Annotated in this window: 35 protein-coding genes; 20 read left to right on the top strand and 15 right to left on the bottom strand. The window is 40.7% G+C overall.

Annotated elements, in window-relative coordinates; translation table 11 throughout:
* From CDG77_RS37670 to CDG77_RS17660, 4 genes are all read left to right on the top strand, one after another.
* Positions 1 to 195: hypothetical protein (locus CDG77_RS37670; protein WP_223269850.1), on the top strand; the 195-nt coding region annotated here is incomplete at its 5' end.
* Between the two features lie 40 nt (positions 196 to 235).
* Positions 236 to 1,030: an SDR family NAD(P)-dependent oxidoreductase gene (locus tag CDG77_RS17670; protein WP_094330651.1), complete on the top strand. Its 795-nt coding sequence runs from the start codon at positions 236 to 238 to the stop codon at positions 1,028 to 1,030.
* Positions 1,031 to 1,435: 405 nt separating this feature from the next.
* Entirely contained in the window at positions 1,436 to 2,548 is a 1,113-nt protein-coding gene (locus tag CDG77_RS17665; RefSeq protein WP_094330650.1) for an alkene reductase, read from the top strand.
* A 261-nt stretch (positions 2,549 to 2,809) separates the two neighbouring features.
* On the top strand, positions 2,810 to 5,488 hold the full coding sequence (locus CDG77_RS17660; protein WP_094330649.1) for an ATP-binding protein: 2,679 nt from the start codon (positions 2,810 to 2,812) through the stop codon (positions 5,486 to 5,488).
* 19 nt (positions 5,489 to 5,507) lie between these two features.
* Here CDG77_RS17660 and CDG77_RS17655 read toward each other — a convergent pair whose 3' ends face one another.
* The 5 genes from CDG77_RS17655 to CDG77_RS17635 form a co-directional block, all read right to left on the bottom strand.
* Entirely contained in the window at positions 5,508 to 6,209 is a 702-nt protein-coding gene (locus tag CDG77_RS17655; protein ID WP_094330648.1) for a helix-hairpin-helix domain-containing protein, read from the bottom strand.
* A gap of 24 nt (positions 6,210 to 6,233) precedes the next feature.
* Positions 6,234 to 6,575, bottom strand: a complete 342-nt coding sequence (locus CDG77_RS17650) for an NINE protein (RefSeq protein ID WP_094330647.1) — start codon at positions 6,573 to 6,575, stop codon at positions 6,234 to 6,236.
* Between the two features lie 735 nt (positions 6,576 to 7,310).
* Complete coding sequence (locus CDG77_RS17645; protein ID WP_094330646.1) at positions 7,311 to 9,986, bottom strand: NHLP bacteriocin export ABC transporter permease/ATPase subunit; 2,676 nt, start codon at positions 9,984 to 9,986, stop codon at positions 7,311 to 7,313.
* The gene (locus tag CDG77_RS17640; RefSeq protein WP_094330645.1) at positions 9,979 to 12,255 is read right to left on the bottom strand and encodes a CHASE2 domain-containing protein; all 2,277 of its coding nucleotides are present in this window, start codon (positions 12,253 to 12,255) and stop codon (positions 9,979 to 9,981) included. The genes CDG77_RS17645 and CDG77_RS17640 overlap by 8 nt, the downstream gene beginning before the upstream one ends.
* A 3-nt stretch (positions 12,256 to 12,258) precedes the next feature.
* Positions 12,259 to 13,032, bottom strand: a complete 774-nt coding sequence (locus tag CDG77_RS17635) for a DUF928 domain-containing protein (protein ID WP_094330644.1) — start codon at positions 13,030 to 13,032, stop codon at positions 12,259 to 12,261.
* A 516-nt stretch (positions 13,033 to 13,548) separates the two neighbouring features.
* Between CDG77_RS17635 and CDG77_RS17630 the strand changes: the two genes are divergently transcribed.
* The 3 genes from CDG77_RS17630 to CDG77_RS17620 all read left to right on the top strand — a co-directional run bounded on the left by CDG77_RS17630 (position 13,549) and on the right by CDG77_RS17620 (position 18,450).
* Positions 13,549 to 14,589, top strand: a complete 1,041-nt coding sequence (locus CDG77_RS17630) for a cyclic nucleotide-binding domain-containing protein (protein ID WP_094330643.1) — start codon at positions 13,549 to 13,551, stop codon at positions 14,587 to 14,589.
* A 120-nt stretch (positions 14,590 to 14,709) separates the two neighbouring features.
* Positions 14,710 to 16,152, top strand: a complete 1,443-nt coding sequence (locus CDG77_RS17625; protein ID WP_094330642.1) for an NHLP bacteriocin system secretion protein — start codon at positions 14,710 to 14,712, stop codon at positions 16,150 to 16,152.
* Positions 16,153 to 16,266: 114 nt separating this feature from the next.
* The gene (locus tag CDG77_RS17620; protein ID WP_094330654.1) at positions 16,267 to 18,450 is read left to right on the top strand and encodes an NHLP family bacteriocin export ABC transporter peptidase/permease/ATPase subunit; all 2,184 of its coding nucleotides are present in this window, start codon (positions 16,267 to 16,269) and stop codon (positions 18,448 to 18,450) included.
* Positions 18,451 to 18,727: 277 nt separating this feature from the next.
* On the opposite strand, the gene CDG77_RS17615 is transcribed toward CDG77_RS17620, so the two are convergent.
* On the bottom strand, positions 18,728 to 18,994 hold the full coding sequence (locus CDG77_RS17615; RefSeq protein ID WP_094330641.1) for a hypothetical protein: 267 nt from the start codon (positions 18,992 to 18,994) through the stop codon (positions 18,728 to 18,730).
* 153 nt (positions 18,995 to 19,147) lie between these two features.
* On the opposite strand from CDG77_RS17615, the gene CDG77_RS17610 reads away from it, so the two are divergent.
* Positions 19,148 to 20,044 carry a thiopeptide-type bacteriocin biosynthesis protein gene (locus CDG77_RS17610; protein ID WP_094330640.1) on the top strand — a complete coding sequence of 299 codons (897 nt, stop codon included), beginning with the start codon at positions 19,148 to 19,150 and terminating at the stop codon, positions 20,042 to 20,044.
* A gap of 67 nt (positions 20,045 to 20,111) precedes the next feature.
* On the opposite strand, the gene CDG77_RS17605 is transcribed toward CDG77_RS17610, so the two are convergent.
* The 7 genes from CDG77_RS17605 to CDG77_RS17575 form a co-directional block, all read right to left on the bottom strand.
* On the bottom strand, positions 20,112 to 20,810 hold the full coding sequence (locus tag CDG77_RS17605) for a DevA family ABC transporter ATP-binding protein (RefSeq protein ID WP_094330639.1): 699 nt from the start codon (positions 20,808 to 20,810) through the stop codon (positions 20,112 to 20,114).
* A gap of 74 nt (positions 20,811 to 20,884) precedes the next feature.
* Positions 20,885 to 22,057, bottom strand: a complete 1,173-nt coding sequence (devC, locus tag CDG77_RS17600; protein ID WP_094330638.1) for an ABC transporter permease DevC — start codon at positions 22,055 to 22,057, stop codon at positions 20,885 to 20,887.
* Positions 22,058 to 22,144: 87 nt separating this feature from the next.
* Positions 22,145 to 23,344: an ABC exporter membrane fusion protein gene (locus tag CDG77_RS17595; protein WP_181154287.1), complete on the bottom strand. Its 1,200-nt coding sequence runs from the start codon at positions 23,342 to 23,344 to the stop codon at positions 22,145 to 22,147.
* 974 nt (positions 23,345 to 24,318) lie between these two features.
* Positions 24,319 to 25,560, bottom strand: coding sequence for a pentapeptide repeat-containing protein (locus CDG77_RS17590; protein ID WP_223269849.1), 1,242 nt, complete (start codon positions 25,558 to 25,560; stop codon positions 24,319 to 24,321).
* Between the two features lie 331 nt (positions 25,561 to 25,891).
* Entirely contained in the window at positions 25,892 to 27,229 is a 1,338-nt protein-coding gene (locus CDG77_RS17585) for a pentapeptide repeat-containing protein (RefSeq protein ID WP_094330637.1), read from the bottom strand.
* Positions 27,230 to 27,341: 112 nt separating this feature from the next.
* Complete coding sequence (locus tag CDG77_RS17580) at positions 27,342 to 28,817, bottom strand: pentapeptide repeat-containing protein (protein ID WP_094330636.1); 1,476 nt, start codon at positions 28,815 to 28,817, stop codon at positions 27,342 to 27,344.
* Between the two features lie 216 nt (positions 28,818 to 29,033).
* On the bottom strand, positions 29,034 to 29,777 hold the full coding sequence (locus CDG77_RS17575) for a pentapeptide repeat-containing protein (RefSeq protein WP_094330635.1): 744 nt from the start codon (positions 29,775 to 29,777) through the stop codon (positions 29,034 to 29,036).
* Here CDG77_RS17575 and CDG77_RS17570 point away from each other — a divergent pair.
* The gene (locus tag CDG77_RS17570) at positions 29,748 to 30,947 is read left to right on the top strand and encodes an FAD-dependent oxidoreductase (RefSeq protein WP_094330634.1); all 1,200 of its coding nucleotides are present in this window, start codon (positions 29,748 to 29,750) and stop codon (positions 30,945 to 30,947) included. The two genes, CDG77_RS17575 and CDG77_RS17570, sit on opposite strands and share 30 nt — an antisense overlap.
* 186 nt (positions 30,948 to 31,133) lie before the next feature.
* On the opposite strand, the gene CDG77_RS17565 is transcribed toward CDG77_RS17570, so the two are convergent.
* Positions 31,134 to 32,849 carry a tetratricopeptide repeat protein gene (locus CDG77_RS17565; protein WP_094330633.1) on the bottom strand — a complete coding sequence of 572 codons (1,716 nt, stop codon included), beginning with the start codon at positions 32,847 to 32,849 and terminating at the stop codon, positions 31,134 to 31,136.
* A 254-nt stretch (positions 32,850 to 33,103) separates the two neighbouring features.
* Here CDG77_RS17565 and CDG77_RS17560 point away from each other — a divergent pair, with 254 nt between their 5' ends.
* From CDG77_RS17560 to cofG, 10 genes are all read left to right on the top strand, one after another.
* Positions 33,104 to 34,522 carry a hypothetical protein gene (locus CDG77_RS17560; RefSeq protein ID WP_317615925.1) on the top strand — a complete coding sequence of 473 codons (1,419 nt, stop codon included), beginning with the start codon at positions 33,104 to 33,106 and terminating at the stop codon, positions 34,520 to 34,522.
* A gap of 128 nt (positions 34,523 to 34,650) precedes the next feature.
* Entirely contained in the window at positions 34,651 to 34,926 is a 276-nt protein-coding gene (locus CDG77_RS38865) for a hypothetical protein (protein ID WP_317615924.1), read from the top strand.
* Between the two features lie 29 nt (positions 34,927 to 34,955).
* Positions 34,956 to 35,132: a hypothetical protein gene (locus tag CDG77_RS37665; protein WP_223269848.1), complete on the top strand. Its 177-nt coding sequence runs from the start codon at positions 34,956 to 34,958 to the stop codon at positions 35,130 to 35,132.
* Positions 35,133 to 35,378: 246 nt separating this feature from the next.
* On the top strand, positions 35,379 to 35,837 hold the full coding sequence (locus CDG77_RS17555; protein ID WP_317615923.1) for a hypothetical protein: 459 nt from the start codon (positions 35,379 to 35,381) through the stop codon (positions 35,835 to 35,837).
* A 375-nt stretch (positions 35,838 to 36,212) separates the two neighbouring features.
* Positions 36,213 to 36,410 carry a SemiSWEET transporter gene (locus CDG77_RS17550; RefSeq protein WP_223269851.1) on the top strand — a complete coding sequence of 66 codons (198 nt, stop codon included), beginning with the start codon at positions 36,213 to 36,215 and terminating at the stop codon, positions 36,408 to 36,410.
* A 147-nt stretch (positions 36,411 to 36,557) separates the two neighbouring features.
* The gene (locus tag CDG77_RS17545; protein ID WP_094330631.1) at positions 36,558 to 38,213 is read left to right on the top strand and encodes a B12-binding domain-containing radical SAM protein; all 1,656 of its coding nucleotides are present in this window, start codon (positions 36,558 to 36,560) and stop codon (positions 38,211 to 38,213) included.
* 134 nt (positions 38,214 to 38,347) lie between these two features.
* Entirely contained in the window at positions 38,348 to 38,536 is a 189-nt protein-coding gene (locus tag CDG77_RS17540; protein ID WP_094330630.1) for a CPXCG motif-containing cysteine-rich protein, read from the top strand.
* A gap of 19 nt (positions 38,537 to 38,555) precedes the next feature.
* Positions 38,556 to 39,005, top strand: a complete 450-nt coding sequence (locus CDG77_RS17535) for an SRPBCC family protein (protein ID WP_094330629.1) — start codon at positions 38,556 to 38,558, stop codon at positions 39,003 to 39,005.
* Between the two features lie 651 nt (positions 39,006 to 39,656).
* Positions 39,657 to 40,418: a beta-carotene ketolase CrtW gene (gene crtW, locus CDG77_RS17530; protein WP_094330628.1), complete on the top strand. Its 762-nt coding sequence runs from the start codon at positions 39,657 to 39,659 to the stop codon at positions 40,416 to 40,418.
* A gap of 248 nt (positions 40,419 to 40,666) precedes the next feature.
* The gene (gene cofG, locus CDG77_RS17525; RefSeq protein ID WP_094330627.1) at positions 40,667 to 41,644 is read left to right on the top strand and encodes a 7,8-didemethyl-8-hydroxy-5-deazariboflavin synthase subunit CofG; all 978 of its coding nucleotides are present in this window, start codon (positions 40,667 to 40,669) and stop codon (positions 41,642 to 41,644) included.
* A gap of 12 nt (positions 41,645 to 41,656) precedes the next feature.
* Here cofG and CDG77_RS17520 read toward each other — a convergent pair whose 3' ends face one another.
* Entirely contained in the window at positions 41,657 to 42,286 is a 630-nt protein-coding gene (locus tag CDG77_RS17520) for a Uma2 family endonuclease (RefSeq protein ID WP_094330626.1), read from the bottom strand.
* A 161-nt stretch (positions 42,287 to 42,447) separates the two neighbouring features.
* Between CDG77_RS17520 and hflX the strand changes: the two genes are divergently transcribed.
* Positions 42,448 to 44,217 carry a GTPase HflX gene (gene hflX, locus CDG77_RS17515; RefSeq protein WP_094330625.1) on the top strand — a complete coding sequence of 590 codons (1,770 nt, stop codon included), beginning with the start codon at positions 42,448 to 42,450 and terminating at the stop codon, positions 44,215 to 44,217.
* Positions 44,218 to 44,531: the final 314 nt, after the last annotated feature.

Genomic DNA, 44,531 nt, shown 5'->3' with positions numbered 1-44,531 from the left:
CTAGCGAATCATAAGGACGCAAACTGCGAGTCAAGCTACTCAATCCTAGCCAGATACGCCCTTGGCTGGGGATTGGGGAGAGACTTCTTCAATATTCTTTGTCCCCCTTATCCCTCCAAAGTTCTGAGCGCCTACTTTTGGCGCTCAGACTTTTCTCCTTCTCCCAGTACCTACTCCCCAGTACCTAGTACCTAGTCCCAGAGCATTCTGTTTCAACTAACGGGGAAAGAGCGAAATGGACTTGAAATTGCATGGTAAATCCGCGCTGGTGAGTGGCTCAACCGCAGGTATCGGTTTGGCGATCGCCCAAGGGTTAGCTCAAGAAGGTGCATCAGTGATTGTCAACGGTCGCTCTGAAGAAAGAGTAGCCCAAGCGATCGCTAAAATTCAACAAAGTACACCCGACGCGAAACTTACAGGTGTTGTTGCAGACGCGGGTACTGCATCAGGGATAGAGCAACTTTTGCAAAAAGTTCCTCATGTTGATATTTTGATAAACAATGTCGGTATTTATGAGCCAAAAACCTTCTTCGATATTACTGATGAAGATTGGTTAAACATATTTGAGGTTAACGTCCTCAGTGGAATTCGTTTAAGTCGGGGATATCTGCAAAAGCAGCTAGAGCAAAACTGGGGGCGGATAATTTTTATCTCCAGCGAATCCGGTATCCAAATTCCAGTCGAAATGATTCACTATGGCACAACAAAGACAGCGCAGCTTGCGATCGCCAGAGGTCTAGCAGAAATGACTGTGGGGACTGGAGTCACGGTAAACTCTGTCCTCCCAGGGCCAACTCGTTCAGAAGGAGTTGAAGAGTTTATCACCAACCTGGCACAGGAACGTGGTATTAGTCCCGATCGAGTTGAGGCGGAGTTTTTTGAAAATGTGCGTCCAAGTTCCCTAATCAAACGCTTTGCAACTAATGAAGAAGTAGCAGCGATCGTAGTTTACCTTTCTAGTCCCGTAGCTTCAGCAACTAATGGTGCAGCTTTACGGGTAGATGGTGGCGTTATTCGGTCGATTGTTTAGTGAATGGACTGTATTAAGAATTGGCTATTGGGAAGACTTTTTCCTTGTTACCAAGACTTTTCTTTCCAGACATAAACAACCCATAACTAAAGTTTTTGACTACCTTAAAACGGACAATAACCTTTTCTTAGTGGTCTTTAGAGACTTTCGCTATTAGGGACTTCCAACAAATAAATTACCCAATCTTGTGGGCTGGGCATCTTGCCCGCCTTAGTATATGGGCGCTCATGTTGCCCACCCCACAAAAAGTAGTTGAGTATTTTTTTATTTGGAAGTCCCTTAGACTGAGAATTTATTGTTAGGCGGGCTAAATGAGAATAGAATAGCCCTCTCCTTGTTCCCTTTATGTCTCAGCTATGGGGTTCTGAATTTTGAACTTTGAATTTTGAATTGGAGCAAAGCGACATGACTACTGATATCAACTTATTCTCTTCTTACCAGTTAGGGAATCTGGAACTACCTAACCGGATAGTAATGGCACCCTTAACCCGAAATAGAGCAGGTAAGGGAAACGTACCACACGAACTGAATGCTACCTACTACGTCCAACGTGCTTCCGCCGGACTGATTATTGCCGAAGCAACACAGGTAACTCCTGAAGGACAAGGCTATCCCGCTACACCAGGAATTCATTCGCCAGAACAAGTTGAAGGATGGAAGTTAGTAACCGATGCCGTACATCAGGCGGGAGGAAGAATTTTTCTGCAACTATGGCATGTAGGCAGGATTTCTCACCCAGACTTACAACCAAATGGAGTTTTACCTGTAGCACCTTCTGCGATCGCTCCGAAAGGTGAAGCTGCAACTTATGAGGGGCCTAAACCCTTTGTAACTCCCCGTGCTTTAGAAACTTCAGAAATACCGCAGATAGTCGAACAGTACCGTCAGGGTGCGGCAAATGCTCTAGCCGCTGGGTTTGATGGGGTAGAAATTCACTCAGCTAATGGTTATTTAATAGATCAATTTCTCCGCGATCGCACCAATCAACGGACAGATAAATATGGCGGTTCCATTGAAAATCGCGCCCGATTCCTGTTGGAGGTGACTGAGGCGGTAACTAGTGTGTGGGATTCTAACCGAGTTGGGGTACGTTTTTCTCCCAGTGGGACTTTTAATGATATAGGTGATTCCAATCCCTTGGAAACATTCGGTTACGCATCTCAAGCCTTGAACCGATTTAATTTGGCATATCTGCATATTTATGAGGCAACAGAGGCAGATATTAGACATGGCGGGATAATTGTACCCACCAGTCATATCCGCGATCGCTTTACAGGTACGCTCATCGTCAATGGCGGTTATACTCGTGAAAAAGGCGATGCGGTGGTGGCAAGCAAAGCAGCCGATTTAGTGGCCTTTGGCACGTTATTTATATCAAATCCAGATTTACCCCGACGCTTGGCTTTAAATGCACCACTAAATGAACCAAATCAAGCAACCTTTTACGGTGGCAGTGAAAAAGGATATACAGACTATCCATTTTTGTCAGCTGCTAATGAGGCAGTAGCTCAGGCGTAATTCGTAATTCGTAATTATAAGTCTTCCTTGGGGACTTCCAACAAATAAATTGCCCACCCCACAAGAGGTAGTTGAATATTTTTTTATTTGGAAGTCCCTAAGAGTATTTTTGTAATTGGAAGTACCTAACGTTTTGTTCTCTTACCAGAAGTGGTATATTGGCACTTGATCTGACCGAGTACAAACTATACATAAGCCCGCAGGCCAGAGAAGTCGAGGTGTTGTACTCACTACTACACGATAGGAAGGGAGAGTGGGCTTATGAACAAAAATACTGGGCAAAGTGGTGTTTTTCCTCTGTTTAAAGGCGTACCTCTACGTCGCATTCTCGTAGCGTTGTTTGTGCTGCAAATCTTCCTAGCTGTGGGATTGACTGCATACTTATCAATCCGCAATGGGCAAAAGGCTGTCAATGAGGTAGCTAGCGAGTTGCGTTATGAAGTCGCTAATCGAGTAGAGCAAAATTTACAGGCTTATCTCTCAACCCCCCGTCAAGTACTGCGCGGTAATCAAAATATCATTGACATCGGGTTGCTGAAGATGGAAAATCTGGCTAGTTGGGAGTTATATTTAATCAAGCAGTTAGAGATTTTTCCTGATGCTGTTGTTTTAACGGCAAGTAACGAACAGCAAGAACATTTAGGGGTAGAAAAGCTCAACGATCGCCAATATTTACTCAGAAAAGCCGATAAGTCAACTGGTTCCGACCTTTACACCTACAAAATTGACTCTCTTGGTCAACGTACCCAACTACCAGAGGTAATCAAAAACTATGATGCGCGATCGCGTCCTAGTTATCAAGCAGCAGTTACTGCCAAAAAATTCAGCTTTAGTCAGATTTTTACTTCCATCACCGAACCAACGCTTCTAATTAGTGCATCTCAACCTATATATGACTCTCAAGGTGAGTTACTCGGTGTCAACAGCACTCTAACTCACGTATCACAAATTGGGGATTTGCTACAAAATATTAAAGTTGGCAAGTCTGGGCAAGTTTTTATTATCGAGCGATCGGGGCTATTAGTCGCAAGTTCCACAACCGAAGAACCATTCCGCCTCCAAAATGGTAAACCGATTCGGTTGGCAGCTTCCCAAAGCAGGAATGCTTTTACTCAAGCCAGCGCTAAATATTTAGAAACTAAATTTAGTAACTTTGACCAGATTCAGAGTTTACAGCAACTAGATTTCTCTTTTGACGGCAAACGACAATTTTTAGAAATTAGACCGTTACAGGGCGAACCAAATGTCAACTGGTTGATTGTAGTAGCTGTCCCAGAAGCAGACTTTATGGGACAAATCGATCGCAACACTCAAACTACAATTTTTCTCTGTCTGGGAGCATTAGGATTAGCTACTTTACTAGGAATTATCGCCGCCCGTTGGATAACTGTGCCAATTCTCTACTTCAGCACGGCGACAAAAGATTTAGCTGATTTTACCAAGGTTGAAGAATCGGTGGCAATTCAAGGCATTAAAGAAGTCGAGGTGCTGGGTGAATCTTTCAAGGAGATGATGCAGCATTTACGTAAAACCTTTACTGCACAGATTACTAAAAATGAAGAATTAGAATTGCAAGTTAAGCAGCGAACTCAAGAATTACAGCAAGAGATTCAAGTAAATATTAACAGCCAGCAAAAACTGGAACAGCATAATCGAGCCTTGGCAGAATTAACAAATCACAAGGCAATTTCAGAAGGAAATCTAGAAACAGCATTTAAAATCATCACTGAGAAAGCTGCCAATGCTTTAGAAGTAGAAAAAGTGGGTGTGTGGTTATTTAATAGCGATATCTCCGATAGGCAGCGCCAACGCACCAAACTACAATGTATAAGTCTCTACGAACGTAGCAATCAGAAACATTCGGCGGGTGTAGAACGCGATCGCGCAGATTATCCCATCTATTTTAAATCTCTGACATCTGCCCGCATCATCGCCGTTACCGATACTAGCACCGATTTACGGATACAAGAATTATGGGATGAACAGCTAGAACCGAAGAATATTGTATCCCTAATTAATACCTCCATTTGGGTTGGGGGCGAAGTGGTGGGAACGGTATTGTACGAACAGATTGATATTCCTCGGATATGGGAACTGAGCGAGCAAAACTTCGTTAGCTCAATTGCTGAATTTGTCGCCCTGACATTAGAAGTGTGCGATCGCAAAAGTGCAGAATCCGCCCTGCGTGAGGCTGAAGAAGCTGCCGAAGTTGCAAATCGTGCCAAAAAGACCTTTTTAGTAAATATGAGCCATGAACTGAGGACTCCCTTAAGTTCTATTCTGGAGATTGCAGAAGCACTCCAAAATGAAGTCCACGGTACTGTAACTGAAGAACAGCGCCAGTTCTTAAATACCCTCGAATCTAGCGGTAAGAACTTACTAGAATTGATTAACCAAATCCTTGAGCTTACCGACATTGAATCTAGCAAGATCCAACTGCAACTAGCTGCTACTTCGATTCTAGAATTATGTGACTCTAGTCTCAGTTTCGTGAAGAATTTAGCGTTACAAAAAAATATTCAACTGAGTCTACAAATCCCTGAAGAACTCGAACCTATCGAAGTTGATGAGCGTCGCATTCGTCAAGTATTTATCAACCTGTTGAGTAATGCTGTCAAGTTTACTCATGACGGAGGAAAAGTTTGGATCGAAGTTCAGCCAACTTCTACAAATGAGTATATCTTTTTTAGCGTGGTAGATACAGGTATTGGTATGCTTTCCGATGACCTTTTCCAATTATTTCAACCTTTCGTGCAAGTTGAAAATGCTTCTACCCGTCGTTCCGCAGGCACTGGTTTAGGATTAGTGATGGTGCAAAAAATTGTCGAGTTGCACGGTGGGACTGTCCACGCCGAAAGTCAGTTAGGCAAAGGTAGTCGATTTACAGTCAAACTTCCGTGGAAAAAGGTTAGAGAGGAGGAAGTGATGATTAATTATTAATTTATTGCCCTGACGATATCTAAGCTATGTGACGATAAGTAGCAAACGGTAATCCAGTGCGCTGTTTAACATCAATTAAAGATTTATACTCACCTCGTTGTTGCCTTTCTGCAACAATTTGTTCTGCGATCGCTCCATCCAGTCCACAAGTAATTAATTCTGGAGTTGAATATGTATTTAATCGTTTCCAAGAATACTCAGCTTCTTTTTTATAGTTATAGCTAAAAGTAATTAGCGGTGTAATTCTAGCTACCTGCTTTTCTGGAATTCCAGCTACTTCTGTTAATTCTTCAACATGAGTGAAAACATATCCCTCATTCATCAGGGATTCAATATTATTTGCATAAACTATGGGCAGCCCTAAATAGTTAACTAGTTCATTTTTAGAGCATTCATTAATATCTATTTTATCACGAGTACTGGCAACTAAGTTTGCTAACTCTTGTTCTTCAGGAATTGGTAAATTCTTCGGATAAAGTTTGACTAAGAAAGCTTTTTTGAGGTACAAAGCAATGCCAATCTGAGCCATCCAAATCACAACGGCTAGACTATTTGCAGATAAAGCTAAAGCTAAAATAGAGGTGCTAATCCCTAATACAATCCAAGTATTAGTCTTGGATTTATAACCGGCATAGGCAATAGCAAATCCCCCAAATGTCGGAATTAATGATAACCACACCCAAACAGGAGTTTGTTGAAACCAAGATTTAGATTGTGACACAGGAAATCAACCAATGATTTAGATTTACAAAGATTTCAGAAGATTTTGGCGCTTTTCTTCATACTCTTCTGCGGTAATTACACCAGAATCAAAAAGATTTTTCAAATCAGCTAGCGCACTAGTTGCATCTTTAGCAGATATTGGCCCACTTGCGCTTGCGATACTTTGATTATACTTTATATTGAATTCGGCATCTGACATGAGAACTAGTACAAAGAACTCAACAAAGGCTATTAAAGATGGAATACAAGTCCAGAAAAACAATAAGTATAAAACACCTTCAAGATTTTGTCCTAGATAAAATTTGTGAACTCCCAGCCACCCACCAAGAAAGCAAAGCAGAATAGCTGTAGATTTAGTCTTCATGACATTTCCTTCCTTAATTAACTCTAATAAATATCTATTGGCGGACAATCCAATCAATTGTTTTATTCTCTAATTATTTATGTGGTTTACTAGTAATTCTTGCTGTTATAAAATAAATAATTATTATACATAGCTGAGATTCCATTAAGACTAAATAACCTTTGACTATGTAGTTAAAATCTAGGTTGGAATTGAAATAAAAAATTAGGCCGCCCATTGCCAGATATGGAACCAGACGCAACCGATGAATATTTAGTATTTGGTTATTCAATTTGTTCATCAGTAGATAAAGTGATGTTAACCAATAATTAATTGTAAATAATTGATCGGTAACTAAAAAGTTGCTTAATCTAATAAGAGGTTGAGCGTATTTACAGGCAATTCTAGCTAAAGTTTATCTTTGAAGCTTCATGAAAATTACTGATTTATTTAGATTTAGATCGATATATTTCCGTAAAGCTTCTATAGCTTTTAGCAGTTTTTGACCCCTTTTTTCTCAGTCTGTGTGAGAAATCCGGGCTAATTCCACAATCTCTGGAAGGCACAGCGCTGCGGGTAGTCCAAAGGGCGTTGCACTTGCCCTCTACTGTTCAATAGCTTAAAAGCTGTAGTAACAGGACTTACACAAAACTTTACAATTCAGGAATTGCTACTACCCCGTGTAGTTTTGCGTAAGTCCTAAGTAATTATCCTACATAGCTTAGAGCAGTTTTTAGTCCATTCGACCCTGAACGCTTACGTCATTTGTCGTGCCATCAGATTAGCAAATAACCCCTTTTGATTCACTAATTCTTCAAACCTACCTTGCTGGACAACTCGACCGGCTTCAATCACATAAATTCGGTCGGCGTTGCGGATGGTACTGAGGCGATGGGCGATAATTATGCGCGTTACTCCTAACTGGTCTAAGCTGGTACTAACTATGGCTTGAGTACGATTATCTAAAGCACTGGTAGCTTCATCAAAAATTATAATTCTCGGTTTTAATACTAAAGCACGAGCAATTAGTAGCCTTTGACGTTGCCCACCAGAGAGATTTGTACCCCCCTCCGAAATGACTGTGTGCATCTCCATTGGCATTGACTTAATATCATCGGCAAATCCAGCCATCCGTACTGCTTCCCAAGCTTCATCCATTGTTACTAATGCGCCACTAGAAATGTTTTCAAATATCGAGGCGCTATTGATGCGACCATTTTGCAGCACTACACCAATCTGCCGACGCACTGCTGATGTATCTAAGCCGGATAAGTCTTGACCATCGTAGTAAATAGTGCCATCTTTTGGCGTTTCAAATCCCAATAGCAGCCTAATAATCGTTGATTTGCCACTACCAGAAGGCCCTACCAAAGCAATCAATTCTCCTGGATCTGCTTCAATCGTCAAATCATCTAAATTGAGGGGCCCATCTTCGCGGTAACGGAACGTCACGCGATCGACTTTTACTTTACCTGTTAACCGCCCCGGATCGCTTTTGCTCAGGTCGATTTCTGGTTGAGCCTGAAAGATGGGCTTTGCACGTTCCCAGAAAATGCTGATATCTAATATGCTGACTATGGTGTTACTCAGCTGAGTTGCCCCAGCAATAAATATGGCAAAGGCAGAATTAAATGCCAGAAATGTACCTGTAGATAATCCTGTTTGGCTTTGAGATGGGGCTTGTGTAATTAACGTAACTGCCAGCCAAAAGATAATTATCGAACTGACAGTTGGCATGGCGGTGTTAAATATCGCTAAAACATCTTCAATTACCTCTGTACTCAACTTGAGTTTTAGCTGCTGACTATACTTTTTTGCCCAGTAGGCAAAAGCCCGGTCTTCTGCATTGCTGACTCTGAGTTTGGAAACACCAGCAACCATCTGTACAGTAAAACCAAAAATTTCCCCCTCTATTTCTTCTAAAGCACGCAATTTTTGGCGACTAAGTACACTTGAGATCGTAGTGAAGATAATTGCAACTAGCGCTACTGCTACTACAACTAAAGCTAGGCTGGAACTGTAGATAAATAACAATCCCAGATTAAGTAGAGAGAAGAAGCTAGTAAAAACAGTGCGTAGCACTGTGTCATTGAGTTTCTGACGAATTTGTGTTACCGCAGAAACACGAGATTGCAAATCTCCAATTGAATATTCACGAAAGAAAGATACCCGCAGATTAAACAATCTATCCCATAAGGCTGCTTGGGAGTCTAAACTAGCTTTACTTTCTAATCTCAGACCGGCAAAACCTTGGGCGATTTGAAAAATTATCGTACCAAAGGTGGCGGCTATCAGACCCAATCCAATTTGCATTAACAACCCTCTGTCTGCATCGGGAATGACGGAATCGATGAGGATGGCGGTTGCTAAGGGGGTTAACATTCCTAGCAATGCACCAACAACACCAGTAAGGAAGATAACAACCAGTTCTCGAATTTTCCCCTTGAAGGCAAATAGAAGTAAGTCGATCGCAGTTACATTATTTTCGGGTATGGGACGATAAAATACATGGGCAAAAGGAGCTAGTTGCTGGGCAGTATCCTTGTTTACAGGGATGCGAACGTGCTTCTGGGGGTCAAAGATTTCGTACTTTCCTACCCCTGCTGGTAGCAGTGCAACAGGAAAATTATCCTGATTAGTGTATGCCAATAAAGGGCCGCTATCTTTTTGCCACCATCGGTCATTGAGTAATACTCGGCGGATGCGAATCCGGGATGCACGCGCGATCGCTTCTAATGGTTCTTTAATCCGATTCATGTCTTCAGAACGTACAGGTGGCAAAATCTTAATTCCTAATGCCCTTCCCACTGCACCTGCGGCAATCAGCAGTGGTGTACCTGTCTGCATCAGTTCGGCTTGCTTGGGTTTGAGGACTGATGCTAATTCTCCTAAAGCATTGACTTTTGCCTGAGAGTTAAGTTGTTCCCGTGCTTGGAATTGAGTCCATTTTGTTGCCGACTCTTCCTGTTCTATTTGAGTCAGAATTTCGCACAAATTATCGTGCAGTTCACTCAGAGTAACTTGGATGGCGTTCCAGTTGGTAAGGTTTTCAGGGTGGGAAAAAACTGTTGGAATAGAAGAGCGATCGCCCACACAACTTTGAATATTTTTCTCCCAAATCTGTACTAACTGAAGCAAACTTTCTGCCTCGTCTTTCTCCTGTCTTATCCCTTCCTCACATTCCTGTGCAGATATTTGCAACAGCACAGTATCTTCTATCGATATCGCCAAAATTTTATGGTTATCAGCCGATACCCCAAACAATACTTCTCCCGGATTGACACCAAATAGATAACGGCGAACGCCTTCAATACCTTGCTGGATGGGAATAGCAAACACAGAGATCGCACCGGATTCAATTTGCCAAACTGTTTGGGGATTGTCTAATATTAGGGATTGATTACCCGCGAGCAGTAATTTGGAATCACTCATCTGGAGTTAGAGGTACAATAGTTTTTTGGCGGAGGCGTATAGCATTAAATTGTCCTACCACTTCTAATGGAAGGTTGGTAAAGCGAATATAAAAATTATTTGGTTCTGCTGTTTTGTCTAAGACCTTAGCATAGATATCTTCACTAATTTTGGCATTACCCTGCATAAATAAGTTCAGTTTCAGATTAGTAAAGGGCTGTAAAACCAGAGAATTTACTTTTGAGTCATAACATACTTGCGCCTCCTTAGCTGACAGCTTCACTAGCTTTCCCTCAATGACAGTACTATTAACATCTTTCCCATCCAAAACTGCGTATTTTAGAGGAATCGCTTCTAAAAGTTCCAAGAAAATTTCTTCTTCATCTTGAGCCAGATATAAATTGTATTCCCCAGCAATCCCACCCACTTCATAAATTTTTATCGGTTCCTTCACTCCTTTTGCTTGGACTTCTTTATGTCCAATAAGTTTGATAATCGAACCAGCCTCTTTAATAGTTGATTCCGAAATAAAAATTTGACCGCCGACTGTATAAGATTCAATCCGATAGGTTAAATTAACTTGATTACCGATAATTCCATATTTAGTCCGTTTTTCCGAACCAATATTACCAACTACTACTTCTGCTGTATTAATCCCAATACCCATTTCTAGCTTTGGTAATCCCATTTGCTGGATTTTTTTATTTACTGGTTCCATTGCCAACTGCATTGCCACAGCACAGGCGATCGCTCTCATAGCATCATCTTCTCTACTAATAGGAGCGCCGAACAAAACTAAAATTCCATCACCCATAAACTCATCAATCGTGCCATGATACTGAGTGATAACATCTGCCATATATCCTAAATAAAAGTTGATTATTTTAATTACTTCTTCAGCAGATAATCTCTCCGCCGTAGCGGTAAAGCCTCTTAAATCAGAAGTGAGAATAGTAATTTTTTTCCGTTCACCGCCTAGTTTTAAACCTTCAGGATTTTCTAATAAATTAGCAACTACTTCATCGGTGAGATAACGACCAAAGGTTTTCCGAATTTCTCCCGCAGTCATGGCAATATAGGCAGTCACAGCAAGTGCCGAAACAATTAATGCGATTAATGATGGAACTACAGGAATCCACCAACCTGCGATAAAAGCTAAATAACTACTACCCATAAGACAGCAACCAGCTAGCAAAATGCTAATCAAAGGTAATAAGGATTTTCTTTTAGAGCCACTGCTATATCGTTGTTGCCATCTTAAGATTGCACCAATTAGTGACCACACAGAAATCCATAACCATTCTTGGAGTTTGCTCCATGTTTTGATTAACGAACGATTATCTAAAGTAGCGCTTAAAATTTGACTGATGGCATTGGCATGAATCGCTACACCAGACATCCGTTTTGGTGCTGTTAATATAGTACTGCTGTAAGGTGTATAAAATAGGTCTTTGAGACTTTCGGCTGTGGGGCCAATCAACACAATCCGCCCCTTTAATAAATCTTTGGAGATCCGATTTTCTAACACATCCATAATAGATATGTGTTGAAATTTGTCTCTAGAACCACGATAATTTATTAGTATTTGATAACCTTGGTCTTCAGCCCGAATGTAACCACCATCATTTCCTTGAAATAAGGGGTAAATCACATTACCTGTTTTTACCAAATAATCTTCTGTTTGTCCGACATCAATTTTGCGATCGCTCAGATAAAGGTAGGCAAGTTTAAAAGCAAAACTAAACACATTTTCGCCATTTTGATCTGCCAAATACATCAAACTACGGCGAATTTTGCCATCCCCATCTAAAGGAAAATCATTTGCACCCACTCGATCGAGTTTTTTCAGCGCTGGTGGTGGTGCTACCGCCGAACTATCTTCACTCTGGGCTACTTTTTGGACACCAACTAAATTTGGTGTAGACTCAAACACTTTAACTAAGGATTGATGTCCAAAACCGACTGGTAAATCTCGATATAAATCCAAACCGATAGCACTGGGTTTTTGTTGTTTTAATTTCTCTAAAACTTGTGCTAGCAAGCCGTCAGGCAGAGGCCAATAACCGCGCTTACCAAGTTTTTGGACATCAGATTCATTAATTTCTACAATGACAATGCGCGGATCGATAGGTTCTGGAGAACGTAACAGAAACATTTGATCCAGCGCTGCCAATTCCAACATCTGCAATAATCCACTCAAACGCAGAATAAACACCAATGCTCCCGCGCTGGGAGCAGCAATGAAGACACCGCGCCATTGCCAAAGTTTTCGTTTGATGTTTCTCCACATAAATTACTTAGTCTTGTCATTGCAGATATCTACTAAAGGTTTGGAAACTAAATTTTTTAAACCGACTGACTCCAATAATGCTTGCCAATTAGCCATGACTGTGCGATCGCTAGGATTGGCAAGACGTTGCTCTACTAAAGTATGCACCAGTTCGTACCAAATACCAGATGTGGCATACACTTGGGACAGTTGTTTGGGATTTGTCCTAGCTATCTGCTTCGATAAATCAGGAGTGGGTTGAATTCGTTCTACCCAACCATCAACAGCGATTTCCTCTGCTAGTTTGTCTGCACCGCAAGCGATCGCCATATACCAGTGATACTGTTTACCAACTTTGAGACTTGGCGCTTCTGCCGGGAGAGTAAAACCAATAATTCCTGATTGCTTAGGAAGTTTAAAAGTCGTTTCGTAGACTATATCCTCACCATCTAGAAGTGAAAAGCGAGCAGTTTCTACTGCTGTCTGCGGTACAAACCAGTAAAATGTCGGACGTTCTGCAAAGGTTAAACCTGATTTATTCGCAGGCATTAAGGGAGTTAAAGTTTCTTTACTCTCTAAAAAGCAGGAACCACCACCACGACTTGCACCACCAGCCGTAGTTTGTGGTGCTTTTCGATTTGGTGGGATAAACTTCTGACTAATTTGCCAACTCTGGAATCTGTGGAATTTAAGTGAAATTGGTGATTCAGCGATCGCGATTCTGGGGAAACTAGAAATCACTAATACCAGAGATATAGAAAATGCTGGAAATTCTCCAAACTTTTGGATTAAATTCATATTAAGTCCTATTAATTTTCAATCATCTAACAAAGACAAATATTTGCGATCGCCCGAAAAAGTAATATTGAGTTAAATTAATTACCAATCATAAAACCTATATTAACTTTTGTCTAAAAACTTTGTTAAAGATTTCACCAAAAAAATGAAGCCCGTAGAATTTACTATAAACAAGGGTATAGTAATTCTGAATCGTTCCAGAGAAAATACGTAAAGTTTTGTAAGTAACTTTAATGACAAAGAATAGAACGATTGCTATAGTTGTCTGGTAACTCTATAAGAATTCTACTTGAATCTTGCTAAGTATACTGAGCAAGAAACCTGGTTTTTCAAAAATCAAATATGAGTCCTATAGCTTCTGATGCAACTCCACCCCTTTTCTGAAAAACCTTGTTTTGACTGAATTTTTACTACTTCTGTCAGACACCTAGGTTGAAAACTTCAAGAAAACTAACAAAAAGCTCTATTTTGCTGTAACAAATGATTTATTCCCACTCATAACCAAGTTTAAATCTTATGATTAGACAAATCCTGGTTAATACTCCGAATTTTGCTGCTTTCAGAGAAAGTGATATTGATTGGATGCTCAGTGTTGGCCGATGTAGAGAGCATCCTATTGGTGAAGTTCTGATTCAAGAAGGTAAAGAAATTGTTGATACGGTAGAAATTTTGCTAGAGGGAGGATTAAGTATTTGTGTTTCTCCCACAGGCAATGTAAAAGACGCACAAGAAATCGATCGCGTATCGCCAGGGGAAATTGTAGAAGCATTATCTTTAATAGATAATGCTTATCCAGCTAGCACGTTGATAGCTCTGGAACCCTCACGAGTATTAGCACTGCCAAGAGAATTATTAGTCAAAAAGTTAGAATACGATACAAAATTTGCCGCCAGTTTTTATCAAATGCTGTCTGTTTTACTTTCACAGCAATTGCGGAGACTGACTGATTTTCTGACTAAGAACAAAGTACTTCCAGGAGAGCCACTGCGAAAAGTTTTGTTTGTGTTCGCTATTTTGGATGATGGCGATATTGATTGGATGATTTCCCAAGGAGTAAGAACTAAAGTCAATCCAGGTAAGGTGCTAATTGAAGAAGGAAAACCTGTTGAAGCATTATATATATTGTTAGATGGGAAGTTAGGAGTTTTTGTTACCACCCCACACAATAAACTTGCCGAAAGAGAAATTGCTCAATCAGTCAAAGGCGAAATTTTGGGGGAAATGTCTTTTGTCGAAGCAACAACCGCCTCTGCCACAGTCAAGGCAGCAGAATCTTCTGTATTACTAGCTTTACCACAACAGAAACTAGCTGAAAAATTAAAGCGAGATGCAGGATTTACAGCCCGTTTTTACAGAGCGATCGCTGTAGTTTTAGTAGATCGGATTCGCGATCGCCTCTTCCGTCGTGGATTTGGCAAATTGTCTTACCAACTAGACCAACTCTTAGCAGAAGATATTGAAGTTGAAGATGAACTCAACTTAGATACATTAGACAATACCGCGCTTGCGGGTGCTAGATTTGACTGGATGATTAAACGTCTGAATCGACAATCTTGAAGGGGGCAGGGGGCAGGAGGCAGCTTCATTAGTCTCCAATTCCAGTCTAATTACGAACTTGTACTGAGCGCAGTCGTTGGCGCAGCCTCTCGTAGAGAAGTATTACGAAATAACAAATGAATGGCTGAAAATCAAGATAGTATATTTCGCAAAGAATCACTGGATCGTTTATCTTCTCCAGAAAGATTGGATCAGTTAATGCAGGTAGTCAACCCTTTAGATTGGCTGCCTTTGGCGACGCTGGGTAGTTTTGTATTACTGGGGTTAATTTGGAGTATTTTTGGACGTATTCCTGTGACGGTAACAGGAAAAGGAATACTCATTCAACCTAATCAAGTTGTCACTTTTGAGTCGCCAATTTCAGGACAGCTAAAAAGTCTGAATGTCAAAACAGGACAATGTATAGATCGAGGATATGTCCTAGCAACGATCGATCCGACGGATCTCAAGCAGCAATTGCAACTGCAACGCTCAAAACTAGGGCAATTACAAACACAAGAACAAAATTCATCGTTGCTTCAGCGACAACGTACTGTTAAAGAAAAAGAAGCGATCGCATCTTCTAGAGTTAATTATCTTCAACGTTTGCGGGATACTCAGACTCTCACACCTGCGTTTTATGAAAAAGGCTTAAATGCCATCCGCGAACAGCGCATCAGTTTGCAGCAACGACTCAATGATGCTGTAGCGATCGTACCTATACTGAAAGATAGATTGCAAAAGCGCCAGCAACTCGCAGATGCGGGAGCTATTTCTAAAGATACATATCTACAAGCACAGCAAGAATATACACAGGGAATGCAGACCCTATACGATCTCAGAGCGCAGCTTAAACAGTTAGATGTACAAGAAACAGAAGCACAGCAGAGATACTTACAAAATTTAAGTTCTGTAAGCGAACTGCAAGCGCAATTAAAAGATTTAGATACTAAGAGCCAACGGACTGAGCAAGAAAACGCCGAAAATCTCAATACAAAAATTAATCAAATTCAAGAAGTTAATCGAGCGATCGCTCAATTAGAAAAACAAATATTAGATAATAGTCAGATTGTTAGCCCTAGTAATGGCTGTGTATTAGAAGTAACTGGTTTTTTGGGACAAGTTACTAGTCCCAAAACTCCCCTTGTCACCCTGAACATCGGCAACAAAAACACTCCACTAATTGCCGTCTCCTACTTTAATGTCCAAGATGGTAAGCAGATTCAACCAGGAATGATGATGCAAATCACCCCCACGTCCGTGAAAAGAGAACGCTTTGGCGGCATTGTCGGTAAAGTTGCCTCCGTTTCCCCCTTACCTGTGACTAAAGAAGGTGCAAAGTCTGTAATTGGCAACTCTGATTTAGTAACCAACATCTTGTCAACTGGCGGTGGAGACATTGAAGTGCGAGCAGAAATGGAAATAGCTCCATCTACCTTTAGCGGTTATCGCTGGTCTTCATCACAAGGCCCAAAATTAAACATTTCTACCGGGACAACTACCAGTGTCCGGGTTAAAGTAGCAGAGCAGGCACCAATTACTTATGTCTTGCCCATTCTACGAGAATTTACTGGCATTAACTAAAATTTTAAAAATAGTCTTGTGCAATTGATTCAGCAATTAATTTCCTCAATTCAAAACCTCAATCCCTTACGTAAAAAAGCCCCATTATCAGACCTAGAAACAGCACAAATTAAGATGCCTTCCCGCGTCAAAACTCCCACCCTATTGCAAATGGAAGCAGTAGAGTGTGGAGCAGCAGCTTTCGGGATTATTTTGGCCTACCATCGCAAAATTGTGCCTTTAGCAGAACTGCGACAAAATTGTGGGGTTTCTCGTGATGGTAGCAAAGCCTCAAACATGATCAAAGCTGCAAGAAATTACGGTATGCAAGCCAAAGGTTTTAAAAAGCAGTTGGCACAATTACAAGAACTTCGTCTGCCATACATTGTTTTCTGGAATTTTAATCATTTCTTAGTAGTAGAAGGATTTAAAAAAGATTGGGTTTATCTCAACGACCCAGGTACGGGGCCGAGGCGAGTCTCCTTCAAAGAATTTGATGAAGCCTATACAGGGGTTGTCCTGGTGATGGAACCAGGCCCAGAATTCCAACGTGGGGGTCGCAAACCTAGCTTAATAGGCGCACTTATTGACCGTTTGCGGGGTTCTTGGGGAGCCATTCTCTATTGTTTTCTGGCAGGATTTTTTCTAGTTATTCCAGGGTTAGTTTTACCAGTTTTTAATCAGATTTTTGTCGATAATGTTCTGGTAGAAAATCGTACAGATTGGTTGCGCCCATTGATTTTGGGAATGACAATCACTGTGATTCTTCAAGTCTTGTTGACATTACTACAAAGACGGTTTCTGAGAAAGCTAAATATTAAGTTATCGGTGGAAATGTCCGGGCAATTTATCCACCATATTCTGCGCTTGCCAGTATCATTTTATTCCCAAAGATTTGCTGGAGAAATTAGCAGTCGAATCAATATCAATACTAAAGTTGCGGAAGTATTATCGGGGCAATTGGCTAGGACTGTGATTGATACCGTGATGGTAGTATTTTACGCCATAGTTATGTTTACTTATGATGGCATACTGACTGCGATCGGTATCTGTTTTGCGGCGATTAATATATTGACATTGCAGTGGATTTCCCGGCAGCGTACAGATATTTATATGCGAATCATCCAAGATAGAGGCAAAGTTGCAGGTACAGAAATTGCTGCCCTTCAAAGTATGGAAACCCTCAAAGCATCAGCGTTGGAATCTGATTTTTTCTCCCGTTGGTCGGGTTACTACACAAAATTTATCAACGGTCAGCAGGAATTAGGCATCACTAATCAAGTACTAGGCGTTTTACCTATTTTATTGACTAGTTTAAGTTCCCTATTAGTTTTAGTTATTGGGGGTCTACGAGTCATGGATGGGCATCTCAGCATCGGGATGTTGGTTGCTTTCCAAAGTTTAATGACTAGCTTTTTGACTCCAGTCAACTCTCTGGTTAATTTCGGCAGCACCTTACAGGAACTAGAAGGAGACTTAAATCGGCTGGATGATGTGTTACAAAATGCAACCGATCCAGAATTGGACAGTCATAATAATTTACATACCTCAACAGCCAAACCCTTACAAAATGCTTCATCCTGCGAACTTAAGGGATATGTAGAATTAAAAAATGTGACATTTGGTTACTCACGAACAGATGGGCCTCTAATTCAAGACCTGAGTTTTCAACTAAAACCAGGACAGCGAGTAGCCTTAGTTGGTAGTAGTGGTTCTGGTAAATCAACAGTTGCCAAATTAGTAGCGGGACTGTATCAACCTTGGTCGGGAGAAATTCTCTTTGATGGTATGCCCAGAGAGCAAATTACTAAGGCGATACTTTCTAATTCTCTGGCAATGATGGAACAGGAAATTTTTCTGTTTGCTGGCACTGTTCGGGATAACTTGACCTTATGGGATAATACAGTGTCAAATTCTCAATTAGTGCGAGCTTGCAAAGATGCTGCCATTCATGAAGTCATTTTAGCTTTACCTGGGGGGTATGAAGGCAACTTACTTGAGGGTGCTGCTAATTTCAGTGGAGGACAGCGCCAGCGTTTAGAAATTGCTCGTGCATTAGTCAACGATCCGACAATTCTGATTATGGACGAAGCAACCAGCGCCCTAGATGCAGAGACGGAAAAAATTATTGACCGAAATCTGCGCCATCGAGGCTGTTCTTGTATTATTGTGGCTCACCGCCTCAGTACTATCCGCGACTGTGATGAAATCATCGTTTTAGAAAAGGGTAAAGTAGTGCAACGAGGCAACCACAAAGAAATGTCCCAGCTTGATGGTTCTTATGCACGGTTAATTCGGTCAGAGCAGGCTAGTGTTTAGTAATGATACAGTAGAATTCAGAAGTCAGAATTCAGGATTCAGAAGTGAAACAGGCTTTATGCTTGGCTTTGAGACTTAGTTTGTGTACTCCATTAACTTAAAATCTGCTGTATTTGCGATCGCAGTTCCTGAAAATAACCTCTTAAGATATATGAATTAAGTTATACTTTCCCTCCCAGAGACTTGTTCAACATCGCTTCACGTCTTCTCAACTCCCGAATATTCTTGATAGGCTCAAGACCAAGATATTGCCCGCGAATTCTTAAAGATAGGTAGTTCAAAGGTATCGGCGATCGCTTTCACTACCCGCCAATGAATGGCTTACAGCCTCTAATTTATTCAACCATTCCAAATGATGCGATCGTGCTTGTGTCTCATCTTGCAACAACAGCGACAAGGACTGAACATCAACCGAAGGGGCTGGAAACAGATTAGCCAATCGACGATTATAAGGGTTACGTCCTAAACGATAAGCAATTGACATGGCTGGTTCCAAATACTCAATATAATGCCATTCGATCCGGTCGATGTTGTCGAGAATCATGTTACTTTTAGTTGCTGATATGCCGTAATGCTGCTTTAAGCCAATTTATATTGTCAACCTTTGTTTTCTTGATTTAACATTGGCAAAGTTACGAACAGCTTACAGACTAATCTAAATATTTCAGACAAATTAAAGCAGCCATAATAGTCCTAAATGATTCACGATCGACAATTTAGTAGTCAAAACTGGGAAAACGGGGATTGGGTGCAACTCAACGTGGGACTCGTAAGGCATCAGGACGAGGCATTACCAAGCGCTCGCGCCCTTTTTGCTCGGCTCGAACCTTTGGTTGCTGACTGGCGGAGTAATGATTTGTTGCGCTGGTTCTTCTTTATGAGAAAACCGCCAGATGTCCGGGTGCGCTTTTTTACAAGAGTGGATCGACAACAAGCGATCGCCCAAATCTCTGAACTCATGTATACTCTTGAGCGTGAGAATTTTATTAATCAATTTTTCTTTAGTGACTATCAACCTGAGAGCGATCGATTTGGTGGGCTGGAAGCGATGAAGTATGTCCATCAGCACTTCGACGCGGACACTTCAATATGGCTTATACTTGACCATCTCGATCGACATAAACTTAGTGCTATCCCCAAAGACTTACTTCTGCCAACTGTGCTGCACGATCTTTTTAGCCGTGCTTTGTCAGATCGAGTATCTATTCTGGCAGCTTGGCACAGTTTAAGGGCTTTGATTCCTACACCTCCTGAAGCCACAATTCCAACAGTTGAACTACTTTCTCTCAAAACTTTGTCTGAGTCTCGAACCCTAGCAAGACAAGAAGCTGATGTATTACAAAAATATGCAACAGCAAACGACATGCTTGCAAAGGAATTAGTTAATCTTCAGCATCTTGGTCAATTGACACAGGATCTGGCTGATATACTTGCCGCAGTCGCGATGTTCAATTTTCACCGCCACGGGTTTGACTGGCATCGTTCAGGGAAATTAATTGAAGCTATAATCCGAATTCTTGAGCAAAAGGATGAAATTAGGACTGGCCCTTTCAAGGTGTGTGATTTTGCAGCTTTTTCTGGTTTAGAATTTTAGCAGTTGAGACATGGGGCTTATTCTTGAGGTAAGTTCGTTTTGGTTGAGCTAGTACAAAGCATCAACTCTAAGCTGATAGTTTGAATTTTGACTTGAGTTTGCCATCTTCCATCTCAACGATGCGATCGGCAATGTCTAGGATGCGGTTGTCATGAGTCACCATCAAGATTGTACAGCCTTGTTCTTTTGCCAGTTTTTGCATGAGATTGACTATATCTCGTCCCGATTGGCTGTCAAGGGCGGCGGTGGGTTCATCCGCTAAAATTATTTGAGGATGACTGACTAAGGCACGAGCGATCGCTACTCTTTGTTTTTGTCCCCCAGACAGTTTATCAGGATAGTAATCCAAATGATTTCCTAATCCTACCTGCTCTAGCATCTGGGCCGATCTCACTAGCATCTTTTTTAACCCAAGATATTTGTGTAATTCCAAAGCCATTTTGACGTTTTGGAGTGCCGTTAAACTACCATGCAAGTTATGTGCTTGGAAAATATAACCGTTATGCCGTCGCGCCTGCACTAGTTGTTCAGCACTAGCGCCACAAAGTTCTCGTCCCAACACCTGCAAACTACCAGATTGAGCAGAACGCAATCCACCCACTAAGGTTAGTAAAGTAGTCTTTCCAGAACCAGAGGGCCCGGTCATAATAATAATTTCACCAGCGTTAATCTCTAAGTTGATATTAAATAGAACTTGCTTACGGAGTGAATTATGGCCAAAATGGTGGTCGAGATTTTTAATAGAGATGACAGATTGACTAGTCATAAATAGCTCGATTACTCATAATAATTATCATTTGCAAATGACAAATGACAAATGACAAATGACCAATGACAAATTTAGAACATATCAGCAGGATCGGTGGCTTGGAGTTTGCGGGTAGCGATCGCACCAGAAATTGTACACATCATGATAGTCAGTACTAATACCTGCAATGCCCGAATCGCAGTCATGTACATGGGTAAATTTGTGGCACTGCGAGTCAGTTGGTAAAGTGCTAAAGATACTCCCAATCCGGGGAAGAAACCTAGTGCTGCCAAAATCAACGATTCTTCAAGCACCACACCTAGCAGGTAATAATTGCGATATCCCATTGCTTTGAAGGTGGCATATTCTCGAACATGGGCATTAACATCGGCGGAAAGGACTTGATAGACAATAATCACGCCCACCACAAAGCCCATTGATACACCCATGCTGAAAATAAATCCAATTGGCGAATTTGTTCTCCAAAAGTTGTTTTCAAATTCAATAAATTCGGCGTGGGTTAAGACTTTGACATCATCTCTCAGATAGGCTTTAAGCATTGCTGCTACTTTTTTCGGGTCATAGCCTGGTTTAAGAACAATCAAACCAAGACTGACACTGCTGGATTGTCGCCCAGAAAATAGCCGCAAAAAGTTTTGATCGCTGGTAATCAGATTGCCATCAGAACCAAAGGAAGCCCCGACTTGAAATAAGCCACTAATGGTAATTGTGCGCCGTTCTATTTCGGTTGTTAGGGTTTTACCTTGGTCAATTTGAGCGATCGCTTTTTGATAATCTCCTCTTGCACCACGATCGAATAAGACGGTATCTGGTAGCTTAATCGCCTGTAATTGCTGGTTAACATCTGGTAAATCAAAAGCTGGTTTGTCTGGGTTGAAGCCGATAACTAACACCCCCGTTTCACGGTGTGTTTGGGGATTTTTCCAGATTGTGTTATTGAAATACATTGGTTCTGCTGACTTCACCCCTGGTATATCCATTGCTTGGTAAAGTCGCCGCCGAGAAAATGTAGACAAGCTTGGCAAGTTACGGGCTTGGGGACTGGTTAAAACAATATCTGCTTGCAAACTGCGATGTAATCTGGTGTTACTGTCGTACAGCGCAGTTTGAAAGCCCAACTGCATAAACATGAGAAGATCCGCAAAAGCAATGCCTGATAATGCTACCAAGAGACGGCTTTTTTCATGATTCAGTTGCAGCCATCCAAGAGGTGTTCGCCGTAACAGTTGTTTAATCAATCCCATAATTAGGTACTGGGGACTGGGGAATGGGGACTGGGGATTGGGTACTAGGATTGGAAAACTTTTTCCTAGTCCCCAATCCCTGATTTTTCACAATTCAATTACTGCCTTAACTTGCATATTGGTTAAGGTGGCAGCTTTTCGGCTGGAGGTTTCATCTAGCCGGATATGGACTTCTACTACTCTGTTGTCGATATTGCTGACGGGATCTGTGTTAATGACATTCTGCCGTCGCACTTGCAAGCCTTTGCGATCTACGATTCCCTGCAATTCAATTGGGAGGTAATCACCGAGTATTCGCACTTGCTGGCCGGAATGCACTTTGCCGATATCGCTTTCGTAGACTTCGGCTATGACATACATCTGATTGGTTTGTCCGATATCAGCAATGCCATCATTTGAGACTAATTCGCCAGGATGGGTATGGATCTCAAATACCTGTCCATTTTGGGGCGATCGCACCTGGGCCTGTTTGAGATTGACTTTTGCCAGATTCATGGCTGCTACGGCACGATTGATTTCTGCTTGGGCAGCTTCTACATCTACTCCTCGCACCTCAGCAATTTCCTCAAGGGTTGCAGTAGCTTCTTTTACCTGTTGCTGGCTAGTTGATTGGGTACGATTTAATTGTGCTTGCGCTTCTTGCAGGCTTTTTTGGGCGGTTTCTAAGTTTAAACGCTTACTATCCCGTTGAGAAGCAGAGATTGCACCCTGTTGATATAGTTGCTGATAACGCTCGTCTTCTGCTTGGGCGTTACGCAGTTGGGCTTGAAATCGCTCAATTGTTGCTGCTTGAGCATTAATATTACCTTGACGTTCTGCTTCTGTGCGAGCGATCGCAGCTTTTTGGGCAGCAATTTCACCGCGTTTAGCACCTGCTTGGGTACGGTTTAGGTTTGCCTGGGCTACTTTCACTTGTTCCTGCGCCTCTTTTAATTCTGCTTGCAAGCGATCGCGGCTATTCAAAATCGCAATTACCTGTCCTGCTTTTACCCTATCCCCCTCCTTTACTAACAACTCTTCTACCCGACTTCCTTCCGCAGACACCGCAGCAGAGAGTTTAATTACCTTTCCCTGTGGTTCAATCCGTCCTAAAGCTGTTACCGTTTTTAACTGTGGCAATTGTGTTGCTGGCGCTTGTGTCTCTGAATTTACATAATTTTGCCAGCGCTTTACTATATAAAAACTTATTCCGCCAACAAATAAAGATGCAATTATACCTATAGCAACGGATGGACGCAGAATATATTTAGGGAACGTTCTGTACCCTAGCTTTGAGTTTCGCACCATAGATTACCTCTTAACTAGTGGCGCAGAAAAAACTGAATTGATTAAATTTCTACTATTAATTATTTATTTTTTTTACTAATCTTTACTTCCTTTGTTAATTAGTTAGTTATTGTTCATTTATTGATTATGAGTTCAAAAAAAGGAAATCATTGAGAATTTAGTAAAATACTCCAATTTAGCCTTATAGGATAAGAACATGCTAATCTCAGTATTAATAAACTTATGTTACTGATGAATTAGTTTGGTTTTTTGAAAGTACTTAGATATAGTAAACGGTTTCAAAATAACCGATTGTAACAGCGCCAACAATCAGAGGCAAATTCAGTCAAAAGTCTTTTGTTATGAAAAACAAATAAGTTTAAATTACTAAAAAACATCTTTAGGTTTGAGAGATTTCTCATTTTTAATGATATATTTTATTCCAAATACCAATTCGTTCTTAAGATAATGTTTTAAACATCTCCTTGTCAGTATCAAAAGTTCTATATCTCTCTAAATCTCTTTTAAAAAGCGGGACTTTGATTCCAATTCCCCTTTTTAAGGCTATGTTGTCCACATATACTTAGATTTTTTAATCAATCAAATATGATTCCTATATAGGAATCATATTTGATTTTTGAACAAAACTAGGTATTGTAGGGTGTGTTAGAACGCAGTTCGTAACGCACCAAACCCTTGACGATCGTGCGTTACGCTGTCGCTAACACACCCTACGTATCTTTTCAGAAATCAAATACTAGTCCTATAGCTTAAGTCTACTTAGGTGGACTAAACGATCGATTCAGTCCACTTGAGTGGACTTGAGCTATTAACCGAACTTCAGTTATGGACAGATGTCGGTAGGTGTAACAGTTAAAAAAGCAATTCTAAACTACATCGACACAAACAAAACCCGCCTGCGCGGGTTAAAAAACTTTATTTTCTCTTAGTCGTTCTCGTTTGTATAGCCATGAATTCTATTCGCTAGGGCTTCTTTACTGCCACTGTTGTGGTATGTTCAAATTTTCCGGTAAGATTGTTGTGCGATCGCCAATTGCCTCTTCAATCTGCTGTAATTCTAGGTTTTCACATCCGCTCAAGTTTGCCCTAGAGAGGTTGGCTTCTTGGAAGTTCGCATCTTGCAGATTAGCTGTACTGAGTAACACACCTTCTAAGTTGGCTCCAGCAAGTTTTGCTCTTTGCAGGTTACTACCAATCAGGTTGGCATCTTGGAGGTTGCTACCCTCAAAATTTATTTCAAAGAGGTTAGCATCACAAAGAATTGCCCCTTCTAAGTTAGCATCACATAGGATTGCCCCTGTCAAGTTAGCATCACAAAGGATTGCCCCTTCTAAATTGGCATCATAAAGAATTGCCTTTGAGAGGTTTGCTTTTCTGAGGACTACTCCTTGCAAATTGGCTTCTGGAAGGATTGCCTTTGAGAGGTTTGCTTCATAGAAGATTGAACCACAAAGATCGGTTACTGATAAGTCAGCCTCCGAGAGATTTGCTCGTGTAAAATTGACCCATTGTAAGTTAGCTCCTACGAGGATTGCCCTAGAGAGGTTAGCTTCCGTTAAGTCTGCATTACGGAGGTCTGTATTGCGTAAATCCAGTTTCTGATTTACCGGATCTTTATATGCATCGCGTCGTCCAATGACAGTTAAGGCTGTTTGAATATCTGTAGGAAGTTTTGATGACTCCTCTGAATCGTTCTCATATTCATGATTCACCGGAGAATTCTCGCGGATAAAAGCAGCGAGAATTTCCATAATTGTCCAATGGTCTTTCTGAGAATCTTTAGCAATCTGTTCTAAAGCATAAATGGCGGCAAATCGTGTTTCAATCTTTTCATTTCCCAGTTGTTCAATCGCTTTACAAAAACGTTCTGGAACAATCTCTTCTGGAGTTGGTTGTGTGTTATTGATACCAGTTACGATATTCTTATCCCAAGCTAGCGTCCCAGCAAGGAGTTGTGTTAACAGACTTTGATTCTCATCTAGGGAAAGTTTGGAAGTGTAGTAAGCATTAGTAATTAATGCCAGTCCTCCAATAATTATGGCAAGAGTTGTTAATGCTTGATTAATATATTCTATTTTTTCCTGATTTGAAAATCCTTCAATACTTTCAAATAATGAGAGAATAAGAGTTGCTGAGAAAATAAATATAATTGAGATCAATACCAAAAAAGTCGTGAGTCCATTTGTCTTTATAAAAGATATGTCATAAGTCTTCATATCTGGCTCCTTACGGAAATAAATTTAGGTTGATTTTAAGAGTATCTATAAATATCTGATAGCGTACAAATACGGAAGTACTTGTCAAGTACTTAAATCTACTTAATGGAAATCATCTATGAAATCCATCACAACTTATTTTTCAAACATCCCCTGAACTACGGAGGTTAGCGGTAGAGGCACAATGCTGTTGTGCGTGAAACGAAGCTATTCTACGCAATTGAAATGTCCATATTAATTGGAAATAAGATGTTACTTTAGTCAACTTTGTATTTTAAAAAACTCACGTTTGAGGTTCAGAGGGTCAAGATTGAGGTTCAGAGGGTGAAATTTAAGCTTGCCAGTGTTTGGGTGGTTGAAGATTTTCCGGTAAGATTGTTGTGCGATCGCCTTTTGCCAATTCAATCTGGTGTTGTTCTAGGTTTTTCACTCCCCTGAGTATTGCCCCTTGCAGGTTAGCTTCCTTGATAATTGCTTCTTGTAAGTTGGCTTCCGTGAGGTCTGCTCCTTGAAGATTGGCTCCGATAAGAAATGCCTTTTGTAAATTGGCTTTCTCAAAGAATGCCTCTCGTAAATTGGCTCTCATGAGAAATACTTCTTCTAGGTTGGCTTCCTCAAGGAATGCCTCTCGTAAATTGCTTCCATTCAGTTTTGCCCCTCGCAAGTTGCTTTGCCTAAGGTTTGCTCCTTGCAGATTGGCCTCTCTGAGAAATACCTCTTGCAGATTAGCTAGTATAAGGTCTGCTCCTTGCAGGTTGGCGAACTCAAGGTTTGCCTTTCGCAGATTGATGCCAATTAGTTTTGCTCCTTCAAGGTTAGCTTGTTTAAGGTTTGCCTCTTGCAGGTTAGCACCAAACATATCTGCCCCTTGGAGATTGGCTTTAGTGAGTTCTGCCTTTTGCAATTTGGCTTCCCTGAGGTCTGCCTTTTGCAATTTGGCTTCCCTGAGGTCTGCTCCTCTAATATCGATATTACGTAAATCCAGTCTCTGATTTTCTGGGTCATTCTCAGACTTGCGCCGTCCAATTGTGGTAAGAGCAGCTTGAATATCCGTCTGAAGTTTTGGTTTTTGCTCTATCTCCTTTGGTTTTTGATAATTCCAAGTATTGACTATTATTAATGAGTCCGAATTTCCTAATGAGTCCGAATTTCCTGTATTTTTCTCGGAAAAATCCATCAAAGGAGCATTCTCTCGCACAAAAGCTGTGAGGACTTCCATGATTGTCCAGTGATCTTGAGTAGAATCTTTAGCAATTCGTTCTAGAGTATAAATCGCACCTAATCGCGTTTCAATCTTTTCATTTCCAAGCTGTTCAATAGCCTTGGCAAAGCGTTCTGCGATTTGTTTGTCTTGTGCTGAGGCTGCATTTATTAAAGCAGCTTCAGCACTTTTATTTGCAGCCTCAGCACTCTTATTTGCAGCTTCAGCACTTTTATCCATAGCTTCCGCACGCTTGGCTGCATAGTAAGCATTGATAAACACTGCAATTGCGCCGAAAATTGTCGCAGTAGTTTTTAGCGCTTCCGTTTCATTTTTTACTCGTTCATCTATTGGAGGTATATGCCAGACAAAGGAACCGACTATAACGGATGAAATAATAAACAATACAATAAATAAAATTAGAACTATAAACGAATTTCTGGGTGTGTCTGTCTTGTTATCAGACATAAATTATGTTTCTTCCTCATCTCCGAAATATTTACAGAGACTTTTGGTAAAAACTATAGCATTAAGTGAAATCGGTAGAATGCGCCCAAATAACTAATGATGCGGTGATAATTCAACCTGATTGCGGCCAATCTGTCGGTGGTTCTATATAATCAGGTAGACGAGTGGTGCGATCGCCAAGTGCTTTTCTAATCTGGTGCAACTCTAAGTTTTTAGCCCCTGTTAAAATTGTCCCTTCGAGTTTGACATCACGAAGGTCAGCTTCTAAAAAGTTAGCTCCCATCAGGTTAGCCTGTGTCAGGTTGGCTTGATAAAAAGTCGCTCTATGCAGGTTAGCTCCAATCAGGTTTGCCTGATGCAGGTCAGCTTCGGTTAAACTGGCTTCTGAGAGATTGGCAAAATAAACTTCTGTTTGGTGGAGTTTGGCTGCATTCAAATTAGCCCCAGAAAGGTTGGCTCCATTTAGGTTAGCCCCCGAAAGGTTAGCACCAATCAAACCCGTTAGATTTAAATTGGCTTTACCCAGTTTTGCACCTTGCAAGTTAGCTAAAAACAACTTTGCTCCAGAGAGGTTGGCAACTTTTAAAGTTGCTTGTTGCAAGTTAGCTTTATAAAGGTTTGCTCCTTGGAGATTCGCTACACGCAGACTTGCTCCAGAAAGGTTGGCTGAACGCAGGTTGGCCCCAGACAGATTAGCCCGGTTGAGATTAGCCCAACACAGATTAGCTCCACAGAGACTGGCTTTTAAGAATTTGGTTTCATAGAGAATAGACCTAACGAGTTTAGCACCGTTGAGGTCAGCCTCACTCAAGTCGGCTCCCCGCAAGTCAGCCCCACTCAGATCAGAACCACGTAAATCGGCTTGTTGCAGATTCACTCCTAGCAAGTCTGCTCGTCTGATGTCGATATGACGTAAATCAAGTTTCTGGTCTTTTGGGTCTTCGAGTAAATTACGCCTACCGATGACAGTTAAGGCTGCTTGAATATCGGTGCGGATTATTGGCAATTCTTCATGGAGGTTTTGCTCCAACTGTTGTGTCGGACGCGACCCACCTCTACGCTTACCTGAGTAAGCATCTGGTGAATATTCTGGTTTTTGTTGCTCTCCCTTCACCGCCTGGATAGGTGCATTTTCGCGCACAAAGGCAGTGAGGATTTCCATGATTGTCCAGTGTTCTTTAGGAAAATCCTGAGCAACCCTTTCTAATGCATAAATTGCACCTGTTCGGGTTTCAATTTTATCATGACCAAGTTGGGCAATTGCGCCCATAAAGCGTTCTGAAGTCAATCTGTCTTGATTCAGTTTGGCATTCTGAACGCTAATTTCGAGGTTTTTCTCAGCTGCGATCGCATTTTTATGCATCGCTTGGGCCCGCTTTGCTGAATAATAGGTATTAAACATTGCTGCTGATGCCAGGAAAACTATTGCAGTAGTTGTTAAAGCTTGGTTTCTATACTGAATTTTTTCCTGAATTGACAATTCTTTAATACTAGACAAAGCAAAGAAAATTACAGTCAGTGAGAAACCAAAGAAAACTGTTATAGTTATGAACCAATTCAACAGAGTGTCTGTCTTTTTAGAAGACATGGTAAAAATTTTCCTTACAACTTAGAATTATTACTTAGATGTTTGGAAAAAATAGTATACCATTTAACAGAAAATTATAATAGGTGTCCGAATACCTCTTTAACTAAGTAATAATATTGAATATACTTCGGAATTAAGGCAAAAATTGAACAATTATTGAAAAGCTTGCACTGGAAGCTTTCTTCCTTTTAATTTTCGCCTTGCAAAAATGGTGTTTTACTCAGATAATTTAGCTTCTCTCAAGTTTGCCCCATCAAGTATGGCATCATTGAGAATTGCCCCATGTAAATCAGCTAGATATAAGCTTGCATAATGGAGGTTAGCTCCTTTTAGGTTAGCTCCTTTTAGGTTAGCTGCACTAAAGATTGCCCCTTCTAGATTAGCTAAATATAAGTTAGCACCTTCTAAGTTAGCTGCACTGAGAATTGCTCCTGCAAGATTAGCTTCTGTGAGGTTCGCCCCAGCAAGATTAGCTTGATAGAGGTTTGCCTCTTGTAGATTCGCTCTATTCAGATTTACTCCTCTCATGTCCGTGTGACTCAAATCAAGCTGTTCATTTTCTGGGTCTTTATTTACATTTCTTCTAGCGATAATAGTGAGGGCTGCTTGAATATCTGCACGAACTTTTACTGACAGGTTGTTTATTGCTTCTTCTTGAGATACATGAATAGTATTTTTTCGGACAAAATTAGTAAGAGTATTCATAATTATCCAGTGATACTGTGGATGATTTTGGGCAATTTTCTCTAAATCATTAATTACAGCTAGACTGGGTTCTATTATGTTATTTTCTAGTTGTTCAATTGCTATTCTTAAACGTTCTTTTAGCAACTTATGCTGATTTGGGTTAAATTTTTCTACAAAAGTATGTATCCCTGGACTTATTTTTGATAAATGACTGTTATAAATTGATGAAATATTTTTTACAGCATGAAAAGAATTAATGATGACTGTCAACATACGATAGTTAAAGACTTAGTGCTAATTGGTGGCGGACACAGCCATGCAATTGCCCTGAAAATGTTCGGAACGAAGCCGTTACCCGGAGTGCGTTTGACGTTGATTAGTGCAAATCAAAAGACAGCCTACTCTGGAATGTTACCAGGATACATTGCTGGATTTTACACCCATGATGAATGTCATATTGATTTGCAACCCTTAGCAAACTTTGCTCAAGCAAATTTGTATATTGACAGAGTAGTTGCTCTAGACTTGGAAAACAACAAAGTTCTCTGTGCTAACGGATTGGTGGTAGATTTTGATGTGCTGTCTATTGATATTGGCAGCACTCCGGCCAGAGTGTCTGTATCAGGTGCAGCAGAATATGCGATCGCAGCTAAACCAGTATCGCAGCTATTGGAACATTGGGATGAACTAATTGCGGCTGTAGGTAAAAATCCTCAAGAACTGATTAGGATTGCGATCGCAGGTGGTGGTGCTGGCGGTGTAGAATTGGCGTTGGCGATGCAATCTCATTTACATCAGATTCAACAAATTCCCAATCTGGAAATGCATTTATTTCATCGTCAGATGGAACTGATGCCCAATTACCATCAATCAGTACGGCATCAAATTCAGCAAATTCTCACCCAGCGAGGTATTGAGCTACATCTTGGAGAAAGTGTGTGTAATATCGCACCTATAAACCACAAGCAAACTAGAGAAATATTTGAGATTAAGTGCGAATCTGGTTTGATATTAGAATGTAATAAAATTTTTTGGGTGACACAAGCTTCAGCACCTGAATGGTTAAAAAATGCGGGACTAGGAACTGATGAACAAGGTTTTATTCTGGTAGAAGACACATTGCAATCTCAAACGCATCCGCAGGTATTTGCATCTGGTGACATCGCCACAATGGTAAATTATCCGCGTTCGAAAGCTGGGGTGTTTGCTGTTAGACAAGGTAAACCTTTATTTGAGAATTTGCAGCGAATTTTGTTAGGAAAGTCGCTCAAACCTTATAAGCCACAAAAACAATATTTAAGTTTAATTGGTACAGGAGACAAACGAGCAATCTTAACCAAAGGCATCATCACTTTACCACCTCATAAACTTTTATGGCATTACAAAGATTGTATTGACAGGCGCTTCATGGAACGCTTTCATTTTGAAGAAACAAGGGAGTAGGGACAAGGAAATACGGTTTTGTTAAGGTTTTCCGATGAAAATTATATGTCGCAAAGACGCGATAAATCGCCGTCTCTACAATAATTAATATTTTGTAGAGACGGCGATTCATCGCGTCTCTTGCCTTAAGCCGCCAGTATTGGGGGACAAGGGGATAAGGATAATTCCCAATTCCCAATTCCCAATTTATCGAATCTGTTCAATAAGCTCAATAATTTGTTGATAATACTGAATATTTCCCTCTTGGTAATACAAGTCTGCGGATTTCTGGAAATCCGCAATTGCTCTTTGAGAATCACCCAGATTTTGGTAGACATCTGCTCGAAGAATATAAGCTGAAGCCCAATGAGGCTGAAGCTGTAAAGCTTGATTTAAGTCAGTAAGCGCTCCCTGTAAATCTCTCAATAGAGAACGGCTACGACCCCGATTGTACCAGTCTTCAGCAAAACTAGAGTCGATCGCGATCGCTCGACTATAATCTTCTATTGCCCCTTGATAATCTTCTAGGGCATAGCGAGCATTGGCGCGATCGCTGTAAAATGCAGCAGATTGAGGATTTATTTGTAAAGCTTGGGTGTAATCTGCGATCGCATTTTCATAAGCTTCTAAAGCATAATGCGTTGAACCTCGGTTGTAATATGCTTCAATTAAATCAGGATTAATTGCTAATGCTTGATTATAATCTGCGATCGCTCCTTGTTCATCCCCCAAAAGCCGACGAGCGTTTCCTCGATTGCAGTACGCTTGCGAAAATTCAGGAATTAACTCTATTGCTTGGGTGTTATCGTCAATTGAACCCTGTAAATCTTGCAGAGCTTCACGGGCAATCCCTCGACCATAATAAGCTGCGGCTAAGTTATCATTAATCTGTAAAGCCCGATCGTAATCTTTAATTGCTCCTTTATGATCTCCTAAAGAACGACGAGCCGCCGCGCGATCGCAATATCCTTCAGCTAAACTAGGATTGAGTTGTAATAAACGATTGCTATCTTCTATTGCGCTTTGATAATCTCCCAGTCGGCGCAGATCATTGGCCCGAAAGCCATATACTAAAGCTAGAGTCGGATTTTCTTGTAAGGCTCGGTCATAATCTGCGATCGCACCCTTATAGTCTTCAAGAGTACTACGGACAAGACCCCGCTCACAATAGGCTTGCACATCATCAGGATTTAACTTTAGCGCTTGGTTAAAATCCTCAATTGCTCGGTGATATTCTTTGAGATGAGCAAGAACCAAACCTCGATTGTAATATGCTCCAGCAAACCTGGGGTTGATTTCTAAAGCGCGGTTGTAATCTGCGATCGCACTTTGATAATCTGCTAAAGAGTAGTGGGCATTACCTCGATTATGATAAGCCTCCGCCAACTTCGGATCTAATTGTAATGCTCGGTCATGATCTGCGATCGCTTCGTGAAAATTTCCTAAGATATGGTGAATATTACCTCGATTGCTGTATGCTGCGGCAAAATTGGGATGCCATTGTAAAGCTTGTTGAAAATCTGCGATTGCTCCTTGACGATCGCCTTTTTCAAAACAAGCCACACCCCGATTATGATAAGCATTGGCAATATCAATATTGATATTATCAGCTAACTGGGTACTATTTTCTATTGTTTGGATATAATCAGCGATCGCTTCGTCATATTTTTCTAAGGCAAAGTAGGCATTACCCCGACTGTGGTAAGATTGGGCGAGATTACGATCGATTTGCAATGCTTGATTATAATCTGCGATCGCTCCTTGATAATCTGCTAAAAAGTAACGAGCATTACCTCGGTGATAGTAAGCTATGGCAAAATTGGGATTGATTTCTATAGCGTGGTTGAAAGTAGCGATCGCTTTTTGATAATCCCCTTGTAAACTGTGGTTTAATCCTTGGTTTAATAATTCTTCAGCATTCATGTAATTTTCCTGGATTTCGACATTCCCTAGCTTAAAGGCAACGGGATTCTTAACGATATGTTTTGATAATCGTTCCAGCTTATTGTGCCTCCTGCTAAGATTTTAATTCCTGATTTTCTGTGAGGTTATATCACTGCGACAATTTTAAGGCGACTTAAACAGGAGCAAGCACCGCAAACAAGAACGGTGGGTGACTGACTCGCCGTTTTTTACTGAGATTGCTATAGTAGCGGATAACACATTAGCTGAGTACTATGACTGCTGCTATCAATACAGACAAAGAGTATCAAAATCGTTTAAAACACTTTACCAGCCTAAAGTCCAAATACCAAGCAACTAAATACAACGATTCATCACACTCTAGTCTTCTGTATCTTATATTGCGAAAAGTTGATTTAGGAATTGAGCTAACTACATTAGAGTTTGATTGGTTAAGAGAGCAAGAACTTTTTGAAACAGTTGAAATCGTTTGCCAACAGCAGGAATATAAGTTAGAAGAACTTAGAAAACTAGAAAATGAATTTTCCCATCTCAAATCTCAGTATCAAGTACCTAAATTATCAGGAGCTTTCAAAAATATTTCTATTATTCTGTATCCAATCCTTTGGAAGTTTCATTCAGGGAATCCACTAATGGATTCAGAGATTGAATGGCTAAAAAATAATGGGCTTGGTGCGACAGTAGCACTTGTTCATAAAATGGAATTGGAGAGGCATTTTTTTGCTTTGAAGGCAAAGTACCGGGCTACAAAATACCAAGGTTCATCAATTAATAGTCCACTATATAAAATTCTCAATAAACTGGAAAGCAAACAAAGAATAAGCACCCTTGAATTAGAATGGTTGATAAAGCAAGAGCTATTTGAGACAGAAGAAATTTTTAGGCAACAGGAGTCAGAAAAAGAAGCTCAGTTTGCTGAGTTAAAAAATAAATACCAAGCGATTAAACATTCAGACTCATTATTATCCAGTCCGTTATATCCAATACTGCAAAACATTGACGCAAAAAATAATTTAAGTGACTCAGAAATTAACTGGCTAGAACAACAAGGACTTAGCGAAACAATTGCCATTGCTCAAGAATTGGAACAAACACGAGAATTTGCTGCCTTGAAAGCTAAGTATAAAGCAACTGAGTATCAGGATTTAACGCCTAAGAGTCACCTGTATAAAATTCTCAAAAGGCTTGAATTGTCTAATCAGTTAGGTGAACAGGATATTAACTTCCTCAAAAAACGCAAGCTGACTGAGATTATAGAAATTGCAAATGAAAAATATGCCTCTACCCTAAAATTTAAGATAGATTTCGGAGAACTACTTAATGAATCAGAAATTGACTGGCTACAAAATAATAGACGTGAAGATATCATTATTCTCGCTCAACAAAAGCACTTCGCTATTCTGAAGAGAAAATATGGATTGATAGATCCTTCACTTCCGCTAGAGCCATTTTACGCGATCATGGTCAAATTAGAGAAAAAAGAACGGCTAGATCCTAAGTTGGTTTTGCAGCTTATAGAAGAGGAACTATTATCTCGTGGCGGAAAAATTGCTCTTGCATATTACAGGCTAGAGGCAGAATTTTATGAGGAGGAGTTTCACCTGGATATCAATGGCATATTCCCACAGCTAGTAGTTATTGGCGCAAAGCAGATGAACCGGAACAGGCATTAAAACTTACTAACTTAGACTTAAGCCAAATCAAACAAAGAAATCTTAAGTCAGCAATTTTAGTTACCAGAGGTGCAGCATTCAGAGATACGCATAACTTAGCTGATGCAGAAATTTGTGCGAACAAATCTATGGAGTATCATCCTAATAGTCATCAACCTTATACTTTAATGGGTGCTATATGTTATGACAGAGGTGACTATCCAAAAGGAGATTATTGGTTTGAACAAGCCATTCAACGTGGGGCAGAAATTGAAGATATAGATGCTGAAAGAAAACGAGTAATCAGGAGTACAAAAGACGAGAATAAACGACATGAAGCCGCAGAATATTTACTGAAAAAAGATTCAAAACGATATGTTTGGGCTAAATCTTATCTCAAAAAATCGTCAGACAATGGTAAATAAACTGGTTTGCATCACCAAACTATCAACACATGACCAGATTTATTCACGACCAATTCGCCAAAGACTATCTCGAACAATTACTCACTCCTTACGGCGAAGTCCAAGCAGCTAGACGAGTTGCAGGAGAAGTTAGACAAATTGACGTTTATTTCATCCCAAAACCACAACCAAGTAACATTCCTGAAACCCTCGGATTATTAGGTTAACTTGTCACTACCCCTTCTCTATTTGAACCCTTTCGTAACGCAGCCTCAGCTACAGAAATTTGCGATTGCCTCTTAAAATTATTAGAGGTACGTGGCGATTTACAACGACAAGCAAATCGAAATAAAACACGCATTCTAGAATCTGATTTACCAAAATTATGGATTCTTACCCCCACAGCATCAGCGCAACTCTTATCAGGATTTGGTGCTAACCCAAAAGTTGACTACCTACCTGGAATCTACTTCATGTCAGAATATTTACGTACCGTAATAGTAGCAATTCATCAGTTGCCTTCCATATCAGAAACCTTATGGCTGAGAATCATCGGTAGAGGGAACGTTCAAAAGCAAGCAATTGACGAACTAGAAGCACTGACTCCAGATAATCCTTTCCGAAAAGCAGCGTTAGAATTGCTGTACAACTTGCAGCAAAACTTACAAGTCACTCAAAATCAAGATGAGGAAGATAGGGAATTACTTATGCGATTAGCACCACTTTACCAACAAGACCGAGAACAGGCTAAACAACAAGGAATTCAGCAGGGAGAACGTTTGGTGGTGGAAAACTTGCTCAAATTTCGTTTTGGTGAAATAGATAATGAACTTCAAGAAATTATTGAACCTTTATTGACGTTACCACCAGAAGAGTTTACGCCTTTACTATTGCAGTTATCCCGTGAAGAATTAATTAATCGATTTCACTAGCGTCAATCATATATTTTTTCATGATTAGGCTAAGGCTTAAAGAAGAAGGGAAAAGATTTAAAATTTTTCCCTTTTTCTTTTTTCCACTTTCTACGTTACGCCACAATGTAAAACCGAAGACATTAATCCAGTATTATGAATTATACTGACGCAAAACTACATCATTAGGGACAATTCATGTAGACGCAAAGCAGCTTTCTACAGAGGATTGCCCCTAACTGAAAATCATTGCTGTGATTATTGTTTGCGTAAGTTTTAATGAAAATCAGTCTCTAAAAATTTTAACCAATAGAAACTTTATCTTATAGGTTTACATAAATGGATTTTCTGACAATTCTAGGATTAGCGGCTGCCACAACAACCACAATTTCTTTTTTGCCACAGATGTTTAAAACATGGCAAACAAAATCAGCAAAAGATGTTTCTTTGGTTACACTGATTACATTCATAATTGGTGTTTTTTTATGGTTAATCTACGGAATCTATCTACAAGCCTTGCCAATTATTCTTGCTAATAGTGTGACATTGTTTTTTAACTTGATAATTCTATGGCTTAAAATTAAATATAGATAACCCTGCTCATAACTAAAACCTCTGACACCATAAAGAGGATATATTCTGTGAATAATAGGAAGAAAATCAATTGCAATCTGTCTGTATATAGCCTGAGTCAGCCTGAGTCTAACTGTATTAATTACGAATTACGAATTACGAATTATCATGACTTCATCTGTATTTGAATCTGAACGCCTCTTATTCACCCCTACCACCCCAGACACCAACGCTATCCCCATAATCTTCGCCTTTCCCAATGAATATAGCGTAGGTATCACTAGCCTTGGCTATCAGGTAGTTTGGGCAACTCTGGCAATGCGTGATGATGTACAGGTGAGTCGCCTGTTTACAGATACTCACGAACAACTCCCCAGAACACCAGAAATTGTCGGATTTTCAATTTCCTGGGAACTGGATTATGTGAATATTTTAAATTTACTGGAATCTTTAGAAATTCCCATTCAAGCAACTTCTCGTGATGATTCTCATCCGATAATTTTTGGTGGTGGCCCCGTTCTCACAGCTAACCCCGAACCTTTCGCAGATTTTTTTGATGTAATTTTACTGGGGGATGGCGAAAACCTACTAGGAAATTTCATTGAAGCATACAAAGAAGTCAGAAATGCTTCTAGACAAACTCAACTAAAAAGACTTGCACAAATCCCAGGAATTTATATTCCCAGTTTGTATGAAGTCGAATATAACACAAAAGATGGTGCAGTCAAGTCAATTAAACCAATTTCTTCCGAAATCCCCGCAGTGGTGCAAAAGCAGACTTATCGGGGAAATACTCTATCGGCTTCGACTGTAGTCACCGAAAAAGCCGCATGGGAAAATATTTACATGGTGGAAGTGGTGAGAAGCTGTCCAGAAATGTGCCGCTTTTGTTTGGCGAGTTATCTCACACTGCCTTTTAGAACAGCCAGTCTGGAAGATTCTTTAATTCCCGCGATCGCAAAAGGTTTAGAAGTCACAAATCGGCTAGGATTATTGGGGGCTTCTGTAACTCAGCATCCAGAGTTTGAAGATTTGCTAGATTATATTAGTCAGCCAAAGTACGATGATGTCCGTCTCAGTATTGCCTCAGTGCGAACAAATACCGTAACAGTCCAGCTAGCAGAAACTTTGACGAAACGAGACACGCGATCGCTTACCATTGCAGTAGAGAGTGGTTCTGAGAAAATCCGGCAAATTGTCAACAAAAAGCTGCATAACGACGAAATTATCCAAGCAGCGATAAATGCCAAAGCTGGGGGCTTAAAAAGCTTGAAACTCTACGGAATGGCAGGAATTCCCGGTGAAGAAGCAGAAGATTTAGAGCAAACCGTGACGATGATGCGTAATATCAAAAAAGCTGCACCAGGATTACGCCTAACATTTGGATGCAGCACCTTTGTACCCAAAGCACACACACCATTTCAATGGTTTGGGGTAAATCGTCAAGCAGAAAAGCGCTTACAGTTTTTGCAAAAACAGCTAAAACCGCAGGGGATAGAGTTTCGCCCAGAAAGCTATAATTGGTCGATTATACAAGCTTTGTTGTCGAGAGGCGATCGCAGACTCTCCCAACTTCTTCAACTTACCCGTGACTTTGGCGACTCCTTGGGTAGCTACAAACGTGCTTTCAAGCAACTCAAAGGACAAATCCCCAGCTTAGATTTCTACGTCCACGCCGATTGGCCTACAGACCAAATATTACCCTGGAGTCACTTGCAAGGGCCTCTACCACAGTCTACACTACTAAAGCATTTGGCTGATGCTCAGAGTTATATCAACCCATCTCCAAAAGAACTACAGTCGTTACTGGGGGCTAGAGACTAGGGACTGGGGACAAGGGGACAAGGGGACAAGGGGACAAAGGGACAAGGAAAATACCCAATTCCCAATGCCCAATGCCCAATGCCCAATGCCCAATTCCCAATTCCCAATGCCCAATTCCCAATCCCAAAAACTTGATGCAAAACACAGCTGAGTATTACTGCGCCTATTGTGGCGAACCAAACTTAACTTTTATTGATTTGAGTGCTGGAGGACAGCAATCTTATGTAGAAGATTGCCAAGTTTGCTGTAACCCGAATATTTTGTATGTGAGGGTTAATGAAGATACCCTAGATATCGAGATTGATACAGAATCCGAAAGTTGAATTTTAGGTTTTTCTTTCCATGCTGCACTTTAAACATTCCTCAGTAATTAATGCCTCACCAGAAGTAGTTTGGAAATTTCATGAAAGGCCAGATATTTTGCAAATGCTGAATCCACCTTGGCAGCCAGTCCAAATAGTTCGTCGTGAGGGAGGGCTAAACGTAGGCGCTATCACAGAATTTCGTCTGTTTCTCGGCCCATTACCATTAACTTGGTTAGCGCGTCATACTGAATGCGACAAATATCGCCTGTTTACAGACGAACAGATATCTGGCCCCTTTGAGTCTTGGGTACATCGACATGAATTTGAATCGGAAGCTGGCAAAACTAGGCTGACTGATGCTATTTCCTTCTCTATGCCTGGTGGAGGGACAGTTGAATTTGTCAGTGGTTGGTTAGTGCAAGCGCAATTAGAAGCAATGTTTCGCTATCGCCATTATGTGACTAAACGAGAATGTGAGTCACGATAGCAAAATTTGCTGAAAAATACAGTTATCTCAAAATTACAAAGACAAAAAAAAGCCTAGACGTTTATAGGATTTACGCAAAACCACATACTGTAAAGGCAATTCATGAATTTCCTCTACCTGAAAATAAGGGTTTTGCCCATTGTTGGCGTAAGTCCTAGTTGATTCTCTGCAAATCTCTACCAATATAAAAGGCTGCCTTTTCTAACGAGAAAATGTCTTTAGTCCGAACTTTGGAACATGGTAATTTTTTCAGTACTTACTCACATTGTGCCTTCAAAAGCTACAACTAAAGCAGGAAATTACTTAATGTAAATTCCTGCTTTTACCGCTAACTATTATATAAACCTCTATTTATTTTTAAGGCTTATCTGTTTATAAATCACCAAATAGAAACACTATTTTCTGTAAACACTAAAATTATCAGCGTTGTTATTTATACTTTTTGCTTCTCAACCGAAAACAGTTTTGGGTATAGCGGTTCTATGTGTAATAATAGTTAAAGTATCTTAATGTTTGTACATATTATTAGAGTATTGGCACTGTCCAATCCAAAACACTGACCACTAATAGAGTTTTCTGAATGGTGGTTAGTGCTTTTTGTCGTGACTATATTTTAGGAATTTTCATCTGAATACTAGGAGGAGTAAAAGCGTGATTCAATTAGAACAACCACCCAATCATCAAACAAAACTGACCACAGTAGGGAAAAATAAATCTCAGTTTAAGGGACTTTTCATTGCGATTATCATTATTACTGCATGGGTCATTAGCCTGAGTTTATTACTTTCCCTTGACATCTCCAAGTTAACATTTTGGATGCTATTGCCTAGCATCCTTTGGCAAACATTTTTATATACAGGATTATTTATTACATCTCATGATGCTATGCATGGGGTAGTGTTTCCCCAAAACACCAAGATTAATCATTTGATTGGGACATTAACCTTATCTCTTTATGGTCTTTTACCATACAAAAAATTATTAAAAAAACATTGGATACACCACCACAATCCAGCAAGCCAAATAGACCCAGATTTTCATAATGGTAAATACAAAAATTTCTTCGCGTGGTATTTTCATTTTATGAAGGGTTACTGGAGTTGGGGACAAATCATTGCCTTGACTACTATCTATCACTTTAATAATTACATTCTGCATATACCCACTGCCAATCTAACGTATTTTTGGGTAATTCCTTCGCTTTTAAGTTCATTCCAATTATTTTATTTTGGGACTTTTCTCCCCCATAGGGAACCCATAGGAGGTTATATTCAGCCTCATTGTTCCCAAACTATTAACCGTCCAATTTGGTGGTCGTTTATCACTTGTTATCATTTTGGCTACCATGAGGAACATCACGAATATCCCCATATTCCTTGGTGGCAGTTACCAGAAATTTATAAAAGCAAATAGTTCTTATTTATCTAATATCTTGGCAAGAAATAAGAGTCACACGGTAATTTATAGTATTACTAAAACATTTGTGAAAATTTTCTGTTGACTCTTCTCTCTGTGTCGTGCCAGTTGCTACAAGTCGGGGAACCGCAAGGACGCACCGGCTTCTCTGTGCCTCTCTGGTTCATCAACAAAGTAATTTTCACAAATCAGATAGAATTGCTATATATAGTTTAAGCAAGGCATTCCTTGAGATTATCCTGCTTATGCCAATTAATAATTATCGTCTTGTCACCTATAGCCCTGCTTATACAATAGTTCCCACTTACGAATGCTTTAATCGGTGTAGTTACTGCAACTTTCGTAGTGAACCTGGTAAAAGTCCCTGGATGAGTCTTTCAGATGCAGAAACTATTTTCAAATCACTTCCAAGCGAAAAAGTCTGTGAAATCCTTATCCTCAGCGGTGAAGTTCATCCCAATTCGCCAAGGCGTGAGGCGTGGTTTGGGCGAATTTATGATTTGTGCAAATTAGCGCTTGCAATGGGATTTTTACCACACACCAATGCGGGGCCTCTGAGTTTTGAGGAAATGCAAAAGCTCAAAGGTGTAAATGCTTCGATGGGGCTGATGTTGGAACAGTTAACGCCAATATTGTTAAAGAGTGTACATCGACACGCACCGAGTAAATTACCAGAAATTCGTTTACAACAATTGCAGTGGGCGGGAGAGTTACAAATTCCCTTTACAACTGGGTTACTTTTGGGAATTGGAGAAACCGATAATGATTGGTGGGAAACTTTAGAAGCTATATCTAACTTACATCAACGTTACCATCACATTCAAGAGGTTATCCTACAACCTCATAGTCCTGGAAATCAGCAAACTTTTGATGCGCCACCTTTTAATCCCCATCAGTTACCAGAAGTAATTGCTAAAGCCCGTGAGATTTTACCGCCAGATATTAGTATTCAAATTCCGCCGAATTTAGTTAAGGATGACTGCTGGTTACTCGCTTGTATTGAAGCTGGTGCTAGGGATTTGGGTGGAATTGGGCCAAAAGATGAAGTGAATCCCGATTATCCCCATATTCAAGAACAGGCTTTGAGAAATATTTTACAGCCTGCTGGCTGGGAATTAGTGCCGCGATCGCCAGTTTATCCCCAATTTGATAGCTGGTTGTCGGCAGAGTTGCAAACAGCAGTGAAACACTGGCGAAAGACTCTCACCCCAGTCTTTCTGTAGCTGCGTAAATTCTTAAATTTGTCCCTTCACCCATTCTCGAAAATTCCGCGTCATTTTCATCACGCCAATTCTTTGACTTTCTTCTAAAAACCGACCAATTTCAATTAAAGGCAATTGTGCAAAACTTGGCGAATTATTACACTCTATATATTGCCCTTTTTGCAGTTGGTAAATATACAGCACACCCTCGTCATAACGCCAAATTTCCATAATACCTAAAGAACCATAAATATCGAATTTATTCAACGAAGAACTCGTTAAATCTATTTCTACTACTAAATCTGGCGCTGGGTCACGGTTCAAATCAATTTCTGATTTGTTCCTCACCAACGCTTCATTGCGAATATAGTAACTGCTATCTGGTTCCGCACCACGCCGCAAATCTTCCCGTTTCAAAGTTGTTGAACCTGTAGGAAAAATCTCTAAATTCAACTCTTCACCCAAAACGAAAATGAGTAGTTTCAACAAACAATTCCAATGTTCGTGCGGCATCAGTGGAGTCATTATTTCCAGCGTTCCGCGATCATAGGTGATTCGAGAGGCTCTATCCTCTCCAATCTCCGCTAGCATGGTTTCAAAAGTCTGCCAGCTGATATTTCTCAATACAGCCCTTTGTTCTGAGGCGGCGCGTGTTGTTACCATTGCTCGATTTGTGGGTTACTATCACCAAAATAGCGTCAAACTAATACGCAGCGCGAACTAATTCACAATGCATCCCTCAGAAGATATAGATAGCAGCCTCAACCCTATTGTAAAATAGACATATAAGGATTTGGGGGGCCATTTACTGGTCATAAACGCCTATAGAAACTATCTACGGAAATCTCCAAGGTTTGAAGTCCAGCCAGCTGAAACAACTACAGCGGCTGTATCACCAGCGTATACCAGGCGATCGCATCACCACGCCTGATTTTTCCCAGCGTCTGGCAGCAATTAGCACAGAAGTCAATCAGCCTGTGTGCGCCTACATCAACCGTCGCGGACAAGTGATTCGCGTCGGAGTAGGCACACCGCGACAAACGCAAATACCACCGATGGAATTGCCCCGTTACGGTGCAGAACGACTCAGTGGTATTCGTTGCATTGCCACCCATTTGAAGGCAGAACCGCCCAATGAAGCGGCACTCACGGCTATGGCGCTGCAACGCTTAGATGCCCTAGTTGTCCTAAATATAACCGGAACCGGATTTACACGGCGGGGAGGTGGTGCGACTGGGTATGTCAAAGAAGCTTATCTAGCTCATCTGACACCCCAAGACTCTCGCACCCTGATTCCTAGTCCTGCTGCTGTCAAAGTAGAGGAAAGCCAATTCGGCTTCGCTCACTCTAAACAAATCCAAACCCCAAGTTGGAATATATCGCCACCTATGGATTTGGATGATTTAGCAGACCAGGATTTAGTAGACTTGGTAGAAAATCTGGAAGCGGAATTCCAGCGCGAATTTGTCGCCCAAGAAGTAGATGCTGACCACGATCGCGTGCTAATTGTCGGACTGATGACCAGTGAGACAACTCCCCTACAATTCCAAGACACCCTAGTAGAATTGGCGCGTTTAGTTGATACTGCTGGCGGAGATGTATTACAGACAATCCAACAAAAGCGATCGCGCGTTCATCCCCAAACAGTAGTTGGCGAAGGTAAAGTCCAAGAAATTGCCCTAACTGCCCAAACACTAGGAGTCAATCTCGTCGTCTTTGACCGCGACCTCTCACCCTCCCAAGTCCGCAACTTAGAAGTGCAAATTGGCATCCGGGTAGTTGACCGCACCGAAGTAATTTTGGATATCTTTGCTCAACGCGCTCAATCTCGTGCCGGTAAATTGCAAGTAGAACTAGCACAGCTAGAATACATGCAACCGCGATTAGCTGGTAGAGGTCGTACCATGTCTCGATTGGGTGGTGGTATAGGGACTCGTGGCCCTGGTGAAACAAAATTAGAAACAGAACGCCGTGCGATCGGGCAGCGTATTTCCCGACTGCAAAAAGAAGTAACTCAGTTGCAAGCCCATCGTTCGCGGTTACGGCAACGAAGGCAACATCGAGAAATTCCCTCAGTGGCTTTGGTCGGATATACCAATGCTGGCAAGTCCACTTTGCTGAATGCTCTCACTAACGCAGAAGTTTATACAGCCGACCAACTATTTGCCACTCTCGATCCTACCACCCGGCGTTTGGTAATTCCTTATGGCGAAACTAATGAACATCAGGAAATTCTGATTACAGATACGGTAGGGTTCATACACGAACTGCCTGCATCATTAATGGATGCCTTCCGCGCCACCTTGGAGGAAGTTACAGAAGCTGATTCCCTACTACATTTGGTGGATTTGTCTCACCCAGCTTGGTTGCGTCATATTCGCTCAGTCAGAGAAATCTTGGCACAAATGCCAATAACTCCTGGCCCGGCGCTAGTTATTTTTAACAAGATCGATCGAGCAAATAGTGAGACACTAGCTTTAGCTAGAGAAGAATTCCCCCTAGCGGTATTTATTTCAGCGAGTCAGCGCTTGGGATTAGAAACCCTACGCCATCGCCTTGCTCAACTAATTGAATATGCCGTTGACTCTCGGTAAATATCGATATAAATTTGGAATTTCTAAAAAATAATGCCGTAGTTAATATAACTACGGCATTATTTTTAAATATTTCTACTCTATTAAGGCTCTAATTATTGCCGTAGAATTTACTGAATGACAATTTTATGAAAAATGTGCTATTACTAATGGCTACTATATTATAGGACTCCTATTTGATTTTTGAACAAAATTAGGTATGTAGGGTGTGTTAGAACGAAGTTCATAACGCACCACTATCAAGGGTTTCGTGCGTTACGCTGTCGCTAACACACCCTACGTATCTTTTCAGAAATCAAACCGGATTCCTATAG

The sequence above is a fragment of the Nostoc sp. 'Peltigera membranacea cyanobiont' 213 genome (assembly GCF_002245975.1).
GTDB lineage: Bacteria > Cyanobacteriota > Cyanobacteriia > Cyanobacteriales > Nostocaceae > Nostoc.
Note: the sequence above shows the minus strand (reverse complement) of the source record. Positions and strands in the feature narration are given on the sequence as shown.

Excerpts from the sequence above, each read along its gene's own strand:
- CDG77_RS17520 (WP_094330626.1), bottom strand. The coding sequence starts at position 42,286 with ATGGTAACAACACGCGCCGCCTCAGAACAAAGGGCTGTATTGAGAAAT.
- CDG77_RS17670 (WP_094330651.1), top strand. The coding sequence starts at position 236 with ATGGACTTGAAATTGCATGGTAAATCCGCGCTGGTGAGTGGCTCAACC.
- CDG77_RS17620 (WP_094330654.1), top strand. The coding sequence starts at position 16,267 with ATGCCTTCCCGCGTCAAAACTCCCACCCTATTGCAAATGGAAGCAGTA.
- CDG77_RS17610 (WP_094330640.1), top strand. The coding sequence starts at position 19,148 with ATGATTCACGATCGACAATTTAGTAGTCAAAACTGGGAAAACGGGGAT.
- CDG77_RS17650 (WP_094330647.1), bottom strand. The coding sequence starts at position 6,575 with ATGAAGACTAAATCTACAGCTATTCTGCTTTGCTTTCTTGGTGGGTGG.
- CDG77_RS17590 (WP_223269849.1), bottom strand. The coding sequence starts at position 25,560 with ATGAAGACTTATGACATATCTTTTATAAAGACAAATGGACTCACGACT.
- CDG77_RS17630 (WP_094330643.1), top strand. The coding sequence starts at position 13,549 with ATGATTAGACAAATCCTGGTTAATACTCCGAATTTTGCTGCTTTCAGA.
- CDG77_RS38865 (WP_317615924.1), top strand. The coding sequence starts at position 34,651 with ATGGAGTATCATCCTAATAGTCATCAACCTTATACTTTAATGGGTGCT.
- CDG77_RS17595 (WP_181154287.1), bottom strand. The coding sequence starts at position 23,344 with ATGGTGCGAAACTCAAAGCTAGGGTACAGAACGTTCCCTAAATATATT.
- devC (WP_094330638.1), bottom strand. The coding sequence starts at position 22,057 with ATGGGATTGATTAAACAACTGTTACGGCGAACACCTCTTGGATGGCTG.
- CDG77_RS17660 (WP_094330649.1), top strand. The coding sequence starts at position 2,810 with ATGAACAAAAATACTGGGCAAAGTGGTGTTTTTCCTCTGTTTAAAGGC.
- CDG77_RS17615 (WP_094330641.1), bottom strand. The coding sequence starts at position 18,994 with ATGATTCTCGACAACATCGACCGGATCGAATGGCATTATATTGAGTAT.
- CDG77_RS17645 (WP_094330646.1), bottom strand. The coding sequence starts at position 9,986 with ATGAGTGATTCCAAATTACTGCTCGCGGGTAATCAATCCCTAATATTA.
- CDG77_RS17560 (WP_317615925.1), top strand. The coding sequence starts at position 33,104 with ATGACTGCTGCTATCAATACAGACAAAGAGTATCAAAATCGTTTAAAA.
- CDG77_RS17570 (WP_094330634.1), top strand. The coding sequence starts at position 29,748 with ATGAAAAGAATTAATGATGACTGTCAACATACGATAGTTAAAGACTTA.
- CDG77_RS17545 (WP_094330631.1), top strand. The coding sequence starts at position 36,558 with ATGACTTCATCTGTATTTGAATCTGAACGCCTCTTATTCACCCCTACC.
- CDG77_RS17640 (WP_094330645.1), bottom strand. The coding sequence starts at position 12,255 with ATGTGGAGAAACATCAAACGAAAACTTTGGCAATGGCGCGGTGTCTTC.
- CDG77_RS17585 (WP_094330637.1), bottom strand. The coding sequence starts at position 27,229 with ATGTCTGATAACAAGACAGACACACCCAGAAATTCGTTTATAGTTCTA.
- CDG77_RS17555 (WP_317615923.1), top strand. The coding sequence starts at position 35,379 with ATGTCAGAATATTTACGTACCGTAATAGTAGCAATTCATCAGTTGCCT.
- CDG77_RS17665 (WP_094330650.1), top strand. The coding sequence starts at position 1,436 with ATGACTACTGATATCAACTTATTCTCTTCTTACCAGTTAGGGAATCTG.
- CDG77_RS17535 (WP_094330629.1), top strand. The coding sequence starts at position 38,556 with ATGCTGCACTTTAAACATTCCTCAGTAATTAATGCCTCACCAGAAGTA.
- CDG77_RS17605 (WP_094330639.1), bottom strand. The coding sequence starts at position 20,810 with ATGACTAGTCAATCTGTCATCTCTATTAAAAATCTCGACCACCATTTT.
- CDG77_RS37665 (WP_223269848.1), top strand. The coding sequence starts at position 34,956 with ATGACCAGATTTATTCACGACCAATTCGCCAAAGACTATCTCGAACAA.
- CDG77_RS17565 (WP_094330633.1), bottom strand. The coding sequence starts at position 32,849 with ATGAATGCTGAAGAATTATTAAACCAAGGATTAAACCACAGTTTACAA.
- CDG77_RS17625 (WP_094330642.1), top strand. The coding sequence starts at position 14,710 with ATGGCTGAAAATCAAGATAGTATATTTCGCAAAGAATCACTGGATCGT.
- CDG77_RS17635 (WP_094330644.1), bottom strand. The coding sequence starts at position 13,032 with ATGAATTTAATCCAAAAGTTTGGAGAATTTCCAGCATTTTCTATATCT.
- CDG77_RS17580 (WP_094330636.1), bottom strand. The coding sequence starts at position 28,817 with ATGTCTTCTAAAAAGACAGACACTCTGTTGAATTGGTTCATAACTATA.
- CDG77_RS17575 (WP_094330635.1), bottom strand. The coding sequence starts at position 29,777 with ATGTTGACAGTCATCATTAATTCTTTTCATGCTGTAAAAAATATTTCA.
- cofG (WP_094330627.1), top strand. The coding sequence starts at position 40,667 with ATGCCAATTAATAATTATCGTCTTGTCACCTATAGCCCTGCTTATACA.
- CDG77_RS17540 (WP_094330630.1), top strand. The coding sequence starts at position 38,348 with ATGCAAAACACAGCTGAGTATTACTGCGCCTATTGTGGCGAACCAAAC.